This is a genomic window from Labrys sp. HAY1-8F (assembly GCF_056754975.1).
Genome location: NZ_JBPGWZ010000002.1, coordinates 3170719 through 3227501, shown reverse-complemented (window position 1 = coordinate 3227501; position 56783 = coordinate 3170719). Strand labels below are relative to the sequence as shown.

The following is a 56783-nucleotide window of genomic DNA, read 5'->3' as shown; positions in this document are numbered from 1 at the left end:
CGCTTGTCAGCCTGCTACGTCGACATCCGCGGCCCTTTCTGATCGTCATTGGGTACACAGCCGGTGGCTCGCTGATCTTCTACACCTTCACCACCTACATGCAGAAATATCTGGTCAACACGGCACACATGGCCAAGGAGACCGCCAATATCACCATGACGGCGGTGCTCTTTACCTACATGTGCATGCAGCCGCTCTTCGGCGCGCTTTCCGACAGGATTGGGCGGAAATGGTCGATGATGCTGTTCGGCGGGCTCGCGACACTATGTACCGTGCCGCTCCTGACGGCGATCGGCAGCGTCCAGAGCCCGCTCGCGGCCTATTTTCTGGTGGTGGCGGCACTTGCGATCGTGTCGTTCTACACGTCGATCAGCGGGCTCGTGAAAGCCGAGATGTTTCCGGCCGAGGTCCGGGCGCTTGGAGTCGGCCTCTCCTACGCGATCGCCAATGCCGTCTTCGGCGGTTCAGCCGAGGCGGTAGCACTCGCCTTCAAGGATGCCGGCCATGAGACGTGGTTCTTCTGGTACGTCACGGTAATGTGCGCGATTGCTTTCCTCACCGCACTCACCATGCTCGCCAACCGCCCGACCTATCTGACAGGCGACGGCACCGAGTAGACCCCGAAGCATCACACCGAAAAGCGGATCCCGGTTTTCGGTGAAAACCATGCGGCAACGGCGCCAACTCCGGGCGGCGGCGGCATGGGCTTCCTACCTGCACTTACGTCTGCTCGCTGGTGCGATCCCCAAGAGGCATCTTCGATGCCTCTTGGTATTGTCGATACCGCCAGACAAAGATCCGGCGCGCCTCATTCACCCGCCGATATTGGCCGCCGCCAGCACCGCCATGTTGACGAGATCGGTATCCTTGGCGGCGAGCGGTACGATCTGCACCGATTTGTCGAGGCCCACCAGGATCGGGCCGATCACCGTGGCGCCGCCGAGCTCCTGCAGCATCTTGGTGGAGATCGAGGCCGAGTGGAAGGCCGGCATTATCAGCACATTGGCCGGCCCGGACAGGCGGCAGAACGGATAGAGCGCCATGGCGTCGCGGTTGAGTGCGACATCGGCGCCCATCTCCCCGTCATATTCGAAATCGACACGCTGGCGGTCGAGGATGCGCACGGCCTCGCGCACGCGCTCGGCCCGCTCGCCTTCGGGATGGCCGAAGGTGGAATAAGCCAGCATGGCTACGCGCGGCTCATAGCCCAGGCGTTTGGCTACCGAGGCCGCCTCGATGGCGATGGCAGCAAGTTCCTCCGAGGTCGGCATGTCGTGCACGGCGGTATCGGCCACCACGACCGTTCGCCCGCGTGCGATGGCGATCGACAGGCCGAGGACGCAATGACCGGGCTTGTCGTTGATGACGCGCCTTACGTCTTCCAGCGCGATCGAATAGTTACGGGTCAGGCCGGTGACCATGGCGTCGGCATCGCCCATCGCCACCATGCAGGCGGCGAAATGGTTGCGGTCGATGGAGGCGAGGCGCACGCAGTCACGCATCAGGTAGCCCTGCCGCTGCAGCCTGTCATAGAGATATTGCGCATAGGCATTGGTGCGCGGCGAGATGCGGGCATTCTGGACCTCCATGCCCTCGCGCAGCTCCACCCCGGCAAAGGCGGCTGCCGCTTCGACCCGGTCTTCGCGGCCAACCAGGATAGCGGTGCCCAGCCCCTGATTGACGAAGGAGGCGGCAGCGCGGATGACCGCCTCCTCCTCGCCTTCGGCGAAGACGACGCGCTTGGGGGAACGGCGAACCCTGTCGAAGATGCCGGCCAGCGTGCCGGCGACGGGATCGCGCCGGGCGGAGAGTGCCGCGCGATAGGCGGCAAGGTCGGCGATCGGCTTGCGGGCGACACCGGTCTCCATGGCCGCCTTGGCCACGGCAACGGGCACGCGGATCATCAGGCGTGAATCGAAGGGAGCGGGAATGATGTAGTCGCGGCCGAAGCGAGGCCGCGCGCCCTGATAGGCACTCGCCACCTCGTCCGGCACCTCCTCCTGGGCAAGCTCGGCCAAAGCCTGCGCCGCCGCCACCTTCATCTCCATGTTGATGGCGGTGGCATGCACGTCGAGCGCCCCGCGGAAGATATAGGGGAAGCCCAGCACGTTGTTGACCTGGTTGGGATAGTCGGAGCGGCCGGTGGCGAGGATGACGTCGTCGCGCACCGCATGGGCTTCGTCCGGCGTGATCTCCGGATCGGGGTTCGCCATGGCGAAGACCACCGGATTGGGTGCCATCGAACGCAGCATCTCGGCCGTGAGGGCGCCCTTGACCGAAAGGCCGAAAAAGACGTCGGCGCCGTCGAGCGCCTCGGCCAAAGTGCGCCGGTCCGTGTCGGCGGCATGCGCCGACTTCCACTGGTTCATGCCGTCGGTACGACCCTTATAGACCACGCCCTTGGTATCGCAGAGCAGGACGTTGTCGGGCGCAAAACCCATGGCCTTGACCAGCTCGACGCAGGCAATGCCTGCCGCCCCCGCGCCATTGACCACCAGGCGGGTCGAGGTGATGTCGCGACCGGTCAGCTTCAGGCAGTTGAACAGGCCGGCGGCGGCGATGATGGCCGTGCCGTGCTGATCGTCATGGAAGACCGGAATATCCATCAATTCCTTGAGGCGCTGCTCGATGATGAAGCATTCCGGCGCCTTGATGTCCTCCAGATTGATGCCGCCGAAGCTGGGTCCGAGATAGCGTACGGCATTGATGAAGGCATCGGCGTCCTTGGTGTCGACCTCCAGATCGATCGAATCGACATCGGCAAAGCGCTTGAACAGGACGGATTTGCCTTCCATCACCGGCTTGGAGGCGAGCGCGCCGAGATCGCCGAGGCCGAGAATGGCGGTACCGTTGGAGATCACCGCCACCATGTTGCCCTTGGTCGTATAGTCATAGGCCAATGCCGGATTTTCCGCGATGGCACGGACCGGCACCGCGACGCCCGGCGAATAGGCAAGCGAAAGGTCGCGCTGTGTCGCCATCGGCTTGGTCGGTACCACTTCCAGCTTGCCGGGCTTGCCCTGGGAGTGGAAGGCCAGGGCTTCCTGGTCGGTGAAACTGGGGCGGGCTTGATTGGAGCGGACCGGGTTCGAGCCGACGGGGCGCGGCGGTTTCTTATCCGTCATTGCAGGGGCGTTTCCATTTACAGACGCGTTTTGCTCTAAGGCCCCGACCCTAAGCACAAACACAGGCTTCGTCCACGCACGAAGCTTTCAACGTCCGGGAAAGCGACCCTAGGCGCCGGCCTGCACGGCGTCGAGCAGATTGCGCGCCGCCTGTCTCCAGGTGAAGATGCCGGCCTGCTGGCGCCCCATGTCGATCAGGGACTGGCGCACCGCCGCATCATCGAGCGCCGAGCGGATTTTCGCGCACCATTCCTCCGCCTTGAAGGGGTCGGCATAGAGCGCGGCCTGCCCGCAGACCTCCGGAAGCGCGCCGAAGGGCGCCGCGACCACCGGGCAGCCGAGCGACATAGCCTCCAGAGGCGGCAAGCCGAAGCCTTCCGTCAGGGAGGGAAAGGCAAGCGCACCGGCATTGGCCATCAGGCCGGCGAGCTCGGCATCACTGGTACGACCGGCAAACCGCACATTGGCGGGGACGATATGGCCAAGGCTCTCGAAATCGGCCTTGCCCGCCCCGCCGAACAGGACGAGCGGGACGTCCTTCAGCTCGGGCCTGGCGAAGGCCTCGAGCAGGATGGCGATGTTCTTGTGTTTTTGCGTGTTCGCCAGCGCCACGGCATAGCGCCCGCGCTCGAGCTCGAGCTTGGCGAGCAGGCTGTCATCGGGCACGATCTTCAGAATATGGTCGCAGCCATTATGGACAACCACGATCTTGTCGGCACGGGCGATACCGTAGCGCACCAGTTCCTTCTTGGAGAATTCCGATACGGTGAAGATGACCTTGTGCCGCCGGCCGATGAAGGAGAAAGCGAATTTGTACCATAGCCGGAAGGGGCGTGAATAGGAATCGGGCGTGGAATAGACCTGGGCATCGTGAATCATCGTGGCCGAAGCGCGATGAAACAGCGGTCCGATATTGCACAGGTTGAGCAGGAAATCCTTCCTGCGCGCCACGGGCAGATAGAACTGCTCCCATGCAATCCTATGCATCCAGCGCACCAGCCTGCTTTCGCGCACGCAAGCGATCTTGCGATAGGCCGGGACTTTGGCGCCTTCCCGGACCACAAGGGCATAATCGCCGCCATCTTTGGCCTGTTCGGCAAGCCAGTCGTCGACAGCGGCGATGAGCTGTTCGGCAACCCTGTGCACGCCGGTCGGCGGCGCTCCGAAGAACTTGCCGTTGAACGCTATCGTCCTGGTCATTGCCGCAACGCCTCGTTGGCAGATTTGCCTCTATGGCGTTTTGCGATTGGGCGGAATTGCCTGGAATCGCAAAGACGCCCAAGCTCATCCGTTGGATTGGCTTGGAAGCAAAGAGCTAGAGCAAAGCGCGTTCGAGCCTGAATGCGCCTTGCTCTGGTTATAGTCGAGTTGAAGCCGGTTCTCTTTCCCCCGAAGGGAGTAGCTTGCCGACAAGATAGGACGATGGGGCCCATCCCAATGACCGATGCAGCGGGCCGGCGCACCGCCGAAGCGGTCACAGCGGGTGGAGCCAGGCATCGGCTCATCCCTCAAGCCCTCTAAAGGCCAACTAGGAAGGCGGGGTCGTCCTGTGATTTCATGCCCTCGAATCCCGAACCGGTCTTCAGCTTTTCAGATGGTCATATATGTCGCATTTCTCTCGATTTGATTGCCTTGAACCACGCCTTTGCCATCGAGCCGCATTCGCCGCCACTTTGTTCCTGGTCGCTACGCCCGCTCTCGCAGATCCGGTGAAAGCCGTCGGCGCCGACAGCTTCCTCAACTCCCTGGGCATCAACACCCATATCGACCAGGGCGTGAATCCGGCCTCCTATATCGAGCCGCTGAAATATCTCGGCGTCCGTCAGGTGCGCGACGGCGCCCGCCACGTCGAGGGCAGCATCGCGGTCGCACATAATACCGGCGTGCGCTTCACCATTTTCGGCACCGGTGACCTCGATGCGATCATCGCGGCGGCCGAGCGCCTCGCCAAGGCTAACGCCCTCTTGGCCATCGAGGGCCCCAACGAGCCCAATAATTTCCCGATCACCTACAAGGGCGAGAAGGGCGGGCGCGACGGCAGCTGGAAAGCCGTCGGCCAGTTCCAGGCCGATCTCTACGCCGCCGTCAAGATCAACCCGACCCTCAAGGATTATCCGGTGTTCAGCGTCTCCGAGCCGGGCGCCCAGACCGACAATATCGGCCTGCAATTCCTCACCGTTCCGCCGGGCGCCAACACGCTCTTTCCGGCGGGCACTCGCTTTGCCGACTATGCCAACGCCCACAACTACGTGATCGGCAATGGCGGTATCTACGAGGATAACCAGGCCTGGAATGCGGCTGACCCGATGCTGAGGGGCCGCTGGGATGGCCTGTTCGGCAACCACAGCGTGATGTGGGGCATGGGGTTTGCGGGCTATGACAAGGCTCAGCTCGAGGCCCTGCCGCGCGTCACCACCGAGACGGGCTGGGATTCGATCAACGATCCCGGCGGCGAACATGGCCAGGGCGCCATCCTGACCAACACCTATCTCGCGCAGTTCAAGCGGGGCTGGAGCTATACCTTCATCTACCAGCTGCGCGACGGCGAGGGCGGCGACGGCAATCAGGGCGTTTTCGTCGGCGACACGCCCAAGCGCGCCGCCTCCTATATCCACAACCTCACCACGATCCTGGCCGACGACAAGCCCTTGCAGCAGCCCGGATCTCTCGACTACACCCTGCCCAAGAGCGCAGCGACGGTACACGACCTCTTGCTGCAGAAGAGCAGCGGGCCGTTCCAACTGGTGGTGTGGGCGGAGAATGCGGCCGGTAGCAGGCCCGTCAGGATCGAATTCGCCAAGCCTCACGCCCGCATCAACGTCTACGATATCACGGTGGGAAGTACGCCCATCCGCAGCCTCAACGAGGCCAGCGCGATCGATCTATCCCTGAGCGACCATGCCGTGATCCTCGAAGTGATCGATTGAGGCGTTCGCCGGGTTGCTGCACAGAGCAACCCGGGCTTCAGAGCTTTTCCGCCCGTTCGGGCGTCAGCCTGCCGCGCAGGAGATCCCATATTCCGATGAGATTGCCGCGCAGGCGCCCGAGGCGATCGACATAGGGCTCGGGCGCAAAGCTCCGCACGACATTGCTGGCGACGTTGCGCACGACATGGTCGAGCGCGTCGCGCAGCGGCATGGTCTTCTTGTTCACCAGATAGAGCGGATTGATGACCTGCGAATAGCCGAGCCGGCGCCCCGATACCCGGCCCCCCTTGGTGCCCAGATGCACGCCGAGCGCCGTGTTGACCCGGACCACGCGCCCCCCCCGGTTCCAGACCTGGCCGCCGAAATCGCGATCCTCCTGCCAGCCATAGAGGACGAGGCGCTCGTCGAAGCGAAGGCCGGCGATGGCGCTGGCCCGAAAGGCCATGTTGCAGCCATAGGGGCCGCCGGTGGAGGCGGCGATCAGCTTGACCGGCACCTCGGGTGCATCGGCCAGGATGGCCCGCCCTTCCTCAAAGGACAGGCCCGCGCCATGAATGCCATCGGCCAGCAAGGTACCGGTGATGCAGGCGATCGCCGGATCGCTGCCGAAGACCTTGACGATCTCGGCGATCCAGGCCTCCTGCATCAGGAAGTCATCATCCAGGAAGATCACGACATCGATATCGTCGGGAACCTGGCCGAGGGCCGTGTTCCGCTGCGTGGTCAGGCCCGGCCGCCCCTTCACCACCAGCAGGCCGGGTCGGCTGACGAGATCGCCGACATCTTCGTCCGACACGCAGGAGACGATGATCAGATCAGGCTTCACGCTCTGCCGATCGACGAAGCCGACGACGCGTTTGAGAACCTCGGCCCGGCCCCGCGTAGCGAAGATGAGGCAGATCTTCGATGGCTTGTCGGACAATGACGGGTTCACCTTCTCATCCATGATCGCTTGCAGGCTGGCGCTCGTATCCATGTCTCACCTCGACCGCTCTTGCCGGCCATGTATCGTTCTTGCGGGTTCCATCGGACGCCTCCTTCTCAAGCCGGGGCGAGTTGCTGGCGTTGACGCGCCCCGGCCTGGAAGTCGCAGGTCGCGCAGGCAATGCCTGCCAGCATGTAGAAAGGCAGGCCAAGGTCGACCATCGTGCCAGAGATCGAACTCATGATCAGGGCAACCAGGCAACTGGTTCGTGCCGCCGCCTGAATCTGGGTGGTGGTCCAGTCGAGCGGGCGGGAGGCCGGCTTGAACAGCGCCATCAGGATGAAGATCCCGTAGGTCAGGGCACCGACGGCGCCGAGATTGGCGAGAACAGCTACCGGGAAGCTCGAGGCCCGGACCGTGCCAATGCCCGCACCGGCGCCATAGGTGGCGAAGAAGGCATTCAGGGCGGTCTGGTTCCACATGCCACGTTCTTCGGCCGAGGCACTGGCGCCTTTGTTCAGCACCATGTCGCGAACCATGTCCATGATCGGACCCGACAGAGCCGGCGTGAGGAACACGATGGCGAGGATGACCATGAGCAGCAGCGGCGCCAGCCCCAGATAGGCATAGACCCCCCGCGGCAAGGCCGTGCCCCGAGCCACCCGCAGCAGCGATGCCAGATACATGATGCCGAGCATCAGCGGCAGCACGACATAGCCGGTGGAGGAGGTCGCAAACACCACCAGCAGCATGTTGATGGCAGCCAGAGCAAAAGTGAGGCGCGGGCGGATACCGCCGAGCCAGAGCCGGAAGGCAAAGCAGCCTGCCCACAGGGAGGAAGCTGCGAAGGCGGAGGCCTCGGTGAACGAACCGTTGATGCGCTTGAGGCCGTTGATGACGGCCTCGTCCTGAATGCCGTAGGTGGAATTGCGCATGAAATCGAGCAGGAAGGAAGTACCGGTCCAGTAGGTCGCCAGATCGACCAGGGCGAAAAAGATGTTGAGGGCGCAATAGATCAGGATGGCGTTGGTGATCGCTTCCAGGCCTTGCTTGTTCAAGGCGACCAGGTAGCAGATCAGGAAGAAGACGAGGTCGCCGATGAAATAGATGCTTTGGGTCAGATTGCCGGTCGTTGGTGAGAGCGGCACCAGGATCAGCGCGGAGCCACCGCTCGAGGTCGCCCCGATCGCCACCACATAGGTCACGCCGGCAAAGAAGCGCGGCAGGATGAAGGCACCGACAATGCCGAGAACCGTGGTGGCGGCGAACCAGAATCCCTCGCGGGGGAAGGTCAGCCGGCCGAGGATGGAAGGCCAGGTGCCTGGCTGGGCAATCAATGCCATGGCGGTGAAGGCCAGCAGCAGATGCGAGGGCTGGATCGACGCATTCGAGACGATCAGTGCAGCGCATGAGCCCAGCACCATGGTCGGAACCAGGAGATAGATACCGAAGATCGGCCCGCGAACCAGGACCAGGATCCCGAGCAGCAGGAAAAAGAGGCCGATGGGTTCGATGCTCACGCCCGACCTTTCCTTAGGCCTTCAACCGAACGACCGCCCGTGCCGCAATGGTATTGAGCAAGGTGCCGATTCCGGTCACGTCGCCGAAGCGCAGCGATATCACATAGACCGCGACGACATAAGTCAGCACATAAAGAATGCCGGCGGCTGCGAGGCGGAGCAAGTTCATGACGATGTCACCATCGGCATGAATGAGTGTTGCGACATAAGCCAGGGGCGTGCCGCTGATCAGCAGGGCGGCAGCAGGCCCGGCGAGCGCCACGAACTGGGTGCGCAGGGAAATTCCGATCATGGACCGTACGGCCATCATGGTGGAGACTAGCACGGCAAGTGTGGCGACGCTCTTGGCGATCACCGCGCCTAATACGCCTGCCGCCAATACGGCGACAATGGTGAGGGGAACCCGTACCGCGCATTCGATCAGATTCCTCAGCGTGATCTGGCGCGACCGGTTGAGGCTGACTGCAAGGGGCGCCATGGGCAGGGCCGGAATGGAGCCGATGCTTGCCAAAGCCAGTCCGGTAAGGACAGGCGCCGCCTCCGCCCATTGCGCACCAAGGAAGGTACGGACCAGCGGCTCGGCCATGATGCCGCCGAAGCACAGAACGGGGGCCATCAGCAGGAAAATACCGACGCAAGCCTTCAGGTAGGTCTTGTCGAGCCCGCCATTCTGGTGCGCGGTGACGAAGGCGACATTCAGGGGAGTGGCCAAGGGCGCCGATAGGACCTGGAAGGGCAGGGCCGAAAGATCGTTAGCCATGGCGTAGCGACCAAAAGCCGCCGGCGGGATGAAGCGCGGTAATACGAGCCGGTCCACTTGCCAATTGAGGGCGGACAGGATCTGCGACATCAAGTTCCAAGTCAGAATGTCGGCGAAGATCGGCCATTCCTTCAGGGTCAGCCTTGGCCGCATGGGCGCCAGCACATAGGAACCCACCAGCGACACCAGCGGCACCAGCACCGTACCGACCGCGATAGACCAGTAGCTGCGGGTCACGATCGCCATCACGATCGCGGCGGTGATGGCGATGAACTTGCTCGCGACATCCAGGCCTGCCTGGCGGCGAAAATCCATCTGGCGGTTGTATTCCACCATCATGGGGCTGACGCAGCCACGCATGGCAGGCGCCAAGGCAAGGCTCATCACCAGCGGCACCAGCCGCGGTTCACCATAGAAATAGGAGAGCGGCCAGGCGCAGAGAACGAAGAACCCAGCAATGATCAGGCCCCGGAGCAGGCCGAGGGTGAAGGCCGTACTGTAGACATCCGGCCCCGGAGCGGGCACACGGAGCATGGCAGCGGCCAATGGCAGCTCCATGATGGCCTCGACGATGAAGATCAGCGTCATGGCCATGGCGACCAGACCGAAATCGCTCGGCCCGAGAAAACGGGCCAGCACGATCAAGGCAACGAAGTCGACCGCCTTTCCGGCAAGGCGGGCACCGGCCGTCCAAGCGCCAGCCTTGGCGGTCCGTTTGGAAAGGGTTCCGATCTGGGCTTTCATGACGCGTTGGTTTCCTGCCCGGCATGGCCTATTGGCATCGAACCGTCAGCATGCAGCTGACATACCGGATGTGCAGTAGAAATCTTCATCGAGGCCAGATCGTTAGGGGAACGGATTCAACGACGGGTAGATCTTCCCATCGGGGCAGAGTGGTCTTGACCCGCACGCACCGACCCCCCAGGCCGAATATCGAGGCAAAGCTGGCATGGACCCTCGCGCATGGGCGAGTTCATGCCCGTGCTGCCAACTCGGCATATTCTAAGCACAGCCCGCGCCTCCCGACAGCTATCCATTCGGGGGATGATCCAAAGGGAGGGATGCGTCCCCTTTGGGGGAGGCCGCGATGGCGAGCCACCCACTTCAGGCGGGAGATCGGCAAGGCTCGCGACCTCGGGCCAGAACTCAGCCCCAGGTCAGCGGGTCCAGGCCCAGGTAGAAGGCGAGCCGTTCCCTGTCCGGGCGTTCCAGGCCGAGCTCGTCGAACAGCATGTCGAAAGCTGCCTCGGCCTGCCCCGGGCCGGACCAGCTCTCGCCGGCATTGGCCACCATCAGCGCGAGGTCGACATAGCGGTCCGCCGTGCCGAGACGACCCAGATCGATCATGCCCGTGCAGCGCAGCGTGATGGGATCGACCATGAAATTGGGCATGCAAGCATCGCCATGGCAGACGACGCGATCCCCAGCCTCTTCCGCCAGGCGTTGTTCGCGCTGTGCTTCGAGCGCAAAAAGCAGCTCGGCCGGATCCACCTCCTTCTGCTCCGGCGGCAGGAAATCGGGATTGACGGCGCCGCGCGACACCACGTCGGCCGCACAAGCGAGCATGGTCGAAAGGCTGCGTTCGAACGGGCAATCCTTGGCCGTGAGCGCATGCAGCGCACCGACCCGGGCCGCGATCGACGGCCACGACTGCCACAATTGATAACCATCCAGATCGCTCGCCGGCACGCCGGGCACCGCACTGGTGACCAGACAGGCTCCTCCCTCCCCTTGATGCCAATCGAGCACCTCGGGAGAACCGAGATTGAAGCGGCTCAGCCATTCGATCCGCCGGCGCTCTCCCTCCAGGGCGGTGGCATCGCGGCCCCGGGATAGTTTGGCGAAGGCCACGCCATCGCTGCGGCGATAGACGCTGTCCCCCGATTCGCCGTGGCTGACTGCCAGCCATTCTCTTCCCGACGGCAAGGTTGGCAGAAGGCTGCGGGCATTGAAGGCAGAAGGCATGGCGAATCGCTCCGAATCGGGAGCGGTGACCATAATGCAGAATGGTGCGACGGCTGGGCCGGTGCGCCGCACAGCCGGATGACCCCGGCGTTTTGCGATTCATGACTGAACACGTGCTGGCTTTGGGCGACCGCCACTGGACAGCGTGGACAGGAGACTGGCGCATGGAGTTGACCACCCACCCCCTTACCGCCGAGCTCTGGCCGGATTTTGAGGCTCTTTTCGGCAAGAATGGCGCAAAATCCGGTCCGGTCGATTTCCTTTCTCTACCTCGCCAAGGGGGTCCGGCGGCGGGGCATCGCATCCCGCCTCATCGAGGCGGCGATCGATTTCGGCCGGACCGGCGGCGCCACCATCATCGAGGCCTACCCGATCGACCGGCGCATTTCACCCTCCTCATCCTCGACAGGCTTCGTGACCAGCTTCGAGCGGCTCGGCTTCCGGCACGTTCCCTCCCCGGCTCCGGAACGGCCGATCATGCGCCTCGAGGTCGAGCAGACCGCGGGCTGAGCGGCACCCATTGGTTCGCAAGGGCTTTTGCCCTATATCAGGGACCTTCAATCACGCGGAAGTACCATGTCTGGCCTCGCCAACCGCCCCTATCTGAAGATGAACGGCATCGGCAACGAGATCGTCGTTCTCGATCTCATCGACGGTTCGCATGCCGTCACGCCGGCGGAGGCCCGCGCCATCGCGGCGCATGAGCCTTTCGACCAGCTGATGGTGCTCTATCCGCCGCAGCAGGCGGGGACCGACGCCTTCATGCGCATCTTCAATGCCGACGGTTCCCAGTCGGGCGCCTGCGGCAACGGTACGCGCTGCGTGTCCTGGTATCTGATGCCGGTGCTCGGCAAGGACCGCCTCCTGCTGCAGACCCCGACCAGCCTGGTCGAGGCCCGGCGGGCGGACGCAGACTTCGCCGTCGACAATTTCATTGTCGACATGGGCCCTCCGGCCCTGGACTGGCAAGCGATCCCCCTTGCCCGGAATGCCGGCGACACCAAGGCCATCGACTATGCCTACGGCCCGGCGGAGGCTCCCCTTCTGCAATCCCCAAGCGTGGTGAGCATGGGCAATCCGCATGCCGTGTTCTGGATCGATCGGGATCCCGCCGAGATCGACCTCGCCGGCATCGGCCCGGCCATCGAACACGATCCCCTGTTCCCCGAGCGGGTGAATGTCTCGATCGCACAGGTTCGCGATACCAGCCATATCGTGCTGCGCGTGTGGGAACGCGGCGCCGGTCTCACCCGCGCCTGCGGTTCGGCCGCCTGCGCCGCCGGCGTAGCGGCGGCGCGGCTTGGCCTTACCGGGCGCAGGACTCGCATCAGCCTGCCGGGCGGCGACCTTCAGATCGAATGGCGCGAGACCGATGGTCACGTGCTGATGACCGGCGCGGCCGAGCTTGAACATGAGGGCCGCTTTGCGGCCTCCTGGTTCGCCGACGCCGCCTAAAAAAGCCGTATTCACTAGAGGCGCTGATCCCGGGATCGCGCGAACACGAGAAGGACAGCGCCGGCCATGCCGGCATGCCAGACCGCTCATGACCGAGATCGTCACCTTCGGCTGCCGCCTCAACATCCATGAATCCGAGGCGATGAAAACGGCCATCGGCGTCCGTGACGACCTGACCGTGATCAATTCCTGCGCGGTGACGGCCGAGGCGGCGCGCCAGGCCAGGCAGACCATCCGTCGGCTCAAGCGCGAGAATCCGGAGCGGCGGATCGCCGTCACCGGCTGCGCCGCGCAGACCGATGCCGTCAGCTTCACCGCCATGCCGGAAGTCGACTTCGTGGTCGGCAACGCCGAAAAGCTGAAAGCCCAGACCTGGATCTCCCTCGCCGAGGCGCCGGGCAAGCTCGTCACCTCGGACATCATGGCAGCACGGGACATCGCCCTGCCGCAGGTCGAGCGTTTCGAGGGTCGGGCACGCGGCTTCGTGCAGATCCAGAATGGCTGCGATCATCGCTGCACCTTCTGCATCATTCCCTTCGGCCGCGGCAATTCGCGGTCCCTGGCCCCGGAGACGGTGATTGCGCAGATCCACCGCCTGGTCGAGGCTGGCTATAAGGAGATCGTGCTGACCGGGGTCGATCTCACCAGCTATGGCCCCGATCTGCCTGATCCCCTGCCCCTCGGCACGTTGGTGCGTCGCATTCTGCGCGAGATACCGGAGCTTCCGCGCCTGCGGCTCTCATCCATCGATTCGGTCGAGGCCGATGCCGACCTCATGCGGGCGCTGGCCGAAGAGGAGCGGCTGATGCCGCATCTGCATTTGTCCCTGCAGGCCGGCGACGACCTCATCCTCAAGCGCATGAAGCGCCGGCATTCGCGTCAGGATGCAATCCGTTTCTGCGCCGAGGCCCGACGCCTGCGGCCCGACATCGTGTTCGGGGCCGACCTGATCGCCGGTTTTCCCACCGAGGACGAGGCTATGTTCGCCCGCTCACTCGATCTCATCGAGGAATGCGGCATCACCTATCTGCACGCCTTCCCCTTCTCGCCGCGGCCCGGCACGCCGGCGGCCCGCATGCCTCCCGTCGGCGGGGCCGAGGTGAAACAGCGGGCAGCCCGTTTGCGGGACGCCGGCGGCCGGGCAATGACGCGCTTCCTCGCTGGCGAAACCGGCAAAACCCGCGAGATCCTGATGGAGCGAGGCGGCATGGGCCGCACCACGCAATTCGCGGCCGTGCGGCCCGACAGGCCGCTTGGCCCCGGCAACTTCATGCGCGTGCGGATCGAGGAGCGTCAGGGCAGCGAACTGATCGCGACGGCATTGTAGGAAACAGCGCCGGCGATTTTATCGGAGTGCGGATCTGTCAGCGACAGGCTTGCACACTGCGATACCCCTATCCTGGAACCGGTAGCGCTGCAAAAGGAGGCGAACATCGCGACATGCAAGCATGTCTCTGAGATGCGTGCGCTCCATACGACACAATTGCGCCACGTCTGATTCATCGACCATTCAGCCTGAGCACGCCAAGATGGCTCCGGGTGCGCCTGCCTCGGCAAGATTTACGTAACGTTTACCTTGTTAAAATGCGCCTGAGAGATTCCATGCGCATGAGGGGCAGGGCGACTGGAACATCGTGCCGAAATGTGGACGCCGGTTTTCGGCGAAAACGACGCGACAACAATGACCTGCCGTGCCGGATCCGAATTCGGGCCCGACGCTGCAGGCGGCCCCGGAGACCGGCGTGACGATTTCGCATTTCTTTCGCTCGGCGCTCGGCGCCGGCTTTCTCATCACCGCGGGCCTCGCGCCTTCGCTGGCCGCCGCTGCCAGCGCCAAAACGGCGATAGACTATGGCGTGACCCTTGCCGGCTTTCCCATCGGCACGGCAAGTCTCGCCATCAATCTGAGCGAGGGCGGCCCCTACAAGATCGAGGCCTCCGCCAAGGTCGGCGGACTGATCAAATTGATCAGCGATGGCCGGGGTTCGGCCTCCTCATCGGGAAGGCTCGGCCCCAGCCAGGTCCGGCCGTCCGCCTATACGCTCACCTCGGTGGCGGGCAAGAAGCCACAATCGGTGCAGATGGCACTTGCGGGTGGCAATGTCACCGCCCTGCAATTGCAGCCCGACTTGCCGCCGCGCAAGGATCGAGTGCCGCTCACGGACGCCAACAAGCACGGCGTGATCGACCCTCTTTCAGCCATCCTGGTGCCGGTTGCCGGCGGCGCGACCCTCGACGCCTCGGCATGCCGACGCTCCCTTCCGGTGTTCGACGGAGCCCAGCGCTTCGACATCAAGCTGTCCTATGCCCGAACCGAACAGGTCAGCGGCAAGGGCTATGCCGGCCCCACCATTGTCTGCTCGGCGCGCTATGTGCCGATCGCCGGCCACCGGCCTTCGCGATCCCAGACCAAGTTCATGGTCGATAATCGCGACATCGAATTATGGCTCGCGCCGGTCGGCGAGACCCACGTGCTCGCTCCGTTCAGGATCATCATAGGCACTCAGCTCGGACGCCTGACCCTCACCGCTTCCCGTTTTGGGGGCACCGAGAACTGAATCCGAAGCGCCCGTCCCGGAACGGGACACCTTGATTAAACTGGTACCGCGCGGGTTCGATTTTCGCCCATGGGGGAGCAGTTCTGCATCGTTTTTAGCCGACTATTGATTGCCGCGTTTCAGCAATGCCGAGCCGGGTCTTTTGCCATCGAGCAGCGCCCGTTCGACGGGCTCCGAGCGAAATCGAGAGACCAAGTGGCCACCGATCGCGCGTAAGGCCGATTTCCTCGCTCGATTCGATCGGTGCCCTTCGTCAAGAGAATTGTCCCGCAACGCTCGGGTTCTTCCGATTCGTCGGCGATTCGTTCAGGTTTTGGCAGTAGTTTCTCGACTTGGTTAATTCAAAGGAGCCGGCAATAAATTGCCGGCTTAATTTTCTGGAAACCATAGACCTATGGCAAGGGACGCAGATAGAGGGCACTGAGCCTTCCATCCGGTGCGAGCGCAAACCCCCACTCCAAATCGCCGCCATCGAAACCGGCGTCATAGATGTCCAACCCCGCCTGCGAAACGCCCTTGAACGTCAGGGATTGCAGGGCGCCGAGCTTGGCGAGACTGGCATGGACCGAAGCCGCCTGCTCGCGAGCGTGTCCGGCCAGCGGTTCACACATGCCCGCATAATCAGGCTCGCCGCGAAGATGATCCTGAATGATGCCGCGCAGGAGAGCCTCCCCACCGAGGACGGGAATCTTCTCCCGGATGCGGCGTTCGAGCTTGGCCTCGTTGTGCCGCGCCCGCTCCTCATCGACACGCTGGGCGGCATGTTCATAGCCGTCCTGATGGACCACGAGGCCGACGACTTTTCCGGCATCGCGACTGAAGTCGACCTGGGCCGGCACTACCTTGTAGAAGAATGCATCCTCGCCTTCCGCAAACAGCTCGAAAGCCGGTTGCCCGCTCACCCTGGCGAACAACCGATCGTCCTGCAGGACAACCGTGATCAGTCCACCCTCCCGAAGCTCGTAATGCCCGATATAGTCGGGCAGTTTCTGCCGGTCGGCCGGGATTGCCGTGCGAGGCCGCGCTTGTTCGTAGCGTCGCCAGGCGACGGTCTCGGATCTCGTATCCGCCATGTTGCTTTCCTTCGCCAATTTGATGAGATCATCCGCGGTGACAGCCGCACCCTCGGCCAGTCGGGCGCGCAGCCCGGCTAGAAGTGCGAGGCTGCGTTCGGCGCGGGCACGCATGTCGAGAGCGCTCTGCTGCTGAAGCGCGAGAAGATGCGCGAGATCCGTCTGCTTTCCGGCCAGCAAGGACGCAATACGGGCAAGACTGAGGCCCAGATGTTTCAGCGCCAGGATTTCGTTGAGCCGGGCAATTTCGCGCGCGCCATAGAGGCGCCAATTCTTGCCGGTCCGCGGCGGCGCAATCAGCCGATGCCGTTCATAGACCCGCAGCGCTCGAACCGTCAGGTTCATGCGGCGGGCGCATTCGGCGGCCGTCAGGTGACTATCGTCGGGGGATACGGATCGCATCGGAACCTCCTGCGATCCTCTCTAGGCTATGACCCAAGGTCCGATGCAAGCGGCCTTTTGAGGGCCGGTCTGACCTGCGGCCTCTCGGCTATGTCGCGCTTATGACCCTTTACTCGATCTCGAACACGCCGGTGACCGGCACGTGATCGGAAGGCTTTTCCCAGCCACGGGCTTGGCTGAGGATCTCGATCGACCGGGCCGTACCGGTCAGGCTCGGGCTCGCCCAGATATGATCGAGCCGTCGACCGCGGTTGGAGGCGATCCAGTCGGCCGCACGGTAGCTCCACCAGGTATAAAGCTTGGCCGGTTCGGGCGTGAACTCACGCATCAGGTCGATCCAGCCCCCCACCGCGATCATCGCCTTCATCGCTTCCGTTTCAACCGGCGTATGCGAGACCACATCGAGCAATTGCTTGTGGCTCCAGACGTCATGTTCGAAAGGCGCAATATTGAGATCGCCCACCAGCAGTGCACGGCCATTGGCCTGCGGAAAATCGCCGGCAAACCAGGCATGCATCTCCGCGAGAAAATCGAGCTTGTGGCCGAACTTCGGATTGCGCTCACGATCGGGAATATCCCCGCCCGCCGGCACATAGAAATTATGCACGGTCAGGGGCTGCTTCAGCCCGGCTTCGGCGCCGAGGCGGATCGAGATATGACGGGCATCGCCCTTCTGGCAGAACTCACGCTTGTCGACCATCTCGAAGGGCAGGCGCGAGAAGATCGCGACGCCGTGATAGCCCTTCTGCCCATTGAAGGCGATATGTTCGAAGCCGAGCTTGCGCACGTCATTGAGGGGGAACTTGCCGTCCTCGACCTTGGTTTCCTGCAGGCAGAGAATATCTGGGTTCTTCTCCCTTACGAGACGCTCGACCAGCCCCATGCGCAGACGGACCGAGTTGATGTTCCAGGTGGTGAGGGTGATCTGCATGGGAGGGGCACTCGGATGAGGGTGTCATACCGCGCCGACGTGGCGCGGCTAATCGGAAAGCCGGTTGATTAGGTAGCTCTTCCTACGGGAGCCGAAGCCGGTCGTGCCCTCTTCATCGCTGCGTCAGGGCCTTCGGCTCGCCCTGGCCGTGGACGAAGGAGATCGAAAGCGCTCAGCGTTCAATCCAATTCCAGAGCTGGGGATTGGATACCTTATATAATTGATATAGCGCCGCTTTTTTTAAAACCAGCTTCCACTTTCTAGCCGCGCAGCCGGCGGCAAAGGTCGTCGAGCTGCTCAAGTGATTTGTAGCGAATCTTAAGTTCGCCGCCATCACCACGATGATCGAGCAAAACCCTGAGGCCGAGTACGTCCGAGATGGTGCGCTCCAGCGCAATCGTATCGGGATCTTTCTCGACGCGGCTGCGCGCCCTCAATGTCTTGCCGGCGCTTTGCGACTGATCCTGCACGATGCTCTCGGCGTCCCGCACCGACATGTTCTCATCGATGATCAGCCTGGCCACACTTTCGGGATCGGAAACCGACAACAGAGCGCGAGCATGTCCGGCCGTCAGTTTGCCGCTCACCACATTGGTCTTGATTGCGTCAGGGAGCTTGAGCAGACGCAGCGTGTTCGCCACATGACTGCGGCTCTTGCCGATCACCTTCGCAAGGTCGTTTTGCGAATAGGAGAACTCCTCGATCAGCCGATCATAGCCGACCGCCTCTTCGATGGCGTTAAGGTCCGCGCGCTGGACGTTCTCGATAATGGCGAGTTCGAGCGCCTCCTTGTCCGAGGCCTCGACGATCGTTACGGGTACATCATGAAGCTCGGCGCGCTGAGCAGCGCGCCAGCGCCGTTCACCCGCGATGATCTCATAGGCATCCATGCTACCGGCGACGGCGCGCACCAGGATGGGCTGGATGATACCCTTCTCGCGAACGGAATTTGCCAGATCTTCGAGTTCGTCTTCGCTGAAATTCTGACGTGGATTCTTCGGATTGGGCCGCAGGAAGCCCGTCGGTACGCGGCGCTGGCCGCGAGCTCGCTCGATCGCCGCCCCCTCGTCACCGGCATCGCCGATCAGAGCAGCCAAGCCACGTCCCAGGCGCGGGCGCATTTTATCATCAGAAGTCATGGTCGGTCCTTACGCGGCACGCAATAGTTTCTCGCGCTGAATCACTTCGGAAGCGAGACGAACATAGGCCTGGCTTCCCGGGCATTTGAGGTCATAAAGCAGGGAGGGCTTGCCGTAAGAAGGCGCTTCCGACACGCGCACATTACGCGGGATCACCGTCTGATAGACTTTCTCACCCAAGAATTCGCGAACATCGGCTACGACCTGCCCGGAAAGATTGTTGCGGGCATCATACATGGTCAGCACCACGCCATGGATGCTGAGATGTGGATTCAGCGAATTGCGAACCTGCTCCACTGTGCGCAGAAGCTGGGACAACCCCTCCAGTGCAAAGAATTCACATTGCAACGGCACCAGAACGGCATCCGCTGCCGCCATGGCATTCACCGTGAGAAGGTTGAGCGAGGGCGGGCAATCCACCAGCACATAGGAGCAGCGAAAATCGCTCGACGACGCCAAAGCATGAATGGCTTTGCGCAGACGAAATGCCCGGTCGCGCTCACCAGCAATTTCGAGTTCGACGCCGAGCAGATCCATATTGGATGGCGCGATATGCAGCCGCGGCACCACGGTTTCGACAATCGCCGCGCGCAGATCGCAGTCCCCTACCATCACATCATAGGTAGTGCGTATGCGCTGCTTCATACCGATGCCAAGACCCGTCGAGGCGTTGCCCTGCGGATCGAGATCGATGATCAGCACATCTTCACCGATTGCGGCAAGCGCCGTGCCGAGATTGATGGCTGTCGTGGTCTTGCCGACCCCACCTTTTTGGTTGGCAATAGCGAGAATACGCGGCAACGTCATGGCACCCATCTTTCCTGCAGCCTGAAGCTTGGAAACGGCATCTAAATTTTACTCGCCTAGGTGCTTTGTCGCGGTTTTGATCGAAACAATCTGCCCGGTCGAGTCAGTAAGGCTCGGTATCAATTCTGCCTGGATATTCCAATATTTAGTGGCTTGGGTCAATTCCTGCTCTACATCTTGACCCTTGAGAAACAAGGCTCGAGCACCTGTTTTCAACAACTCCGCGCTGTAATCGAGCAGCTCGACGAGTGGCGCCAAGGCACGAGCCGTGATCAGATCGGCGCGATCTTGCCATTCTGAGACGAAATCCTCGATCCGGACGGCGTGTACCGTCACCGGTGCCCGGGTTATGCGGGCGACCTCGCGCAGAAAGGAAGCCTTGCGGCCATTTGACTCAACCAGATGTACCCGAAGCCCAGGAACCGTTTTATTGGCAATCGCCAGGACCATGCCGGGAAAGCCCGCGCCACTACCGAAATCGACAATCGTCCTGGCATCACCAAGTAGCGGGAGCAATTGAGCACTGTCCGCGATATGCCGCGTCCAGATCTGCGGCAAGGTCGACGGTGCCACGAGGTTCTTCACCCTCTGCCAGCGCTGCAACAGCTCGACATAGAGGTCAAAGTCTCCAACTGTTTCACGTGAAACAGGGAGGGATTGCAGGGCGTCATGGCGGTCGCTATCGAGAGTCATGGCCGGACCATGGCTGATGCAGGCTATAGAGGCAAGTGAGACCTGCAGTAATCCAACGTCATGAAACACCCACATCGAGGGTCTGTCCCCTCAGGCAGGCATGTCGGCTGGGATCTCCCCACCGCACACGGCGCTCCTGTGACCAGGCGCGAGATGCCTGCATTGAGAGACATGTCGCTCCCAACGCCGCTAGCGTCCGTCTGCTCTTAAAAAGATTCGATACGAGTCCGAATCAATCAGAGAGCGGCCCGTGCCTGCCTGCGCTTGCGCAGGGCGGCCAGCAGAAGGGTGGTCGCTGCTGGCGTGATGCCGTCGATCCGGCTCGCCTGGCCAATTGTCCGCGGCTGGACGCTGGCAAATTTCTGCCGTGTCTCGTTGGAAAAGCCGACCACGGCCTGAAAGTCGAAATCGCGAGGGATTTCAATATCTTCGTCGCGGCGGAAAGCAGCCACATCCGCCTTCTGCCGCTCCAGATAGACCGCATATTTTGCTTCGATCTCGACCTGTTCCAGCACGGTGGCTTCGAATTCACCCGCCTCGGGCCAAAGACGAGCGAGATCGGAGAAACCGACATTGGGATAAGCGAGGAGATCGAAGGCTGAGCGTCTCACGCCGTCGCGATTGATGTGAATGCCCGCCACCTCGGCCTGATTGGGCGTTACCGAAACGGATTGGCTCCAGGCCAAGGCTGCCTCATACGCCGCCTGCTTGGCCTTCCAGGCCAGCTCACGTTCCGTACCGACCAGGCCGAGCGCCAGACCGCGATCGGTCAGCCGGCGGTCGGCATTGTCGGCTCGCAGCGTCAGACGATACTCCGCCCGCGAGGTGAACATGCGATAGGGCTCGCTGACCCCGCGCGTGACGAGATCATCGATCATCACGCCGATATAGGATTCATCGCGGCGGAAGCTGACGCCGTCGCCGCCGCCCGCCCGGCACGCCGCATTGAGCCCGGCGACGAGACCTTGGGCACCGGCTTCCTCATATCCGGTGGTACCGTTGATCTGCCCGGCCAGGAACAGGCCACGCACCCGCCGCGCCTCCAGGGTGACGTCGAGTTCGCGCGGGTCAATATGGTCATATTCGATGGCATAGCCGGGGCGGATCATCCTTACCTTCTCGAGGCCGGGGATGGTGGCGAGCATGGCCTGCTGCACATCCTCGGGCAGGGAGGTCGAGATGCCATTGGGATAGACGGTATGGTCGTTCAAGCCTTCCGGCTCCAGGAAGATCTGATGACCGTCCCGTTCGCCGAAGCGGACCACCTTGTCCTCGATCGATGGACAATAGCGCGGGCCGCGACTTTCGATCTGACCGGAATAGATCGGAGCACGGTGGATATTGTCCTGGATGACCTTGTGGGTTTCAGGCGTGGTGCGGGTGATGCCACAGGAAACCTGCGGATTGGGCAGATGCGTGGTCAGTGTCGAAAACGGCTCCGGCGGCTCGTCGCCTGGCTGCATTTCCAGCGAGGCCCAATCGATGGTGCGGCCGTCGAGACGGGCCGGTGTGCCGGTCTTCAGACGGCCCAGTTCGAAACCGATACGGGCGAGGGTCCGGGAAAGACCGAGCGCGGGGGCTTCGCCGACACGGCCGGCCGCCATCCTGATGTCGCCAATATGGATGACGCCGCTGAGGAAGGTCCCCGTGGTGAGAACAACCGATCCGCATCCGAATCGATCGCCTTTCGCGGTCAATACAGCCTGGACCTGGCCGTCCGCGATCTCGATATCATGGACCTCGGCCTCGATCACGCTCAGATTGGCCTGCTCGGCAATGGCTGTCTGCATGGCGGCAGCGTAGAGGGCACGGTCCGCCTGAGCGCGCGGACCCCGCACGGCCGGTCCCTTGCGGCGGTTGAGCACGCGGAACTGAATGCCGCCCTGATCGGCGACGCGGCCCATCAAACCATCGAGCGCGTCTATCTCGCGCACGAGATGTCCCTTGCCGAGCCCACCGATCGCCGGATTGCAGGACATCGTGCCGATGGTGTCGGCGCGATGGGTGATGAGGGCCGTCCGGGCGCCGAGCCGCGCAGCGGCTGCCGCCGCCTCGCAGCCGGCATGACCTCCGCCCACCACGATCACATCGAATTGCTGCTTCATTGGATTGGATCCTTCGCGCGCCTTTTACGCCGAAGGTCTCCATGGGTCAAAGGGAAGGCGTCATGCCGGCGAAAGGTCACATCGGGGAGTACGGCCAACCATGATCGGGGAGACCCGAGCATCAATCAGCAGTGGTAGGAGCGTGTTTCCGGCAACCTCGATGCGCCATCGGCGTAAGCCCTTTTGACCTGACGCCTACGCCTTGAACCCGATAACCCGGCAATCTAAGCTGCCTCCTGCTCGATTGACGAAGGAGTTCGGTCGATGTCCTATGAAGCCTATGCAAATTGGAAAGGCTGGGACGCGGCGGAATTCGGCCAATTCAATCGCGGCGAGGACGTCTTCTATAACACGGAAGTCAAGGCGTATCTTCCTTCGGCGCTATCGGGTTCGACGGTCATCGAGATCGGTTTCGGCAATGGCTCTTTCCTCGGCTGGGGCAGGAAGAACGGCCTGACCGTAATCGGCATCGAGATTCAGCCCGTGCTGCGGGAACGAGCCGAGCAGTCTGGCTTCCCTGTGATCGATGACCTTCGGCTGCTGGAGCCACTATCCGTCGATATCGTGGCAGCCTTCGACGTCTTCGAGCACATACCCTACGATTCCTTGCAGGAGATGTGCCGGCAAGCCGCGCGGGTGCTCAAGCCGGGCGGGTATCTGATCGCCCGCTTTCCCAACGGCGACAGCCCATTTGCGTTGCCCGTCCAGAACGGTGACCCCACCCATGTCAATGCCATCGGCGCCGGCTTCATCGGTGAACTGATGCGCTCCACGGGCTTCGAGCTTCGGGAATTGCGGGCACCCACCGAAACGCCCCTGCATCTTCGTGCCAGGCTGGTACTGCCCATCAAGAAGCTGATGCGTTCGGCCGTACGAGCCTATGTCCGCTTTGCCTTTCTGGGAGCAACGACCCCCTCGACCTTCCATCTCAATTACATGATGATCGCCCGCAAGCCCTCGGAGATCGACGCCAGAAACGGCAAATCCCCGCCGGGAGCCCGGGTCACGGCGTTGCGCGCCTGATCCTCACTTGCCGATGCAGAATTCGCGGAAGATCACGTCATAGATTTCATCGATATCGACCCTGCCCGTCAGGCGGCCGATGGCACGCACCGCCAGGCGCAGGTCCTCGGCGACGAATTCCACCGGCGTCGCCTCATCCGCCGCCTGCACCGTCGCCAGATGCGCTGTCACGGTCTCGAGCTCCCGCCGATGGCGCTCCCGCGTCACCAGGGCGGTCTCGCCGCTCTCCAATGCGGCCCTTGCTGCCTGCTCGAGCCGCTCGAGCAAGGCCGGCATGCCGGCGCCACTGCGGGCCGAAAGACCGAGCTCGAAACCACCAGGCAAAAGACCTTGGGGCAGGGGATACTGGCTATCGTCCTGCTTGGTAAGGACGCGCATGAGTGGGGCGGGCACAACGGGCGGGGCAGCGCGAGCATCGTCAGCCTCAAGCCAGATCACCAGATCGGCGCGATCGAGGCTCGCTTTTGCCCGCTCCACGCCGATCGCCTCGACCATATCCGCAGTCTCCCGCAGGCCGGCGGTGTCGATCAGGGTCACCGGATAGCCGCCGAGATCGAGATGCACCTCCAGCGTATCGCGGGTGGTACCGGCGATGGGCGAGACGATGGCGACATCGCGCTGGGCCAAGGCATTCAGCAACGTGGATTTGCCGGCATTGGGTGGGCCAGCAATCACCATCACCGCGCCTTCGCGCAGCCGCTCACCGTTTCGCGCACCGGCAAGCGCCGCCCGGATCTCGGCCAGCAAGGTGCCAGCACCGGCACGTACGGATGCAAACAGGGCAGGGACATCCTCCTCGTCGGGGAAGTCGATCTCCGCCTCCATCAGGGCCAGCAGGGCGGCCAGGCGCTGTCGCCAGGCCATTGCCGCCCGCTCAAGCGCACCGCCCGCCTGGCGCAGCGCCTGCCGCCTCTGGCTTGATGTTTCCGCCTCGACCAGGCTGGCAATGCCCTCCGCCGAGGTCAGGTCCATCCGGCCGTTGGCGACGGCGCGCCGGGTGAATTCGCCACGCTCGGCCAAGCGAAAGCCCGGCAGAGCGGCGAGCGCGGCGATCACACCGGAAATGATGGCCCGGCCGCCATGCACCTGCAACTCGGCGACGTCCTCGCCTGTGAAGCTGGCCGGTCCCGGAAAGAACAGTACCAGGGCCTCGTCGAGCACTTCTCCGCTTTTCGGATCTTTCAGCCGTCGCAACGCGGCACGGCGAGGCTGCGGCACATCGCCGGCAATCGTTTCCAACCCGAATCGAACCGAAGGCCCCGACAACCGAATCACGGCGATGCCGGCACGGCCGACACCCGAGGCAAGCGCGACAATGGTCTCAGCCATGCATGAAAACTCCAGCAAGCCCGGCAACTTCCCGCCTCCGCGACACAGCCACGCTTTTACTTCCCACCCGGCAACCCCATACTCTCTTATCGAAAGAGAGGCTGCCATCATGTCCACCGCGCTGCAAAACAACCTCGCTCATGAAACCAGCCCCTATCTGATCCAGCACGCCGGCAATCCCGTGCATTGGCAGCCCTGGGGCGAACAGGCCCTGGCGCGTGCTCGGGCCGAGAACAAACCGATCCTGCTCTCCGTCGGCTACGCCGCCTGCCATTGGTGCCACGTCATGGCGCATGAGAGCTTCGAAAATCCCGATATCGCCGCCGTCATGAACGAGCTTTTCATCAACATCAAGGTGGATCGCGAGGAGAGGCCCGATATCGACCAGATCTATATGGCCGCTCTCCACGCTCTCGGGGAGCAGGGCGGCTGGCCGCTCACCATGTTCCTAACGCCCGGCGGCGAACCCTTCTGGGGCGGCACCTACTATCCGCCCGAATCGCGCTATGGCCGTCCCGGTTTCGTCGACGTGCTCCAAGCCATCGCCAAGGCCTATCACACCGATTTCGAAAGGGTCGGCCGCAACCGCCAGGCGCTCCTCGACGTGCTCGATCGTATCCCCCAGCGTGGCGATCGCGCTTTCGACGCCAACGGCCTCGCCCAGGCCATCAGCGCATTGGCCGGCATTACCGATCCCATCAATGGCGGCACCAAAGGCGCGCCGAAATTCCCCAACGCTTCCTATCTCGAACTGCTTTGGCGTGGCGGGCCGGGCAGCGAGGCCCGCAAGCTGATGCTGCTGACGCTGGAGCGCATCTGTCAGGGTGGCATCCGCGATCATGTCGGCGGCGGTTTTGCCCGCTACAGCGTTGATGAATATTGGCTGGTGCCGCATTTCGAAAAGATGCTCTACGACAATGCCCAGTTGCTCGAACTGCTGGCGTTGGCCTGGCAGGAGACCAAACGCGATCTCTTCCGCCAGGCAGCCACCGAGATGGTCGAATGGCTGCAACGCGAGATGATGGCAGGCGATGGCCAGATCTCGAACGGATTGGCCTTCGCCGCCTCGCTCGATGCCGATTCGGAGGGGCATGAAGGGCGCTTCTATGTCTGGAAACCCCATGAACTCGTCGAGATCCTCGGCGTGGACGATGCCGAATTCGTCGCCCATACATTCGACATCGCCGACGGCGGCAATTGGGAAGGCCAATCCATTCCCAATCGCCTCGACAAGCCGGACCTCGAACCGGCTCTCGAGATCGGCTGGCAGGACCTGCGACCCAGGTTGATTGCCGAGCGGGCCAGGCGCGTCGCACCAGCCCGCGACGACAAGGTCCTGGCCGACTGGAATGGCCTCGCCATCGCGGCGCTCGCCCGAGCCTCCGTCCTGTTCGGCAAGCCGGACTGGCTCGATCTCGCCCGGACAGCCTTTCGTTTCGTCGCCGAATCCATGGCCGACGGGCCGCGGCTCGGCCATTCCTGGCGTGAGGGCCGGTTGCTGAAGCCGGGCCTGGCCACCGATCTTGCAGCCATGATCCGCGCCGCGCTTGCCCTTCATGAAGCCGGAGCGGGACAAGATTATCTCACTCAAGCCCTGGGCTGGGCGGAGGCAATCGAACACGATTATGCGGATGTCGAGGGCGGCGGCTATTTCCTCACAGCCAGGGATGCCGCTGCCCTTATCACCCGACCACGCTCTACCCTCGATGATGCCGTTCCCAACGCCAATGGCATCATGGCGGACAATCTCTTCCGCCTCGCTGTCCTAACAGGTGAGGAGCGCTGGCTGCAGCGGGGAGACGAAGTGCTGACCGCCCTGTCGCCGGCAATGGCCGGGAATGTCTTCGGGCACGCTTCCTTGCTCAACGCCCTGGACCTGAGGCTCCACGGCCTGGAGATCGTCGTGAGCGGCCACGGAGAAACAGCGGAACGGCTATACCATGCCGCTCTCGATCAACCCTTCCCGACCAGAACCGTCGTCCGGGTCGAAAGCCCCGAGGACCTGCCGGAGGGCCATGCGGTGCGCAATGCCGGTGTCAGCGACGAGCCAGCGGTCTTCGTCTGCTCCGGCCAGCGCTGCTCGCTACCCGTCAGGGACGAGGCCGGTCTGGCCACGGCGATCGGTTCCATGCGGGGATAAGGAAGGGGGGGCGCGCTTCCCGAAGAAGCGGGCCTGTTTCACGTGAATCATTGTGCGCCTGTTTCACGTGAATCAGGCCTGGGGATGATTCACGTGAAACAGAGTTAACTTTGGAGCGCGGACATCCTGTCCGCTTTCCTCTCTTCCCATTTGTAGCGCTTGTGGACAGGAAAAGCGGACAGGATGCCCGCGCTCCAGAGCTGTTCCGCTTCCGAATCGGTGCTCATAGCAGAACGGCCCGGCATTGCTGCCGGGCCGTTCTGGACAATCCTGATTGATGTGTCTCAGGTATTCATCGAATCGAAGAAGTCCGCGTTGAGCTTGGTCTGCCTGAGCTTGTCGAGCAGGAACTCGATGGCATCGACCGTACCCATCGGGTTGAGGATGCGGCGCAGCACATACATCTTCTTCAAGATATCGCTGGGAACCAGCAGCTCTTCCTTGCGGGTACCCGAGCGGGTGATGTCGATCGCCGGGAAGACGCGCTTGTCGGAAACCTTGCGGTCCATAATGATTTCCGAATTGCCGGTGCCCTTGAACTCTTCGAAGATCACCTCGTCCATGCGCGAACCGGTTTCGATCAACGCGGTGGCGATGATGGTCAGCGAGCCACCCTCTTCGATGTTACGGGCGGCACCGAAGAAGCGCTTGGGCCGCTGCAGGGCGTTGGCGTCGACACCGCCGGTAAGCACCTTGCCGGAGGACGGCACGACGGTGTTGTAGGCGCGGCCCAGACGCGTGATCGAATCGAGCAGGATGACCACATCGCGGCCATGCTCGACCAGGCGCTTGGCCTTTTCGATCACCATTTCCGAGACCTGCACGTGGCGGGCGGCCGGCTCGTCGAAGGTGGAAGACACCACCTCGCCCTTCACCGAACGCTGCATGTCGGTGACTTCTTCCGGACGCTCGTCGATCAGCAGCACGATCAGATAGCATTCGGGATGGTTGGCGGTGATCGATTGGGCGATGTTCTGCAAGAGCACGGTCTTGCCGGTACGCGGCGGAGCGACCACCAGAGCGCGCTGGCCCTTGCCGATCGGGGCTACGATATCGATGACGCGCGAGGAATAATCCTTCTTGGTGGCGTCTCCGATTTCTAGCTTCAGCCGCTGGTTGGGATAGAGCGGGGTGAGGTTATCGAAATTAATCTTGTGCTTGGTCTTGTCCGGATCTTCGAAATTGATCGTGTTGACCTTGAGCAGGGCGAAATAGCGTTCGCCATCCTTGGGAGAGCGGATAATGCCCTCGACCGTATCGCCGGTGCGCAAGCCGAATTTGCGGATCTGCGAAGGCGATACATAGATGTCATCCGGGCCGGGCAGATAATTGGCCTCCGGCGAGCGCAGGAAGGCGAAGCCGTCCTGTAGCACCTCGACGACACCCTCGCCGACGATCTCGACCTCGCGATTGGCGAGCTGCTTGAGCACGGCGAACATGAGTTCCTGCTTGCGCATCGAGGAGGCGTTCTCGACCTCGAGTTCCTCGGCAAAGGCAAGCATTTCGATTGGGGTTTTGGATTTGAGATCCTGAAGTTTGATTTCCCGCATGGGGGTCCTTGTTGGGAGGATCGATTCGTTTCATGACGCGCATTGAAAAGCGCGAATAGAAGGATTCTTTGGGGGGAACAGGTCTTGTTATCGCCAGACTTGGTCTTGCGTCAGCGCCGTGGCCGGGTTCGATACCCATACCCTCAAGACGCCAGCCTGCAATGGGAGGAGAAGCACTTTATACAGCCGCCCGCTGGCCTCGGCAAGCGATCGGCAGAGTCAATTTCTGAAAAAACGGACAATTTTAGAAAACGTGAAATCCTCAGAAAGGCTTCACCACCACCAGGATGACGATCAGGATCATCAGCACGGTGGGAATTTCGTTGATCATCCGGAAGAATTTCGCCGGGCGAATATTGCGGTCCTCGGCAAATTCCCGCGTCAGCTTGCTGAACCAGCCATGCACGCCCGAAAGCAACAGCACGAGCAGAAATTTGGCTTCGAACCAGTGCGCGCGGTAAAAACCGGACGACCACACCAGGAGAAGGCCGAAAATCCAGGTCGCGCCCATCGCCGGGTTGATGATGGCCTTCAACAGGCGACGCTCCATCACCTTGAAGGTCTCGCTCTGGATCGAACCCTTGGCAGCCTCGGCGTGATAGACGAACAGGCGCGGCAGATAGAGCATGCCTGCCATCCAGGCGATCACGGCGATGATGTGCCCCGCCTTTACGAGATCATAGGCCGTACCGCCGTATTCCATCACGTCATTCCTGCCATTTGGTGCTGCCGCCCCTTCTCCTCATCGGGGGAAGGCTGCTTTGCGGCATGGGCTGTCGCCAGTCCATCGTCTATTCAAACAGGACTGGATACTAGCAACCCTAGCCCCTGATTCGCTTCAGCATCTGTTCGACATGGGCAATCGGGGTCTGCGGCACGATGCCGTGTCCCAGGTTGAAGATGAAGGGTCTGCCTGGAAGGGTTTCGAGGATACGGTCGAGTGCCCGGTTAAGCGGATCGCCGCCTGCCACGAGCGCAAGCGGATCGAGATTGCCCTGCACCGGTTTCAACGGCTGCACTTCGCGCGCGGCCCAGGCCGGATCAACAGCCCAGTCGAGTCCGACGGCATCCACCGCTACGGCCTCGGCATAATTGCGATAGAAGGATCCGGCGCCGCGCGGAAAACCGATGATACGGGCTTGCGGATGACGCGCCCTGACACCGTCGACGATGCGCCTGTTAGGTTCGATCGTCCAGCGTACGAACTCATCCGGCGGGAGAATACCGGCCCAACTGTCGAATATTTGGACAGCGTCGACGCCATTTTCAAGCTGGGCAGCGAGATAATCGATCGAAGCCGATACCAGCCGGTCGATCAGAGCCGTGAAGAAGGCCGGATCCTGATAAGCGGCAAGGCGGGCCGGCACCTGGTCCTTCACCCCGCGGCCGGCGATCATATAGGTGGCCACCGTCCAGGGTGCCCCGCAAAAGCCGAGGAAGGTCACATCGGCCGGGAGCGCCGTCTTGACCTGGCGGATCGTCTCGAAGACCGGCGCCAGATGTTCGAGATCCACGCGGGACTTGAGCTTGGCCAATCCGGCAAGGTCCGTGACCGGCTCCAGCCGCGGGCCTTCACCTTCCTCGAACCAAACCTTCTGCCCCAAGGCATCAGGCACCACCAGAATGTCCGAGAACAGAATGGCGGCATCGAAACCGAAACGCCTGATCGGCTGCAAGGTCGCCTCCACGGCGAGATCAGGCGTGTAGCAGAAATTCAGAAAGCCCGAAGCCTTGGTCCTGATAGCCCGGTATTCCGGCAGATATCGTCCCGCTTGGCGCATCAGCCAGACTGGCGGTACCGGTTGGGCCTTGCCGGCAAGGACGTCGAGGAGAGGTTTGGTCATATCGGTCAGACTTTCCAAAGCGTCTTGTGGTTTGAATGAATCACCTCAAATCGCAAAGACGCGTCCAACCAGTGATCTAGAGCAAAAGGGCGTTTCCACCAAAACGCGCTTTGCTCCGGGCAACACCAAACAGGTCACTGGATCGAACCGGAACCTCGATTGGCTCGCCCTGCTAAAAGATTGAAACGTCGCTGGCGTATCGGATCCATTCGGGAGGGGCGTTCGGAAATCCAGCCCGGCGAAAGAATTCACCCGATCCAGCCTACCGCCAAAGAAAATAAAAAAGAGAGATATGAATCTTCATTCTCCTTCTTCTTAACGCCTCGTTTACCGTGCTTCCTCGCCGTCCACAATCTATTCACAGGCGACATCGGAAGGCCGCCAAAAATTCGATATGAAAAATGCGGAAAAAACAGCGCGGATTCCGGCTGTTGAATCAAAGCGATGGCAGCAAGCCAAGGGGGAGGGCGCAGACTCGCACTTAGCAGCTTATGAGTCTTTTGCAGCCGAGCGTACGGAATCCCATCCCAAGCAATCAGCCTGTTGATGAAAAATCGGACTCTTCCACAGGCCTTCTTAAGATCGGGTTAAGGCGCTTCATCTGTCCCCACTTGTCCACAATGCCGTCCCACGCCAATCCGAAAGTTACCAACCCATTTCGGCGTTTCCCGGCGAAGCCCATCTGTGGACCTTGCCGGGAAACTCTGCTTAGGTCCTGTCATGGTCACAAGAAGCTTCTTCCACCTTCACCTGGTTTCGGACTCCACCGGTGAGACCTTGATCATGGCCGGGCGAGCCGTCGCTGCCCAATATCCGGCGGTCTCGGCGCTTGAACACATCTACCCGCTGGTGCGCAGCGAACGCGATCTCGATCGCACCATTGCGGAGATCGAAGCCAATCCGGGTGTGGTGCTCTACACCCTGGTTGAGCCTCAACTGGCGGAGCGGCTGGAGCGTAGCTGCCGCGAAATGGGCGCTCCGGTGCTGTCGGTACTGCAGCCGATCTTCGACCTGTTCAAATCCTATCTCGGCACCGAAGTGATGGTGAAGCCCGGTGCCCAGCATGTGCTGAATGCCGACTATTTCCGCCGCATCGACGCTCTCAACTACACGATGATGCATGATGACGGGCTGATGCCGACCGATTACGACGAAGCCGACGTGCTGCTGCTCGGCGTCAGCAGAACCTCCAAGACGCCGACTTCGATCTATCTGGCTCATCGTGGAGTGAAAACCGCCAATATTCCCCTGGTGCCGGGCGTGCCCCTGCCACCGGAGGTCGAGCATCTGAAAAATCCGCTGATTGTCGGCCTTTTCGCCTCGCCCGAACGTATCGTGCAGATCCGCGAGAACCGCGTGCTGACGCTCAGCCCCCACCACGAAGTCGACACCTACACCGATCGCATGTCGGTGGCCGAGGAGATCGCCCAGTCCAGGCGCCTATTCTCCCAGCGCGGCTGGCCGATGATCGACGTCACCCGCCGTTCGATCGAGGAGACGGCCGCAGCCATCCAGGGCCTGTTGCGCGCCCATCGCCGCGCCCGCATCGTGGAGACGTGAGGAAGAGCGCATGCGGGTTCTGGCGTGGTTGGCGGGAATTCTGGGATGCATTCTCCTGGCCTATTACGGCGGAGGCTCTCTTCTGCCTGACCATGCCAGCATCTATCGCAAGATGGAGATCGGCCGGCCGCCTTCCGCCGTGTTCGCCCTGATCAACGACCTCAAAACCTTCGACCAGTGGTGGCTGTTCACCAGTACGAATCCGGCGCAACGACCAGATCAGGCCGGCCCGGCGACGATCAGCGGGCCTTCATCCGGCGTCGGCCAGAAACAGATCTGGTTGGTTCGCAACGCATCCGATCGGCAGCTGGAGATCCTCGGCCAGCTCGAAATCGTCGAGAGCGAGGCCGATCGGCATGTTGCCATTGCCGTCGATGTCCCCGACTGGCTGTCGGGGCGCTTTCGTTTCGATCTCGGCGGCAGTGGCAATACCGAGCTTGAATGGGCGACCGATGTTGCGCTGGATACAACCTTCAAGCGCTGGGCCGGCTATCTCTTGGCCGACAAGGCCATAGGTGTACTCGAGGAGATCTCGCTGGTGCAGCTCAAGGAGCTGGCGGAAACCGGCACGATCCGCCGACCCGATCCGGTCAAGCCGGCGAAAACGGTCTCTCCACCCACGGCAAGCTGAACAGGTTTGGGAACGATTGACGATGATCGCCGGTACAACGCCCTTGGCGCCGAGACCCCGGCCCGTTCTGGGCTTTCTCGTCCACCTCGCCTTCAGCCTTATCGGTATCGCCCTCGCTTCGCTCACCGCGGCCCTGACCTATATCGGCGCTATGATGGTCCGGTCCGACGCCGGTCTCAGTGACGCCGGTGATGTCCCGACCCTGATCGGTGCCTTGGCCTATATGACCGCGTTGCTCGCCGGCCTGCCGGCACTCCTGACCCGCGCCCTCATGCATCTGCTCGGCTGGCAGGCGCCCTGGCCCTATATGGCGGCGGCCGCGATCGTCGCGGCCGTCGGCTCCGTCTATCTGATGTTCGGTACCGAATGGATTTCCAACGGGAGCGCCGAACTTGCCGGCGTGGCCCTCGGCTTCGGTTTGATGGGCGCGCTGTGCGGCCTAGTGTTCTGGCTGGTGGCCGTACGACTGCCCGACCGCCTTTTGAGGGGCTAGCCACCCCACCCCGATAGATTGGTCGCACGTTTAGCCTGAGTCTCGGGCAGGCGCCGGAGGTGGCTTGCGTTCTGCCGTAAAAAGCCTATTCTTGTTGTACAATCGTTCAACAAGAGATTGATCCGAGATGCCCCGCAATCCGCGATACGACATCCTGTTCGAGCCGGTTCGGATCGGTCCAGTCACCGCACCCAACCGCTTCTACCAGACGCCGCACGCCACCGGCATGGGCTATCTCAAGCCTGAAAGCAGCGCCAAGCTGCGCGGCATCAAGGCCGAAGGCGGCTGGGGCGTGGTCTGCACGGAATATTGCTCGATTCACCCCAGTTCGGACGATTCCCCGTTCGGCTTTCTGACGCTGTGGGACGAGGACGATATCAGGGCGCTCATGCCCACCGTCGAGGCCATCCATGCCTATGGTAGCCTGGCCGGCGTGGAGCTGTGGCATGGCGGTTCACATGCCAATAATCGCCTCACGCGCGAGCCGATCCTGGCGCCGTCGGCCCGTCCGGCTCTGATTCCGCAGCCGGGCAGCGCGCGCGCCATGGACAAGGCCGATATCAAGGCCTTCCGAACCTGGCATCGCGACGCGGCCCTGCGGGCCAAACGGGCCGGCTTCGACATCGTCTATTGCTATGCCGGCCACGATTATCTGCCGTTCCAGTTCCTGTCGCCCCGTCTCAATCTGCGCGGGGACGAATATGGCGGCAGCCTCGCCAATCGCGTCAGGCTGCTGCGGGAGTTGATCGAGGACACGCATGAGGCCGTCGGGGATCGCTGCGCGGTTGCCGTGCGCCTGTCGGTCGACGAATTGCACGGGTCCCGCGGCATCACCTCGCAAGGGGAAGGTCGGGAAATCCTGGCCATGCTGGCAGAGCTGCCGGATCTATGGGACGTCAACGTCTCCGGCTCGCTCGGCAATGATTCCCGCTCCGCCCGCTTCAGCGACGAGGGTTTCCAGGAGGAGCATGTCGGCTTCGTCAAGGGCCTCACCAGCAAGCCGGTGGTGAGCGTCGGGCGGTTCACCTCGCCCGACAGCATGGTGAGCCAGATCCGGCGCGGCATCCAGGATTTCATCGGCGCCGCCCGTCCCTCCATCGCCGATCCCTTCCTGCCGAGGAAAATCGACGAAGGCCGCGAAGACGAGATCCGTGAATGCATCGGCTGCAACATCTGCCGCTCGGCCAACAACGAGGCCGTGCCGCTGCGCTGCACGCAAAACCCCACCATTGGCGAAGAATGGCGCCGCGGCTGGCATCCCGAGCGCGTCGAGGCGGCCGCATCGTCCTCGCGCGTGCTGGTTGTGGGAAGCGGCCCGGCGGGCCTGGAATGCGCCCTCACCCTCGGGCGGCGCGGCCATCGGGTGATGCTGGCCGAGGCCGGGCGCAAGCTCGGCGGGCGCATCAATCGCGAATCCAGCCTGCCCGGGCTCGCCAGTTGGGTCCGCGTGCGCGACTATCGCCTGCATATGATCGGCAAGCTCCCGGCCATCGACCTCTTTCCCGAAAGCCGGTTGAGCGCCGAGGATATTCTGGCGCTCGAGGCCGACCATGTCGTGCTGGCTACCGGCAGCCGCTGGCGGCGCGACGGTATCGGGAGTCTTGGCGAGGAAGCGGCGGAACTCGGTGCCGGCGCGATACTCACGCCCGACAACGTCTTCGCCGGTGCCGAGATCAGTGGGCCGGTGCTGATCTATGATGACGAGCATTACGCCGTCGGCGGTGCGCTGGCCGAGAAATTGAGCAAGGAAGGTCACCAGGTGCATCTGGCGACACCGGCGGCCATGCTGTCGAGTTGGACAGTGATGACCGACGAACAATTCTTCATCCAGAAGCGTTTGTTGGAACTCAGCGTGAGGCCGCTGCTCAGTCAGCGTCTCACTGGTGCTGCCAATGGCGTGGCGGAACTGGCTTGTGTCTATACCGGGCGGATCCGCAGGCACGAATTCGGCACGCTCATCCTGGTCACCGGGCGGGTGGCCGAGGATAGCCTTTATCGCGATCTCACGGCCATGACAGGGCAATGGCAAGCGGCCGGCATCCGTTCCGTTACCCGCGTCGGCGATTGCCTGGCACCCTCGTCGATCGCCGATGCGGTGCATGCCGGCCATCGCTGGGCTCGCGAGTTCGACAGGCCGCCGGCCGAGATCGCGCCGCGCCGGGAACGGCCGATACCGGCCTGATCTGTCCTGCACCTATCGCAAGGGACCCAGCGCGCTTTCCAGCAGGCCAAGACTGGCTTCCTCGGCCTCGGCCGGGGTTACCACCTTGTCGTCGAGACACCATTCCAGCCACAGGCCATCGACCAAGGCGATGAAATTGCGGGCGAGCCCGGCGGCATCGACCTGCCGGCCGCGATGGGCTGCGATGGCGGTGATTTCGAGGGCCAACTCGCTGCGGTAAGCCTCGTAGAGGCGGCGATGGGCCTGGCGCAGCTTGTCATTGACCGCGATCTCGCCCCAGAGCGCCAGCCAGACCAGGAGATTGTCGCGTGTGAAGGAGCGAGGCTGGAAATTGGAGCGCACCAGCCCGAGCAGGACGCTCTCGGGCTGGCGCTGCGCCGGGTTTTCCCGCTGCCGGCGGGCCTGCGCGATATGCTCGCTGACGCTTTCGTAGAGCGAAGACTGGTAGACCTCGACCAGGAGATCGTCGAGGCTGCCGAAGTGGTGGTTGATCAGGCCGCGCGAGACCTGGGCTTCCTTGCAGATGCTGTCGATGGTGAAGGCGGCGATACCGCCCTTGGCCAGGGCGCGTATGGCCGCCTCGATCAGCTGACGCCGGCGGACTTCCGCGGTTTCGCGGTTGAATCGGGGGGTGCGCTTGGCTGGGCGGGGCGGTGCAGGCGAGGTTGAGGTCAAACCGGATCGCTTTCTCCCGGCACCGGCCTGACGCCCTCAATCCTTGGGCGGTGTGCCGATATCGAAGCTGAAATATGTCTTGGCGAGCTTGTCGAACTCACCGCTCTTGTAAACGGCAGTGATGCCCGCATCGAGCTTGGCCTTCAAGTCGATATCGCTCTTGCGCAGGCCGCCGGCGATACCCCCCTCGAAAATCGGGTCCTTGGGTATGTTCTTGACCTCGCAGCATTCGCCATCCCCACCCTTGAGAAAGTCGGCCAGCGCAATGCTGTCGGCCAGGCCGAGATCGAGCCGGCCGGCGACGAGATCGGCATTGGCGGCATCCTGGGTCGAGTAGGTCTTCACGATAGCCTCGGGATAGGCGCGAGCGATATAATCGGCATAGATCGTGCTCGTCTGCACGCCGACGGTCTTGCCCTTCAGGCCGCCGGGCGAGAAGTCGAAGCTGTCGCCCTTGGCGCCGACGAAATGGGCTGGGGTGGTATAATAGGGAATGGTGAAGGCGACCTGCCGGGAGCGTTCCGGCGTGATGCCCATCGAGGCCCAGATCACGTCGATCTTGTTTGAATTGAGCGCCGGGATGATGCCGTCCCAGGCAGTCTGCACGATCTCGCAATCGAGCTTGGCGGCCTTGCACACGGCCTTGGCGAGATCGACTTCGAAACCGGCCCATCGCCCTTCGGCATCCTTGGCCGCGAAAGGCGGATAGGGCTCGGCGGCAAGGCTGACGCGGATGGAAGCCGCCTCGGCCCCGGTCATGGCAATGAAGAACAGGGTGGCGGCGGCGATACAACGCGTCCCGATATGAAGAGGCATGGTGTCTTTCCGTTCTCTGGCTGCACAGGCACGGCCGCGAAAGATCGGATGATCGGCAAGGGCAGGTATAAACGTTTCCCGGTGCCGAGCATCCTCCGCCGCGGCTATTGCTCTTTCTTATTGAACAAACGTACAACAAGAGAAAGGAGGATGCAATGCTCGTGGCGGCCGGCATGAACGCGGCTGGCCAGGGGCCATCGCGCACTAGGAACGGGCGAGGTGTCGGCTGAGGCGATTTTGCTGTGAATTCACGGGAGGCCGCGCGGGACGGGACGGCTCATCCCTTTGTGGTCTGGCATAGAATGAGGAGGTTTGATCGGCCAGTGCGAGCGGGGTGTGAATGACTGAGGATCGGACCCTATGGCCGCCACGCGATCATCCAGCGCTGGTTCTACTTTTTCATTTGGCTTTCAGCCTGCTGGGCATTGCCCTGGCCTCGCTCATGGCGGCGCTGGTTTACGTCGGCGTGGCAGCGCTGCAAGGGGGAAAGCTCTTGCCCTTGAATCTGCAAGAAGCCTTCCCGGTCGAGACCCCAGTCGCGACTCTGGCCGCGCTGACGGCGATGTTTGGCGTCATTCCCGCCTTGCTTGTCAGGGGAGCCGTCCAGCTGATTGGATGGAGGTCGCCCTGGCTTTACATCGCCGCAGCCGCGGCTTTTGCTATCGCCGCGTATTTCGAGATTATCCGCACCGCGCAGATTTTGTTAGAGGATCCCGATCTTGCCATGAATGCCACGGGTTTCGGCACGCTGGGTGCATCGTGCGGCCTGGTGTTCTGGCTGGTGGCGGCGCGGCTGCCGGCCGGTCTTGCGAGGCGATGAGCCCGTCCAGACCGGCCGACCATACCTTTAGACCCTCGTAGCCAGGGCCTCGAATAGCTGGAGATTGAGCTTGTCGGTCGCATCGTCCACCGGCTCGGGCTGCGAGGACAGCTTGACAACAACCACTTCGGCGGCCGGGTTCACATAAAGCCACTGGCCATGAATGCCGATGGCCAGGAAGGCGCCATTGGCATAGCCGGTCTGATACCATTTGTTGCGGTAGCGGCCCTGGCCAAGCAGATGCACGAAGTCGCCCCGCAGCCAGGCCTCGGTGCTGCCGCCCCGGCAGGTGTCATCGACCCAGGCCTGCGAGACGATACGAGTGCCCTCCAAACTGCCGCCTTGGCGCATCATTTCGCCGACACGGGCAAGATCCCGCGCGCTCATGCTTATGCCGCCCGCGGCGCGGGCCGTGCCCCCGGCATCGACCGTGACGGTGCCATCCTGGCGGGCGCCGAGTTTTTGCCACAAGCGGGAGGAGGCGTAATCGGCGTAGCGTTCGCCGCTGGCCCGTTCGACCACGATGCCGAGCAGATCGGAATTGGGCGAGCGGTAGCGGAAGGGGCCGCCATGCTCACCAACGCCCTTGGGCATGGAGGCGATGAAGCCGAGCAACGTTCCGGGATCCTGACCCGGCGCCGAGGGATTCCACAAGGTGGCGCGCCGATAGCGGGCGAATTCGCCGGCGGGATCGAGATAGGCTTCCTCGAAAGAGAGGCTGACGCGCATGTCGAGCAGGTGGCGCACACTGGCATCGGCAAAGGCCGAGCCGGCGACTTCGGGCACATAGTCGACGATAGGAGCTTCGGGATCGAGCCGGCCTTCGTTCTCTGCGACACCGGCGAGGATCGCGGTCAGCGACTTGGAGATGGAAAAGACGATGTGCCGGCTCGCGCTGGTGAAGTGCGGGGCGTGGAAGTCAGCAACGAAGCGGCCTGCCTTCATCACCACCAGGGCGTCGGTGGACGTCTGCGCCAGGATGTCGGCGAGGGAACGACTGTCGCCGTCGATCGTCAGGATTTCACGCAGCAGACCGGAGGGATCGGCGTCCGGCGTCTCGTGCCCGGCGGCTTCGGCGGCAATCCGCGCAGTCGGCACCAGTTCGGAGACGTTGCGGAAGGCCCAGACATTCCAGGGCGCCTGGCGCCAATTGCTGAGCTGTACGGCATCACGGCGAAAGCCGTAGGCGGTTTCGAAGGCTGAAAGAGGCATGATGATCGATAAAATGAGGCGGCTGGAGCGAAAGGAGGACAAAGCCCTGTCGGCGAGGGAATGTCGAGGGCCCTCCCCCTTTGTAGGAGGGAGAGGGCTTGATGTGTCGAAATGCGGCCCTTACTTCTGCAGCTCGGTCCAGATCTTGCTGTAGAGCTCGGTCACCTCGGGCGGGCAGGCATGCGAGAACTCGGCGGTCTTCATGACCTCTTCCGGCACATTGACCTCCGGTGCGTCCTTCATGTCAGCAGGCATGAACTTCTCCGAACCGGCGATGCCGTTGGCATAGCGATGGAAGGCCGAGTTCAAGGCGGCGTTTTCAGGATCCATCATGAAGTTCATGAACAGCTTGGCGTTCTCGACATTCTTGGCTTCCTTCAGCACGACGATGTTGTCGCTCCAGAGCTGCACGCCCTCTTTGGGATAGCCGTAATGGATCTGCGGGTGGCCCAGGCGCTGGCGCAAGGCCGAGCCGTTCCAGTCGCTGGAAGCCTTGAAGTCGCCGGCACCCATCTTCTCGATGGTGTTGTATTCCATGGCGATCCAGTTCGGCTTGGCCTTGACCAGGGTGTCGCGCACCTTCTTGAGCAGCGCCTTGTCGCCGTCGCACATCTTGCCGCCATTGTAGCGCAGGGCGGCGTGGATGACGTCGTTCATCTCGGGCACGACATTGGTCTTGCCCTTCAGCTCGGCCGGCGTGTCGAAGATGATGCCCCAGGTGTTGATGTCACCCTTGTAGACGTCGGTATTGACCACGACACCGACCGTGCCCCAGGCCCATGGCACTGAATATTTGCGGCCGGGATCGAAGGGCGGATCGGCCCATTGCTTGGCGACGTTCTTGAAGTTCTCCATCTTGGACGGATCGACCTCCTGCACGAGGCCTTCGGAGATCCAGATGGGAATGAAGTTCTGCGAGGGCATGGCGATGTCGTAGCCCGTGCCGCCCTGGCGCACCTTGGCGAGTGCCGTGTCGTTGGAGTCGTAGTCGGTGATGGTGACCTTGACGTTGTATTTCTGCTCGAACTTCTTGATCATCTCAGGGCTGGTGTAGTTGCCCCAGTTGAAGATGTTGAGCGCGCCCTCCGCGCTGGCGAGGCTCGTGGATGCGAGCAGCGCCAACGCGGCGGCCGTGGCCGTGGATTTCCAGTTCATCTCTGTCTCCCGTTACAAAGCCGGGGCACCGGCTTGAGCTCTATTGCCCCCAACTTGAGTGGCGATGCGGCGGCCGGGCGAAGATGCGAGCTTCGCTCCGCCCGGCGCATCAGTCTTTCTTCCTGCTGATGAAGAAGAAAATCGTGACGATGACGACGGATAGCAGCAGGAAGACCGTCGACAGCGCATTGACTTCGGGCGTGACACCGCGGCGCAGCTGGCCGAGCATGTAGGTCGGCAGCGTATCCTGGCCACCGGATTTGACGAATTCGGTGATCACCACGTCGTCGAGCGAGGTGACGAAGGCCAGCATCAGGCCGGCGAGGATGCCAGGCCAGAGCAGGGGCAGCGTCACGCGCCGGAAGGTTCGCCATGGCGTGGCATAGAGATCGGCGGCCGCGCGCTCCAAAGTCAGGTCCATGCCCTCCAGACGTGCCCGGATCGGCAGATAGGCGAAGGGCACGCAGAAGGCCGTATGGGCGGCGATCAGATAAGCCAGGCCATCATAGCCGGTGACGATCTTGATGCGGGAGAAGAAGATCAGCAGCGCCACGCCGGTGACGATTTCCGGCACCATCAGTGGCTGGTTGATAGCCGAATAGGTGAAGGTGAGTCCCCGATAGGCTTCGGTGCGCGTGGTCGCCAGGGCCGCCATGGTGGCGCAGATGGTGGAGAGCACCGCGGCGACGGTGGCGATCTGGAAGGAGCGCAGCGTGGCGTCGACCACCTGGTCGTTGTTCCAGGCCGCCGTGAACCATTTCAGCGAAAAGCCACCCCAGGTGGAGACCGATGTCGCTTCGTTGAAGGCATAAACAACCATCACCACGATCGGCAGATAGAGCAGCACGAAGCAGAGGAGCGCAATGGTGGTGAAGCCGGGCTGGCGGCGGATGGAGAAGGGCTCAGCCATGTTTCACTCCCGAACCGCCGGTGTTGCGCACATAGACCAGCAGCGCCACCATCACGATCGCCATCACCGTGATGGAGAGCGAGGCACCCAGCGGCCAGTTGCGGCCCTGGCCGAATTGCAGCTCGATAAGGTTGGACAGCATCATGTTCTTGCCGCCGCCGAGCAGGTTCGGCGTGACATAGGCGCCGAGCGCCGGGATGAACACCAGGATGGAGCCGGCGACGATGCCGGGCTTGGTCAACGGCACGATGATGCGGCGGAGTACCTGGAAGCGGCTGGCATAGAGGTCATAGCCCGCTTCGACCAGACGGAAGTCGAACTTTTCCATGCTGGCATAGATCGGCAGCACCATCAGCGGCAGATAGACATAGGCCATGCCCGCCAGGATGGCGGTATCGGTATAGAGGATCTGCAGCGGCGCCGAGATCACGCCAAGCTTGATCAGCATCGTGTTGAACAGGCCCTCGTTCCGGATGATCTGCAGCACGGCGAAGGTGCGGATCAGAAGATTGGTCCAGAACGGAATGGTGATCAGGAACAGCCAGAGGTCACGCCGGTTGGCCGGTCGCGTCGAGATGAAATAGGCGGTGGGAAAGCCGAACGCCAAGGTGACCACCGTGGTCATCAGCGCCAGCTTCACCGAGCGCCAGAAGATGGTGAGGTGGGCGCTGGCCAGCGACAGCGTGTCGTCGAACATGTCGCGTTCGAAGAACACCGAGGTCCAGGCCTCCGTGGAGAAGTTCCATTTCACGTCGCCATAGGGACCGGGCTCCAGGAAGGAATAGATCAGCACGATCAGGAGCGGGCCGGTGGCCGCGAGCAGGATCACCAGCAAGGCGGGGGTGGAGAGCAGCCAGCGATTGCGGATTTCGCTCCGCCGGGCTTTGGATGCGATTTCGGCGGCCTCTGCCATCAGTCCCTCAACACCCGGGCTGTGCCTTCGGCGAAGACCACGCCGGCGCGTTGGCCCGGCTGGAAGCTCTCGCTGGAGCCGGTGAAAGTGTCGCCGCCTGCGGCCTGAGCACTTGTATTCTGCCGGCGCACGGTGAAGCGCGGGCCGTGATCGAGACGCAGGTGAAAATGCGTATCGGTGCCGAGATAGACGACATTCTCGACCGTACCGGCCAGGAGAGCGTCTTCGCCCGTGGTGAGCTGCGCATGTTCGGGACGCACCACCAGCCAGGTCTTGTCGGCGGGCTGATGCCCGTCGCTGAGGCCGGCCTTGATCTCGCGCCCCGAAGGCAGCTTGACGCGCGCCTGGGCGCCGTCACGGCCCAGAAAATCGGTTTCGATGAAATTGGTCTCACCGATGAACTCGGCGACGAAGCGCTCGGCCGGCGTGTCGTAGATGTCGCGCGGGGCGCCCACCTGCAGGATCCGCCCGGCGGACATCACTGCGATACGGTCCGACATGGCCAGGGCTTCCTCCTGATCATGCGTGACGAAGATGAAGGTGATGCCGGTCTCGTGCTGCAGGCGCTTGAGCTCGAGCTGCATCTCCTTGCGCAGCTTGTAGTCGAGGGCCGACAGGGGCTCGTCGAGCAGCAGCACCTTGGGTTGGGGCGCCAAAGCGCGCGCGAGGGCGACACGCTGCTGCTGGCCACCGGAGATCTGGCTGGTCTTGCGATCGGCCAGGTGCTCCATGCGCACCAGGCGCAGCATCTGTGCAACGCGTGCCCCGATTTCGGCCTTGGGCTTGCCCAGCATCTCCAGGCCGAAGCCGATATTCTCGGCCACCGACATGTGCGGGAAGAGGGCATAGCTCTGGAACACGGTATTGACCGGCCGCTTGAAGGGCGGCAGGCTGGCAATGTCTTCGCCATAGAGCAGGATCTGCCCGGAGGTGGGGAAATCGAACCCTGCGATCAGGCGCAGCAGCGTGGTCTTGCCGCAGCCGGATGGTCCGAGCAGGGTAAAGAACTCATTCTGGCGAATGGATACGCTCACCGTATCCAGAGCGACGAAGGCACTGTCGCCAGCGCCGAAAACCTTCCGCACATCGCGAACTTCGATTGAATTGACAACCGTTCCGTCCGGCACGCACAACCCCTCATCTGCCTTGGCTCGCGGCCAGGCTCGTCTCGGTTCATTTTTCTTGGCTTTCGATAATGTGATCACAATATCGGCTGGTTTGCAACGGGCCGGTGTGCAGGATTTTCAGGCAACCCCTGCGGCTGAAAGCAGCGATCATGCGGCATTTTTGGCCGCTACCCTACGCAAAAGCCGGATGGGCTGCTAAGGCAAGGCAGAAAAACGGGATTTTCAGACCAATGAAAAAAGTTGACGGTCGGGCTCAGGATCAAGCTGCCGGAGTATCAGCGCGCTTCGTACTGGCCTCCAAATCCGCCATTCGCGGCGAGATGCTGAGGGCGGCCGGGCTTGCGATCGAGACGATCCCGGCAGCGATCGACGAGCGTGGCTTCGAACGCCGATGGCAGGCGGACAACCTGGCTCCCGACCGGGTTGCCGAGGCACTCGCCCGTGAAAAGGCTCTGGCCGTTTCGCGCACCGAGCCGGGTGCCGTGGTGATTGGCGCCGATCAGACCATGGCTTTGGGCGAGCAGCGCTTTTCCAAGGCGGCCACGCTGGCGGAGGCCCGCGACAAGCTTCTTGTTTTGCGCGGGCGGCGCCACGAACTCCATTCCGCCTATGCCCTGGCGAGGGATGGCGAGGTTCTGGCGAGCGGCGTTGCCAGCGCTCGCCTCACCATGCGCAATTTCTCGGATGCCTTCCTCGACGATTATCTTGCCCGAGCGGGAGAGTCGATCCTGGGCAGCGTCGGCTGCTATCAGCTCGAAGGGCTGGGCGTGACCCTGTTCGAGGCCATCGAGGGTGATTATTTCACCATTCTCGGTCTCCCCCTGCTGCCCCTGCTCGCCACGTTGCGCGAGCATGGTCTTGCGACTGCCTGAGCCTTTACAGGACACGCCATGAAACGCGCCTTCGTCGTCGGCTATCCCATCTCCCATTCACGTTCGCCGCTGATCCACGGTTTCTGGCTGAAGGAGCTGGGCATTCAGGGCAGTTATGAACGCATCGCGGTAGAGCCGGCCGCCTTCCAAGCCTTTGCCACCACGCTGGCTGATCGGGGCTTTGCCGGCGGAAACGTCACCGTACCGCACAAGGAAGCGGCCTTCCGCCTTGCCAGCGTGGACGATCCTGTCGCGCGCGACCTCGAGGCCGTCAACACGCTCTGGTTTGAAGACGGCGTGCTCAAGGGCATGAATACCGATGTCGCCGGCTTCCTTGCCAATCTCGACCAGGAGGCCCCAGGCTGGAGCGATAACCTGAGGCGGGCAGTCGTGCTCGGTGCCGGCGGCGCGTCCCGGGCCATTCTCTACGGCCTCATCCAGCGTGGCGCCGCCGAGATCCTGCTGATCAACCGCACGCTGGAACGCGCCGAAGCTCTTGCTCGCCATTTCGGCTCGAAGGTGAAGGCGCTGGCCTGGGACCAGGCCGAAACCGCCCTCGAAGGGGCCGATCTCCTGGTCAATACCACCTCGCTCGGCATGAAGGGCCAGCCGCCGCTCGATCTCGACCTCTCGCACCTGCCGAAATCGGCGTTGGTGACCGACATCGTCTATGTGCCGCTGGAGACGCCGCTGCTCGCTACGGCCCGGCGGTTCGGCCTTGCCACGGTGGATGGGCTCGGCATGCTCCTGCATCAGGCTGTTCCCGGCTTCGAGCGCTGGTTCGGCGCCAGGCCCGAGGTGACGCCGCAATTGCGGGCGCTGGTGCTGGCGGACATCGAGGCGCAAGCAGGTTGACTCGATCGCATCCATGCATTCGATCGAGTTCAATCCGCAAGATATGAAGCGTTCGCAGAATACGCGCGCTTGCCCACGAATGGGGATGGGCGTGTATTCTGCCGGGGGATGGGTTTTTTCGGGTGATCCCTGCTTGGCGACAGGCATCAATGTGATCACGATGCGCGGACATTCGTGTCCGTGTCCAAAGCGTTTTACGATGAGAACGTCTATTTCTAATCGCAGAAGAGCTCTAGCCAATCCGTTGGATTGGCCTGGAAACAAAGAGTTGGAGCAAGCAGGCGTTCAGTCATGAATGCGTTTTGCTCTGGGAGGCGATGATGACCTTCGTTCTTGGCCTGACCGGCTCGATCGGCATGGGCAAGTCGGCAACGGCGGCGATGTTCCGGGCGCGCGGCATTCCCGTGCACGATGCCGATGCCACCGTCCATCGTCTTTATGCTGGACCGGCGGTGGCCGCCGTGGAGGCCGCCTTTCCCGGCGTGACCGTGAAGGGCGTGATCGATCGCGCTAGGCTCGGGCGGCAGGTATTCGGCAATGCCGAGGCGATGCGGACCCTTGAGGCGATCGTGCATCCTCTCGTGCATGCCGCCGAACAGGATTTCCTGGCGTCGGCTCGTGACAAGGGGGCGAACCTTGCCGTGCTCGATATCCCCCTGCTCTATGAAACCGGCGGCGAGCGGCGCTGCCGGGCGGTCGCGGTGGTGTCGGCTCCTGCCCGCATCCAGCGCGAGCGCGTAATGGCTCGTCCCGGCATGGACGAGGAACGCTTCGCCATCATTCTGGCTCGGCAGGTGCCGGATGTGGAAAAGCGCCGCCGCGCCCATTTCATCATCGATTCAAGCAGGGGTCTCGACTTTGCCCAGAATCAGGTGGATGCCATAATCACAGCCCTGTCCTCCACCGCTTGAGTCGGAAGCCTTTCATGCGCGAGATCATCCTCGATACCGAAACCACCGGCCTTGATCCCAATGAAGGGCATCGGCTGGTCGAGATCGGCTGTGTGGAGATGCTCGACCGCAATCCCACCGGCGCCACCTGGCACAAATATTTCAACCCCGAGCGCGACATGCCGGTGGAGGCCTTCAACGTGCATGGGCTTTCCGCCGAGTTCCTGTCCGACAAGCCGCTCTTCGCCGAGCTCGCCCAGGAATTCGTCGATTTCATTGGTGACGCCCATCTCGTCATCCACAATGCCGGCTTCGACATGCGATTCCTCAATGCGGAGCTGAAGCGCGTCAACAAGGCTGTCTTGCAGTTAGACCGGGTGGTCGACACCCTGGCCATGGCCCGGCGCAAGCATCCCGGCGCGCGCGCTTCGCTCGATGAACTCTGTCAGCGCTACGGCATCGACAATTCCAAGCGCGTCAAGCATGGCGCCTTGCTCGACGCGGAGATCCTGGCCGAGGTCTATATCGAGCTGACCGGTGGACGTCAGACGGCGCTCAGCCTTGCTTCGGCCTCCGCCGCCATCGTCGCCCGCGCCGGCGGCGGCGCGGTCAGGCCCCGCCCCAAAGCATTGCCATCGCGCATCCGACCCGAGGAACTGGCCGCCCACGAGGCCTTCATTGCTGGCCTGGGCGAGAATGCCTTGTGGAAGAAATATGCACCGTGACGGGGCTGGTGGGTTAACGGTCTGAAGATCGGCCCTCTGCTCGCCTCATGCTGGGCGCAGGCGCCTGAAAAGACGTCCGTCGATCGCCACCAAAGCCAGGCCGATCAAGGCCATCCCGGCAAAATGCTTCAGTTCGAGCCTTTCTCCGAGAACGAGTCCGCCGAGCAGGATGGCGCTGATCGGGATGAGAAAGGTCACCAGGGCCAGATTGGTGGCGCCTGCCGTGGTCAGGATGCGGAAATAGAGGACATAGGCGAGCGCCGTGGACAAGGCGGCCAGGGCGAGGATTGCCGCCCAGACCGTCAGACCCGGCATGGCCAGCGTCCAGGGCTGGTCGACGAGGATCGCAACCGGCACCAGCATCAGGGTAGAAGCCGTGACCTGCCCGGTGGCGGTGACCATCGGCGCGACGCCGAGGGCTTTGAAGCGGCGGCCGAAAATGGCGGCGAGCGCGTAGGAGATGGCAGCGCCGAGCACGGCACATTGCGCGGCAAACTGCGCGCCCAGGTCCGCAAGGGCCTGGGGGCCAACCATCAGGGCCACGCCCGACAGTCCGATCATCACGCCGGCGAGGCGATTGCCGGTCATGCGTTCTTCCGCCGTCAGGAAATGGGCGGCGATTACCGTCCATAGGGGCGTCGTGGCATTGAGGATGGCGGCAAGACCGGAGGCGATCTCGGTCTGGCCCCAGACGATCAGGCAGAAGGGCGTGACGTTGTTGAGCAGGCCCATGCCGAAAAAGGCGGCCCAAAGGCGAGGTTCACGCGGCAGGGATTGGCCGTGGAACGACAGGACGGCCAGCAGGATGAGTGCGGCGAGGCCGACGCGCAGCAGGACAATGGTGAACGGCGGCAGGGCCTTGATCGCGATGCCGGTGAAGAAGAAGGACCCGCCCCATAGCAGCGAGAGAGTGAGCAACAGGCCCCATTCGACGGGCCCCATCGGGCTATTGGGAGTGGCAGGTCTCGTCATGGTGCAGATCCGAGAAGCGGGCTTTCTCAAGATCTGCAGCACCGGCCGGGCCGATGCCACCCGCTTCCTGCGATTTCATGCCGGGTTGCAAAAAGACCAAGCCATCGAAGACACGTTTCCCCGGGAAGAGCCGGTCCTGGTGAGAAGCTTCAGCGGGGTTCGACCTGCAGGGAACGGCCACGCCAAGTGTAGCTCGCCCTGTCCACCAGACAATAGAGACCGTGGAGCGTTACCGGGCGTCTTGGTTCCGTCTTTGGCAAGACGGTCAATTCCGCCCTGGCGCAGTCCGCTTCGGCGGGCACCGCTGTGGCGGTGACGTCTGGCAATTGCGGATAGGGTTCGCTGTAGCGATATTGCCGGGCCGCTGGCTCGGTGCCCAGCACCGACAGTAGCGTGTTCAACACGGCGGAACTGCCGGTTTCGGAAATACCGGCCTCGCCGAGTGCCTTCACCAGGGCGTTCCGGCTCTCCCGTTCCAATTGAGGGGAGGCCGGCAGCACCGCCCTTCCGTCCGTCGGGGCGAGCAACAGGACGAGTATGACTGCGAAACCTGCGCGAAAGTGCCACCGCTGTCGTTCGGAGGCGCGTCTTGCAAGGGTTCCACGCATGCCAAGCCAACTCCGTGATGGGGTATGTGAGGGAAGAATCGCTTCTATGTCCACCCTTGCGGTGAACCGGTGTCGGCTTTCATTCATCGCAGCGTGCCGGCGCCGATGGGCGTCATGGCGACGTGTCAGTATGTTCGAAGGTATCAGTCGCCAATGGCGAACAGGGCGTAGCCCGAACCCTCGTGACCATCGCGCCGGACTGCAAGGCGGCGGCCATCGGCGGACCAGGCCGCTTCCGTGGCAAGCCTGGGGACGGCAGCGTTGATGAGGCGCTGGCCGGTCCTCATGTCCCAGACCTGTAGAATACCGTCTGCCTCGACCGGACGCAGGATCAGTGACAATCTGCGTCCATCCGGCGACAGCAGCAGCCAGTTGGTCGAAATCTGCTGCTTGGCAATGCCGAGATCGTGGCTCGATCTGCGGCCATCGGCCTGCACGATCTCGATCACGCCCTGGTTGGCGCGGACCACCGCCGTGGTGCCGTCGGGCATATTCACCGGCATGTCGCTGGAGCCGAGCGCCTTGTTCCAGCTCACTTGGCCCCGATCGATCTTTTCTCCCCCGATCGTCCAGGCTCTGGTGAAAAGCCGAAACCGCTGATTGTCCGGGTCGAACTGGCCGAAACCGGAACGGCTCGTCGGGATGTCGTCCATCGGCTTCTCCCACCCGGGATCGCCACTGGTCAGGGGCATGAGCCTGAGGGTCGCCACCACCTGTTCCGTGGCGGCCGCTTTGCCTGGCTGCGGCACGGCCATCACGGCATGGCGACCATTCCAGGAGAGCAGGATGGCGCCGTTGAGGCGGCCCTCCTCGAAGTCGCCCAGCGGGGTACGGCGCAGAATCATGCCTGATTCGGCCGACACTTCCAGCAATGTATAGCGTTGGGGAATGACGCCGGCAGCGGTAGCCGGCTGGGTTTCGGTCATCGCCAAGGCCAGGCGATCGCTTTCGCCTTCGAACGCCATGGCCGGATTGTTGAGGCTTCTGCCGTCGAACAGATTCGAAAATTCATAGGCGGCGATGCAGCCGCTGCGGCGGAGCCAGACGTCGAGGAGGCCGCAACTGCGCAGTTGCTGGCCGACGAGATAAATGCCGCCACCGGCAAGCATGGCCGCGGCAAGGCATCCGACGATCAGCCGCCGCATTCCCAAGCCAATTCCTCCTGCCTCCGGTCCTTGCGTCTGCGGAGTGTGGCCGGATGATCGACATCCGATCCTGAAGCAAAGCGCGCTCATGACTGAACGCTTGCCTGCTCCAGCTCATTGTTTCCAAGCCAATCCGTCGGATTGGCTAGAGCGTCTTTGCGATTTGAAGGGATTCATTCAAATCACAACGCACTTTAGCGCGGCTTCGGGAATGGCACTTGTTTCACAACATACCGGCGGCGCGTCGAAATCGCGCCGCCGGTCCTGTCCAGGAGAGTTTCGCAGTCCGGCGATCGTCAGGCCTGACCGACGGTCGGCTGGCTCTGGGCGAGGCGGTTGCGGTAGAGCGCTACGAAATCGATCGGGTCGATCATCAAGGGCGGGAAGCCGCCATTGCGCGTGCAATCCGCGATGATCTGGCGGGCGAAGGGGAAGAGCAGGCGCGGGCCTTCGATCATCACCATGGCGTGGACATTGTCTTCGGGAATGCCGGCGAGACGGATCACCGCGCCGTAGAGCAGCTCGAACTTGAACAGAGTGTTGGCGCCCTCGCCGGCGCCGCCCTCGATCGAAAGCTCCACTTCATAGTCCGGGCCGCCGAGCGGCTTGCCGTTGACGTTGACGGTGAGCTGGATCTGCGGCGAGTTCTGCAAATTGCCGAGCGAGCGCGGTGCGTTCGGGTTCTCGAAGGAGAGGTCCTTGATGTATTGCGCCAGCACGTTGAGGGCGGGCTGGACTTCCTGCGCCTCTTCGGGGCCGTTCTGCTGTTCGTTCGCCATTTCGAGTTCCTTGTGGGTGTGCAGCCCTTGGGCCGAAGAAAAAACCGCTCCAGAGCGCCCCATGGTTCGGCAAGGCCGCCCAACCTGGCAGTGACGCATCAGAACAAAGGGCTAAAGCAAGGCTCGCTCCGGCTTGGACGCGCCATACTCTAGGAAAGGTAAACCAGTAACCGGCCGATCATGGCAGGCCACCGAGCCAGCGCGCGGGTACCACGCCGGAGCCGTGGCGACAAGGGGAGGTTGAACTTCCGTACCGGCAAGATCTCGCTGCCCCACTCCCATCTTAAGCCTATGAATTGCGCATGGCGTCGTCGATCTCGGCCTTGGTCGGAATGCTGGATTGGGCACCGGGTCGCGTGCAGGCCAGTGAACCGCTGGCGGCACCGCGAGCCAGGGCAACCTCCAGGCCAAGCCCCTGATCGAGGGCCGCGGCATAGGCGCCGGTGAAGCTGTCTCCGGCGGCGGTGGTGTCGACCGGCGTCACCTTGAGGGCCGGTGCCGCGTAGCGGGCGCCATTGCTCCAGCCGACCACGCCTTCGGCGCCCAGCGTGACGATGCCGGCGCAGCCGAAGCGTTCATTGATCAACCGGGCGGCTTCGATCGGGTCGGCGGTTTCAATGCCGGCCGCCCTGGCGACCACCAGAGCCTCATGCTCATTGACGACGAGATCGTCGACCAGCCGCAGTATTTCTTCGGGGAGCGGGCCGGCTGGCGCCACGTTGAAGACGACGCGGGCGCCGCGCGACTTGGCGTGCTTGATCGCGGCAAAATTCTCGGAGTCGCGGATCTCGCGCTGCAGCAGCACGATGTCACCCTTGGCAAGGTCGAAGGTCTCCAGCTGCTGGGCGCGCGTGGCCTGGTTCGCGCCGGAGGCGACGACGATGGCGTTCTCGGCCTTCTCGTCCACCGTGATCAGGGCGACGCAGGTCGGCTTGTCGACCGGCAGCACCGGCGCGACATCGACGCCCGCTTCCCGCATTACCGAAAGGGCGAGATCGGCAAAGCCGTCATTGCCACGCGAACCGATGATCGCGGTTTTGGAGCCGGCGCGCGCCGCCGACACCGCCTGATTGGCACCCTTGCCGCCAGGCACCATGAAATAGCCTTCGCACAGCACGGTTTCGCCAGGGTGGGGGATATGGCTGACATTGGTGACCAGGTCCACGCCAAGCGAACCGAACACGACGATCATAGGGCGGTTTCCTCGATTGTTGGAGCGCGGACTTCCAGTCCGCATCTGTTGGCAACAATATCGTCTCTAAGAGCGGACTGGAAGTCCGCGCTCCGAAAGGCTCAGGCCGTGCGCTCGCCCTGGAGGGCCCGGATGGCGGCGGTGAGGGCAGCCGCACGCTCGCCGACCTCGGCGGCGCTGCGCCCGACCGCATAGAGGTCCGAACCCACGCCGAAGCCGTCGACGCCGACGGCAAGATAGGGCGGAATGGTCTGTGGCGAGACGCCGCCGACCACCAGCATCTTGGTGTTGCGGGGCAGCACGGCGCGCATGGCCTTGACGGCGGCCGGCGATGCCATCTCGGCTGGGAACAGCTTCAGCGCATCGGCTCCGGCCTCCAGCGCGGCGAAGGCTTCGGTCGGGGTGAAAAAACCCGGCAGGGACAGGAGACCGCGCGCCTTGCTGGCCCGGATCACCTCGACATTGGTGTTGGGCGAGACGATCACCGTGCCGCCCGCCTCGGCGACGCCGGCAACATCCTTAACGGTGAGCACGGTACCGGCGCCCACCAAGGCGCGTCCGGCGAGGCTACGGGCGAGAAGGCCGATGGAGGTGAGGGGGGCGGGCGAGTTGAGCGGTACTTCCAGGATGCGGATGCCGGCCGCGACGATCGCCTCGGCGATGGCTTCCACCTCATCCGGCTTGACCCCACGCAGGATGGCGACCAGCGGCATCTCGGCCAGGGCGGAGGCGAGGGTGAGGCTCATGGTTTTATCCTTGTTGTTGATTGGGGCCTGATGTCACCGGGCCGTGGCAAGGGCGGAAAGACCATCGAGGAAAGCGCGTTCGGGCGCGATGATCTCGATGGCGTTGCCGCGAGCCCTCAGCGCCGCAACATAGCGCTTGGCCAGCACGCCGTCGGCGACCAGCGTGACGAGATGGTCCGCGCCATAGCGCTTGAAGGCGCCCTCGATCTCGGCATTGATCAAAAGGCCCGAGAGATAGGGTCCCACCTTCTCGCCGCTCATCTCCCCGGCAAGCACGCGGGTGCGGGCCTGGAACAGGCGGTTCAGCAGACCGCGTTCGTCGGTGGCGGCCTCCAGGCCGTCGTCGAAGCCGGTGAGGTCCTCGGGTTCTGCGGCGAGGCGGGCGAGCAGGCTGTGCTGGCGATAGAGGGCGTAGGTCTCGCCCGTCATGAAGGTGGCAAAGCCGGTGATGATGCCATCCTCCACCCGTGCCCATTTGGAATGGGTGCCTGGCAGGCAGACGAGGCCGTCGCGGACATCGGTGCCGAAGATCAGGGTTTCTTCGCCGCGCATCACGTCGGGACCCGTTTCATCGTGTGCGATGACACCGGGAATGATCGAAACCCGCTCGTCGATCCGCAGCATTGCTTCTGCCAGGCTCCTGGGGGAGGCGGGACAGGGCGCGTAGGCGGCCTCGGCCCAGCCATTGCGGGCGCCGACCATGCCGGCCATCAGCACCGGAGCGTCGGGGCTCGCCTTCATCCAGGCGCCGCAATGGCGTTCCAGCACGGCAGCGAAGCCGCCGGCCGGAACTGTCGACATGCCATCCTCAGCCGAGACGCGGTCGAGCACCTTGCCGGCGCTATCGAGTCGATAGGCGCGAAAACGGCTGGTGCCCCAATCCACGGCAATGAGTTCGGAAGTCATGCTGGTCCAATCAGGTTGATGTTAGGGTTGTCGCGTTTACATGCCCGCCCGCTCGCCGCCGCGCAAGCGCCATGGCGCGCACCAATCCTTCATCTGAAGCCTTCATCGATGTCGAAGATCGAGACACCTGATCCTCGACGATCCTCGATGGCTCAATACCAGCCACCATCCACGATGATCTGCTGGTTGGTCATGCCCGAGGATTGCTCGGACGCGAGGAAGAGCACCGCCTTGGCGATATCGTCGGGCACCAGCTTGCGCTTGAGCACCTGGTTGCGCGCGATCGCTTCCTCGCCCGCCTTGTCGACCCAGAGCGAGAGCTGGCGTTCCGTCATGATCCAGCCGGGAATGACGCAATTGACGCGGACATTGTCCTTGCCGAATTCACGGGCCAGCACGCGGGTCAGTCCGTAGGCGGCCGATTTGGCGGTGGCATAGGCGCTCAGATCCTCCGAGCCCATCAGCCAGGAGCCGGAACCGAGATTGACGATGGTGCCGCCGCCGGCGGCGATCATGTCGGGGATGGCTGCCTGGGCGGCAAAGAAGGCATGCTTGAGGTTGACGGCGATTCGGTCGTCGAAATAGTCGGGCGTCACCTCGAAGAATTTGTGGCGCTGGTCATGGGCGGCATTGTTGACCAGCACGGTGACCGGGCCGAGCGTGGCGCTGATATCGGCGATCGCGTCCTTCAGGGCTTCGATGTCGGTGATATCGGCCTTCTTGAACAGGACGGTGGCGCCGGCCCCACTGAGCTCGTCGGCCAGGGCTTGGGACGGCTTTTCCGCAATGTCAATGAAGCCGACCTTGGCCCCCTGCTCGGCGAACAGCCTGACGGTGGCGGCGCCGATGCCCTGCCCGCCGCCGGTGATGACGACGGTGCGGCCTTTCAGATCTGGATAAATGGCGTTCGCCATCCCTGGAACTCCCTGATGCTTTTCTGTCTGAGCGTGGATTCGTCTTACATATTGCGCGGTTCGGGCGCGCCGTCCAGCGTGTGTCGTCGGTCATGCGCCGGGGACGCTGACAAAGACGTTCGGAACGGCTAAGTAAGGCAATAATGATTGATAGCAGCCTCAGCCCGCCTAGGGCGGGCGCCCCGTGCTTTAAAGGTATCCCATGAACTGGATCGCCAATGTCGTTCCGCCGCGCATCAAGGATTTCTTCTCGCGCCGCGACACGCCTGAGAATCTCTGGATCAAGGATCCCGAGACGGGGCAGATGGTCTTTCACAAGGACCTGGAACAGAACAACTACGTCATTCCCGCCTCGAATTATCACATGCGCATGACGGCGACACAGCGCCTCAAGCTGATGTTCGATGACGGCAAATGGGAAGACATCGCGCTTCCCGAGGTCGTGGCGGATCCGCTCAAGTTCAAGGACGAGAAGCGCTATGTCGACCGGCTGAAGGATGCCCGCACCAAGACGGGCATGACGGATGCGGTGAAGCTCGGCGCCGGTACGATCGACGGCCTGCCGACGGTGATTGCCGTGCAGGATTTCGACTTCATGGGCGGTTCGCTCGGCATGGCGGCCGGCGAGGCGGTGGTCAAGGGCCTGCTCACGGCGGCCGACCGCGGCGTTCCCTTCGTGGTGTTCGCGTGCGGTGGCGGGATGCGCATGCAGGAAGGCATTCTGTCCCTGATGCAGATGGCGCGTACCACGGTCGCGATCCAGCGTTTCCGGGAAACCAGGAAGCCCTATATCGTGGTGCTGACCAACCCGACCACGGGCGGTATCACCGCTTCCTATGCCATGCTCGGCGACGTGCAATTGGCCGAGCCCGGCGCCCTGATCGGTTTTGCCGGCCCGCGCGTCATCGAGCAGACCATTCGCGAAAAGCTGCCTGAAGGCTTCCAGCGCTCCGAATATCTGCAGGAGCACGGCATGGTCGACATGGTCGTGCATCGCAACGAGATGAAGGCCACCGTCGCGCGCATCTGCCGCCTGCTGACCAAGACACCGCCCAAGGAGATCCCGGCGGAAGCCGCCTGACCTTCACGGGAGGCTAGGTGTTTAGTCCCAGCATGTCATGGGTTGGTGAACGAACGAACAGTTCGGGTTTTTTGGCGCTGATGTGTTTGAGTGCCTCGATCGGTGTCCTGAAGTGTAGCGCCCTGAGTTGCTTGGCGTAGTTATAGGCGAGAAGCCAATCGCGGACGTCGCGTCTCAGGTCCTGGATCGAAGCATAATGGAAGGCACGGACTGTGGCGTCTTTGATGGTTCGCACCATTCGCTCAGCCTGCCCGTTGGTCCAGGGATGATATGGCTTTGTAAGCCTGTGCTCGACGTTGTTCTCGGCACAGACCCTTCCAAAGACATGGGCAACCAAGCCGCCCGCGGTCCGCCTGTCATGCTGGATGAACTGGACCCCATTGTCGGTGAGCACCGTGTGGATCTTGTAGGGAACGGCCCTGAGCAAGGCCGTCAGGAAGCCATGGTGTCGCCTTGACGAGGCCGTGATGCGTCCGCGTTCCGTAAATATGGCCAGTGTCGGCCTGGCGTCGATTGCCGCTGGGCCGGCCTTCTTGCTCGGTCTGGCTCTGACAGCCTCGGCGCAATACGCGGCCAAGCCCATCCCCTTCGACGCGCGGACCCTGCCCGATTTCCTGGCGGTGGCCGTGGGTCTTGCACCGACCGTGGGGCTGGCCTTCTGCATCGTCGGCACCATTATCGCCTTTCCTCTGGCAATGACCGGCGCCGTGCTGCTGGCTTGGTTGGGCGAGCGTAATGTCGGTGCCCGACTGCCGGCGTTCTGGGCGCTGATCGGCGCATTGTCTGCCGGCATTCCGATGCTGGCCTTCTCCGGCGGATGGATGGGCTGGTTCCTTCCCTTTGCCTTTACCGGGGCGGTGGTTGCTTCGATCTGTCGCCGGCGTATCGACTGGGAGGCATGACGCCGGGCAAGAAAGGGTCTGGCCCCGCGCCGGGGGAAAAGGTAAGGCTGACGGTGTGCCGTTTCCCTTCCGGTTCTGTCCGAGCCGGCTCAATTCGAGGCCCTATCGCCGCCATGACGCAGTCCGACGCCTATCTCTCCCGCTTCATGGCGCTGCATCCCAAGAAGATCGATCTTTCGCTCGACCGGATCGAGGTGCTGCTGGCCAAGCTCGGCCATCCCGAACGGCAGGTGCCGCCGGTGATCCACGTCGCCGGCACCAATGGCAAGGGCTCGACCATCGCCTTCATGCGCGCGGCGCTGGAAGCCGCCGGCTACGGCGTCCACGTCTATACCTCGCCCCATCTGGTGCATTTCCACGAGCGCATCCGGCTGGCTCAGCCCAAGGGGAGCGCTGGCGGCGGTGCTCTGGTGAGCGAGGACAAGCTCATCGAGGCTTTCGAAGCCTGCGAGCAGGCCAATGACGGCGCGCCAATCACCTTCTTCGAGATCACCACGGCGGCCGCCTTCAAACTGTTCGCCGAGAATCCGGCCGATGTCCTGCTGCTGGAAGTGGGGCTTGGCGGGCGCATGGACACCACCAATGTCATCGACAAGCCGCTGCTCAGCGTGATCACCTCGATCTCGCATGACCATGCCGATTTTCTCGGCACCGACATTGAGGGCATCGCCCGCGAGAAGGCCGGCATCCTCAAGCGCGGCGCCCCGGGGTGATCTATCCGCAGATCGATGCGGTCCGCGCCGTGATCGAGGCCGTGGCCGCCCGGGTCGGTGCGCCGCTCGTCATCGGTGGGCAGGATTTCGACATGCATGAGGAGAATGGCCGCCTGGTCTATCAGGACGAGCGCGGCCTGCTCGACCTGTCCCTGCCCCGCCTTGCCGGGCGGCACCAGCATCGCAACGCCGGCCTTGCCATCGCCGCGCTGCGCAACCAGAGCCTGTTCACCGTCGAGGATGCTCATTTCGAGAAGGCGATGCAGGTGGTGGAATGGCCTGCCCGTCTGCAGCGCATCGCCCAGGGTGTCATTCCGGCGCTGCTGCCGGCCGGCTCTGAAATCTGGCTTGACGGCAGCCACAATGTCGATGGCGGCCGCGTGCTGGCCGAGGCTCTCGCCGAGCTGGAGGAACGTCATCCCCGGCCGTTGGTGCTGGTGACCGGCATGCTCACCACCAAGGATTCCGACGGCTTTCTGCACAATTTCGCCGGCCTCGCCCGCGAAGTGCATACCGTGCCGATCGAACACAGCGCGGCTTCCCGATCGCCCGAGGCGGTGGCCGAAGCCGCGCGCCAGGCCGGGCTCGCTGCCCAGGCCCATGGCAGCCTCCAGTCCGCGCTCGAGGCGATCGCCAGCGAAGTCTTTTTGGTGGCGCCGCGCGTGGTGCTTACCGGCTCACTCTATCTCGCCGGCGAGATCCTTGCCTTCAACGGCAC

Annotated in this window: 50 protein-coding genes and 2 pseudogenes (2 of these 52 only partly in view); 20 read left to right on the top strand and 32 right to left on the bottom strand. The window is 62.9% G+C overall.

The genetic code is table 11. The annotated features are described in order from the left end of the window. Positions 1–617, top strand: partial view of an MFS family transporter gene (locus tag ACR9ZN_RS23970; protein ID WP_434958933.1) — the 3' end only. 703 nt of this gene lie to the left of the window's left edge; only the last 617 of its 1320 coding nucleotides appear in the window; the start codon falls outside the window, past its left edge; the stop codon is at positions 615–617. A 195-nt stretch (positions 618–812) separates the two neighbouring features. Here ACR9ZN_RS23970 and ACR9ZN_RS23965 read toward each other — a convergent pair whose 3' ends face one another. Both ACR9ZN_RS23965 and ACR9ZN_RS23960 read right to left on the bottom strand, forming a co-directional pair. Continuing rightward, positions 813–3125 (bottom strand): NADP-dependent malic enzyme, encoded by a 2313-nt coding sequence (locus ACR9ZN_RS23965; RefSeq protein ID WP_454811607.1) that lies wholly within the window; start codon positions 3123–3125, stop codon positions 813–815. Between the two features lie 108 nt (positions 3126–3233). Beyond that, a complete protein-coding gene (locus ACR9ZN_RS23960) occupies positions 3234–4325 on the bottom strand; it encodes a glycosyltransferase family 4 protein (protein WP_454811605.1) in 1092 nt (363 codons plus the stop codon). Between the two features lie 509 nt (positions 4326–4834). On the opposite strand from ACR9ZN_RS23960, the gene ACR9ZN_RS23955 reads away from it, so the two are divergent. Continuing rightward, a complete protein-coding gene (locus ACR9ZN_RS23955) occupies positions 4835–6052 on the top strand; it encodes a glycosyl hydrolase (RefSeq protein ID WP_454811603.1) in 1218 nt (405 codons plus the stop codon). Positions 6053–6089: 37 nt separating this feature from the next. Here the strand turns inward: ACR9ZN_RS23955 and ACR9ZN_RS23950 are convergent, their stop codons facing one another. From ACR9ZN_RS23950 to ACR9ZN_RS23935, 4 genes are all read right to left on the bottom strand, one after another. After that, entirely contained in the window at positions 6090–7028 is a 939-nt protein-coding gene (locus tag ACR9ZN_RS23950) for a glycosyltransferase family 2 protein (protein ID WP_454811601.1), read from the bottom strand. Positions 7029–7093: 65 nt separating this feature from the next. Continuing rightward, positions 7094–8497, bottom strand: a complete 1404-nt coding sequence (locus tag ACR9ZN_RS23945; protein WP_454811599.1) for a hypothetical protein — start codon at positions 8495–8497, stop codon at positions 7094–7096. A 13-nt stretch (positions 8498–8510) separates the two neighbouring features. Further along, positions 8511–10001, bottom strand: a complete 1491-nt coding sequence (locus ACR9ZN_RS23940; RefSeq protein ID WP_454811598.1) for an oligosaccharide flippase family protein — start codon at positions 9999–10001, stop codon at positions 8511–8513. A gap of 402 nt (positions 10002–10403) precedes the next feature. After that, a complete protein-coding gene (locus ACR9ZN_RS23935) occupies positions 10404–11222 on the bottom strand; it encodes an APH(3'') family aminoglycoside O-phosphotransferase (protein WP_481273339.1) in 819 nt (272 codons plus the stop codon). A gap of 231 nt (positions 11223–11453) precedes the next feature. Here ACR9ZN_RS23935 and ACR9ZN_RS23930 point away from each other — a divergent pair, with 231 nt between their 5' ends. From ACR9ZN_RS23930 to ACR9ZN_RS23915, 4 genes are all read left to right on the top strand, one after another. Then, positions 11454–11732 (top strand): GNAT family N-acetyltransferase, encoded by a 279-nt coding sequence (locus ACR9ZN_RS23930; protein ID WP_454811594.1) that lies wholly within the window; start codon positions 11454–11456, stop codon positions 11730–11732. 66 nt (positions 11733–11798) lie between these two features. Then, positions 11799–12677, top strand: a complete 879-nt coding sequence (dapF, locus tag ACR9ZN_RS23925) for a diaminopimelate epimerase (protein WP_481273338.1) — start codon at positions 11799–11801, stop codon at positions 12675–12677. An 88-nt stretch (positions 12678–12765) separates the two neighbouring features. After that, positions 12766–14004, top strand: a complete 1239-nt coding sequence (mtaB, locus tag ACR9ZN_RS23920) for a tRNA (N(6)-L-threonylcarbamoyladenosine(37)-C(2))-methylthiotransferase MtaB (protein WP_481273337.1) — start codon at positions 12766–12768, stop codon at positions 14002–14004. 415 nt (positions 14005–14419) lie between these two features. Beyond that, positions 14420–15235, top strand: coding sequence for a DUF3108 domain-containing protein (locus ACR9ZN_RS23915; RefSeq protein ID WP_481273336.1), 816 nt, complete (start codon positions 14420–14422; stop codon positions 15233–15235). A 392-nt stretch (positions 15236–15627) separates the two neighbouring features. On the opposite strand, the gene ACR9ZN_RS23910 is transcribed toward ACR9ZN_RS23915, so the two are convergent. The 6 genes from ACR9ZN_RS23910 to mnmG form a co-directional block, all read right to left on the bottom strand. Beyond that, the gene (locus ACR9ZN_RS23910; protein ID WP_481273335.1) at positions 15628–16710 is read right to left on the bottom strand and encodes a MerR family transcriptional regulator; all 1083 of its coding nucleotides are present in this window, start codon (positions 16708–16710) and stop codon (positions 15628–15630) included. Positions 16711–16819: 109 nt separating this feature from the next. Next, on the bottom strand, positions 16820–17641 hold the full coding sequence (xth, locus tag ACR9ZN_RS23905; RefSeq protein ID WP_434958920.1) for an exodeoxyribonuclease III: 822 nt from the start codon (positions 17639–17641) through the stop codon (positions 16820–16822). A 260-nt stretch (positions 17642–17901) separates the two neighbouring features. Next, positions 17902–18780, bottom strand: coding sequence for a ParB/RepB/Spo0J family partition protein (locus ACR9ZN_RS23900; RefSeq protein ID WP_434958919.1), 879 nt, complete (start codon positions 18778–18780; stop codon positions 17902–17904). Between the two features lie 9 nt (positions 18781–18789). Next, positions 18790–19596: a ParA family protein gene (locus tag ACR9ZN_RS23895; protein WP_481273334.1), complete on the bottom strand. Its 807-nt coding sequence runs from the start codon at positions 19594–19596 to the stop codon at positions 18790–18792. 39 nt (positions 19597–19635) lie between these two features. Next, on the bottom strand, positions 19636–20280 hold the full coding sequence (gene rsmG / locus ACR9ZN_RS23890) for a 16S rRNA (guanine(527)-N(7))-methyltransferase RsmG (RefSeq protein WP_481273333.1): 645 nt from the start codon (positions 20278–20280) through the stop codon (positions 19636–19638). Positions 20281–20516: 236 nt separating this feature from the next. Next, positions 20517–22385, bottom strand: a complete 1869-nt coding sequence (gene mnmG, locus ACR9ZN_RS23885) for a tRNA uridine-5-carboxymethylaminomethyl(34) synthesis enzyme MnmG (protein ID WP_481273332.1) — start codon at positions 22383–22385, stop codon at positions 20517–20519. Positions 22386–22649: 264 nt separating this feature from the next. Between mnmG and ACR9ZN_RS23880 the strand changes: the two genes are divergently transcribed. Then, the gene (locus tag ACR9ZN_RS23880; RefSeq protein WP_481273331.1) at positions 22650–23408 is read left to right on the top strand and encodes a class I SAM-dependent methyltransferase; all 759 of its coding nucleotides are present in this window, start codon (positions 22650–22652) and stop codon (positions 23406–23408) included. A 3-nt stretch (positions 23409–23411) separates the two neighbouring features. Here the strand turns inward: ACR9ZN_RS23880 and mnmE are convergent, their stop codons facing one another. Next, on the bottom strand, positions 23412–24737 hold the full coding sequence (gene mnmE / locus ACR9ZN_RS23875) for a tRNA uridine-5-carboxymethylaminomethyl(34) synthesis GTPase MnmE (RefSeq protein WP_481273330.1): 1326 nt from the start codon (positions 24735–24737) through the stop codon (positions 23412–23414). Between the two features lie 109 nt (positions 24738–24846). Between mnmE and ACR9ZN_RS23870 the strand changes: the two genes are divergently transcribed. Next, positions 24847–26877: a thioredoxin domain-containing protein gene (locus tag ACR9ZN_RS23870; protein WP_481273329.1), complete on the top strand. Its 2031-nt coding sequence runs from the start codon at positions 24847–24849 to the stop codon at positions 26875–26877. Positions 26878–27161: 284 nt separating this feature from the next. Here the strand turns inward: ACR9ZN_RS23870 and rho are convergent, their stop codons facing one another. From rho to hemE, 3 genes are all read right to left on the bottom strand, one after another. Further along, complete coding sequence (rho, locus tag ACR9ZN_RS23865; protein ID WP_434958912.1) at positions 27162–28427, bottom strand: transcription termination factor Rho; 1266 nt, start codon at positions 28425–28427, stop codon at positions 27162–27164. Positions 28428–28689: 262 nt separating this feature from the next. Continuing rightward, the gene (gene hemJ, locus ACR9ZN_RS23860; protein WP_454811575.1) at positions 28690–29130 is read right to left on the bottom strand and encodes a protoporphyrinogen oxidase HemJ; all 441 of its coding nucleotides are present in this window, start codon (positions 29128–29130) and stop codon (positions 28690–28692) included. 118 nt (positions 29131–29248) lie between these two features. Next, on the bottom strand, positions 29249–30271 hold the full coding sequence (gene hemE / locus ACR9ZN_RS23855; protein ID WP_454811574.1) for a uroporphyrinogen decarboxylase: 1023 nt from the start codon (positions 30269–30271) through the stop codon (positions 29249–29251). A gap of 720 nt (positions 30272–30991) precedes the next feature. Between hemE and ACR9ZN_RS23850 the strand changes: the two genes are divergently transcribed. The 4 genes from ACR9ZN_RS23850 (at position 30992) to ACR9ZN_RS23835 (ending at position 35137) form a co-directional block, all read left to right on the top strand. Continuing rightward, positions 30992–31831, top strand: coding sequence for a pyruvate, water dikinase regulatory protein (locus tag ACR9ZN_RS23850; protein WP_434958908.1), 840 nt, complete (start codon positions 30992–30994; stop codon positions 31829–31831). A 10-nt stretch (positions 31832–31841) separates the two neighbouring features. After that, complete coding sequence (locus ACR9ZN_RS23845) at positions 31842–32462, top strand: SRPBCC family protein (RefSeq protein WP_481273328.1); 621 nt, start codon at positions 31842–31844, stop codon at positions 32460–32462. Between the two features lie 22 nt (positions 32463–32484). After that, positions 32485–32955 (top strand): hypothetical protein, encoded by a 471-nt coding sequence (locus ACR9ZN_RS23840; RefSeq protein ID WP_481273327.1) that lies wholly within the window; start codon positions 32485–32487, stop codon positions 32953–32955. 127 nt (positions 32956–33082) lie between these two features. Further along, a complete protein-coding gene (locus ACR9ZN_RS23835) occupies positions 33083–35137 on the top strand; it encodes an oxidoreductase (RefSeq protein ID WP_481273326.1) in 2055 nt (684 codons plus the stop codon). Positions 35138–35149: 12 nt separating this feature from the next. Here the strand turns inward: ACR9ZN_RS23835 and ACR9ZN_RS23830 are convergent, their stop codons facing one another. Both ACR9ZN_RS23830 and ACR9ZN_RS23825 read right to left on the bottom strand, forming a co-directional pair. Then, entirely contained in the window at positions 35150–35812 is a 663-nt protein-coding gene (locus tag ACR9ZN_RS23830; RefSeq protein WP_454811566.1) for a TetR/AcrR family transcriptional regulator, read from the bottom strand. Positions 35813–35848: 36 nt separating this feature from the next. Next, positions 35849–36628 carry a transporter substrate-binding domain-containing protein gene (locus ACR9ZN_RS23825; protein ID WP_454811564.1) on the bottom strand — a complete coding sequence of 260 codons (780 nt, stop codon included), beginning with the start codon at positions 36626–36628 and terminating at the stop codon, positions 35849–35851. 340 nt (positions 36629–36968) lie between these two features. Between ACR9ZN_RS23825 and ACR9ZN_RS23820 the strand changes: the two genes are divergently transcribed. Then, complete coding sequence (locus tag ACR9ZN_RS23820; RefSeq protein ID WP_481273325.1) at positions 36969–37448, top strand: hypothetical protein; 480 nt, start codon at positions 36969–36971, stop codon at positions 37446–37448. A gap of 27 nt (positions 37449–37475) precedes the next feature. Here the strand turns inward: ACR9ZN_RS23820 and ACR9ZN_RS23815 are convergent, their stop codons facing one another. The 5 genes from ACR9ZN_RS23815 to ACR9ZN_RS23795 all read right to left on the bottom strand — a co-directional run bounded on the left by ACR9ZN_RS23815 (position 37476) and on the right by ACR9ZN_RS23795 (position 42765). Further along, positions 37476–38660 carry a serine hydrolase domain-containing protein gene (locus ACR9ZN_RS23815; RefSeq protein ID WP_481273324.1) on the bottom strand — a complete coding sequence of 395 codons (1185 nt, stop codon included), beginning with the start codon at positions 38658–38660 and terminating at the stop codon, positions 37476–37478. A gap of 120 nt (positions 38661–38780) precedes the next feature. Next, entirely contained in the window at positions 38781–39815 is a 1035-nt protein-coding gene (locus tag ACR9ZN_RS23810; protein WP_441772204.1) for an ABC transporter substrate-binding protein, read from the bottom strand. Between the two features lie 109 nt (positions 39816–39924). After that, positions 39925–40725 (bottom strand): ABC transporter permease, encoded by an 801-nt coding sequence (locus ACR9ZN_RS23805; protein WP_454811559.1) that lies wholly within the window; start codon positions 40723–40725, stop codon positions 39925–39927. Then, entirely contained in the window at positions 40718–41638 is a 921-nt protein-coding gene (locus tag ACR9ZN_RS23800) for an ABC transporter permease (protein WP_434958897.1), read from the bottom strand. Before ACR9ZN_RS23800 ends, ACR9ZN_RS23805 begins: the two co-directional genes overlap by 8 nt. After that, on the bottom strand, positions 41638–42765 hold the full coding sequence (locus ACR9ZN_RS23795; RefSeq protein WP_434958896.1) for an ABC transporter ATP-binding protein: 1128 nt from the start codon (positions 42763–42765) through the stop codon (positions 41638–41640). The genes ACR9ZN_RS23800 and ACR9ZN_RS23795 overlap by 1 nt, the downstream gene beginning before the upstream one ends. A 230-nt stretch (positions 42766–42995) precedes the next feature. On the opposite strand from ACR9ZN_RS23795, the gene ACR9ZN_RS23790 reads away from it, so the two are divergent. The 4 genes from ACR9ZN_RS23790 to dnaQ all read left to right on the top strand — a co-directional run bounded on the left by ACR9ZN_RS23790 (position 42996) and on the right by dnaQ (position 46107). Continuing rightward, a complete protein-coding gene (locus tag ACR9ZN_RS23790; protein ID WP_454811557.1) occupies positions 42996–43637 on the top strand; it encodes a Maf family protein in 642 nt (213 codons plus the stop codon). Between the two features lie 18 nt (positions 43638–43655). Then, positions 43656–44492, top strand: a complete 837-nt coding sequence (locus ACR9ZN_RS23785) for a shikimate dehydrogenase (protein ID WP_481273323.1) — start codon at positions 43656–43658, stop codon at positions 44490–44492. Between the two features lie 320 nt (positions 44493–44812). Then, positions 44813–45403 (top strand): dephospho-CoA kinase, encoded by a 591-nt coding sequence (gene coaE / locus ACR9ZN_RS23780; RefSeq protein ID WP_454811554.1) that lies wholly within the window; start codon positions 44813–44815, stop codon positions 45401–45403. 14 nt (positions 45404–45417) lie between these two features. Continuing rightward, a complete protein-coding gene (gene dnaQ, locus ACR9ZN_RS23775) occupies positions 45418–46107 on the top strand; it encodes a DNA polymerase III subunit epsilon (RefSeq protein WP_434958893.1) in 690 nt (229 codons plus the stop codon). Between the two features lie 45 nt (positions 46108–46152). Here dnaQ and ACR9ZN_RS23770 read toward each other — a convergent pair whose 3' ends face one another. The 8 genes from ACR9ZN_RS23770 to ACR9ZN_RS23735 form a co-directional block, all read right to left on the bottom strand. After that, positions 46153–47079, bottom strand: a complete 927-nt coding sequence (locus ACR9ZN_RS23770; protein WP_481273322.1) for a DMT family transporter — start codon at positions 47077–47079, stop codon at positions 46153–46155. Between the two features lie 149 nt (positions 47080–47228). Next, a complete protein-coding gene (locus tag ACR9ZN_RS23765; protein ID WP_481273321.1) occupies positions 47229–47687 on the bottom strand; it encodes a hypothetical protein in 459 nt (152 codons plus the stop codon). A 143-nt stretch (positions 47688–47830) separates the two neighbouring features. Then, positions 47831–48838 carry a hypothetical protein gene (locus ACR9ZN_RS23760; protein WP_481273320.1) on the bottom strand — a complete coding sequence of 336 codons (1008 nt, stop codon included), beginning with the start codon at positions 48836–48838 and terminating at the stop codon, positions 47831–47833. Positions 48839–49128: 290 nt separating this feature from the next. Continuing rightward, positions 49129–49611 (bottom strand): protein-export chaperone SecB, encoded by a 483-nt coding sequence (gene secB, locus ACR9ZN_RS23755; RefSeq protein WP_434958889.1) that lies wholly within the window; start codon positions 49609–49611, stop codon positions 49129–49131. Between the two features lie 289 nt (positions 49612–49900). After that, positions 49901–50803, bottom strand: coding sequence for a ribokinase (locus ACR9ZN_RS23750; protein ID WP_434958888.1), 903 nt, complete (start codon positions 50801–50803; stop codon positions 49901–49903). A gap of 101 nt (positions 50804–50904) precedes the next feature. Then, entirely contained in the window at positions 50905–51549 is a 645-nt protein-coding gene (locus ACR9ZN_RS23745; protein WP_434958887.1) for a 2-dehydro-3-deoxy-6-phosphogalactonate aldolase, read from the bottom strand. Between the two features lie 33 nt (positions 51550–51582). After that, a complete protein-coding gene (locus tag ACR9ZN_RS23740) occupies positions 51583–52455 on the bottom strand; it encodes a 2-dehydro-3-deoxygalactonokinase (RefSeq protein WP_434958886.1) in 873 nt (290 codons plus the stop codon). Between the two features lie 152 nt (positions 52456–52607). After that, complete coding sequence (locus ACR9ZN_RS23735) at positions 52608–53369, bottom strand: SDR family NAD(P)-dependent oxidoreductase (RefSeq protein ID WP_454811544.1); 762 nt, start codon at positions 53367–53369, stop codon at positions 52608–52610. Between the two features lie 202 nt (positions 53370–53571). On the opposite strand from ACR9ZN_RS23735, the gene accD reads away from it, so the two are divergent. After that, positions 53572–54450, top strand: coding sequence for an acetyl-CoA carboxylase, carboxyltransferase subunit beta (gene accD, locus ACR9ZN_RS23730; protein ID WP_434958884.1), 879 nt, complete (start codon positions 53572–53574; stop codon positions 54448–54450). Between the two features lie 13 nt (positions 54451–54463). On the opposite strand, the pseudogene ACR9ZN_RS23725 reads toward accD, so the two are convergent. Continuing rightward, positions 54464–54889: pseudogene (locus tag ACR9ZN_RS23725) on the bottom strand (integrase core domain-containing protein); the annotation flags it as partial. Positions 54890–54917: 28 nt separating this feature from the next. Between ACR9ZN_RS23725 and ACR9ZN_RS23720 the strand changes: the two are divergent. Together ACR9ZN_RS23720 and ACR9ZN_RS23715 are read left to right on the top strand one after the other, a co-directional pair. Continuing rightward, positions 54918–55352 carry a hypothetical protein gene (locus ACR9ZN_RS23720; RefSeq protein WP_481274428.1) on the top strand — a complete coding sequence of 145 codons (435 nt, stop codon included), beginning with the start codon at positions 54918–54920 and terminating at the stop codon, positions 55350–55352. A 113-nt stretch (positions 55353–55465) separates the two neighbouring features. Beyond that, positions 55466–56783, top strand: a pseudogene (locus ACR9ZN_RS23715) (bifunctional folylpolyglutamate synthase/dihydrofolate synthase); it runs 13 nt beyond the window's last position.

What these genes read in the sequence shown, in the direction of transcription:
- ACR9ZN_RS23785 (WP_481273323.1), top strand. Translation starts at nt 43,656, where the DNA reads ATGAAACGCGCCTTCGTCGTCGGCTATCCCATCTCCCATTCACGTTCG.
- ACR9ZN_RS23750 (WP_434958888.1), bottom strand. Translation starts at nt 50,803, where the DNA reads ATGATCGTCGTGTTCGGTTCGCTTGGCGTGGACCTGGTCACCAATGTC.
- xth (WP_434958920.1), bottom strand. Translation starts at nt 17,641, where the DNA reads ATGCAGATCACCCTCACCACCTGGAACATCAACTCGGTCCGTCTGCGC.
- ACR9ZN_RS23950 (WP_454811601.1), bottom strand. Translation starts at nt 7,028, where the DNA reads ATGGATACGAGCGCCAGCCTGCAAGCGATCATGGATGAGAAGGTGAAC.
- ACR9ZN_RS23840 (WP_481273327.1), top strand. Translation starts at nt 32,485, where the DNA reads ATGATCGCCGGTACAACGCCCTTGGCGCCGAGACCCCGGCCCGTTCTG.
- ACR9ZN_RS23900 (WP_434958919.1), bottom strand. Translation starts at nt 18,780, where the DNA reads ATGACTTCTGATGATAAAATGCGCCCGCGCCTGGGACGTGGCTTGGCT.
- ACR9ZN_RS23930 (WP_454811594.1), top strand. Translation starts at nt 11,454, where the DNA reads ATGGCGCAAAATCCGGTCCGGTCGATTTCCTTTCTCTACCTCGCCAAG.
- ACR9ZN_RS23810 (WP_441772204.1), bottom strand. Translation starts at nt 39,815, where the DNA reads ATGAACTGGAAATCCACGGCCACGGCCGCCGCGTTGGCGCTGCTCGCA.
- ACR9ZN_RS23880 (WP_481273331.1), top strand. Translation starts at nt 22,650, where the DNA reads ATGTCCTATGAAGCCTATGCAAATTGGAAAGGCTGGGACGCGGCGGAA.
- ACR9ZN_RS23835 (WP_481273326.1), top strand. Translation starts at nt 33,083, where the DNA reads ATGCCCCGCAATCCGCGATACGACATCCTGTTCGAGCCGGTTCGGATC.
- ACR9ZN_RS23960 (WP_454811605.1), bottom strand. Translation starts at nt 4,325, where the DNA reads ATGACCAGGACGATAGCGTTCAACGGCAAGTTCTTCGGAGCGCCGCCG.
- mnmG (WP_481273332.1), bottom strand. Translation starts at nt 22,385, where the DNA reads ATGAAGCAGCAATTCGATGTGATCGTGGTGGGCGGAGGTCATGCCGGC.
- mtaB (WP_481273337.1), top strand. Translation starts at nt 12,766, where the DNA reads ATGACCGAGATCGTCACCTTCGGCTGCCGCCTCAACATCCATGAATCC.
- ACR9ZN_RS23820 (WP_481273325.1), top strand. Translation starts at nt 36,969, where the DNA reads ATGACTGAGGATCGGACCCTATGGCCGCCACGCGATCATCCAGCGCTG.
- ACR9ZN_RS23895 (WP_481273334.1), bottom strand. Translation starts at nt 19,596, where the DNA reads ATGGGTGCCATGACGTTGCCGCGTATTCTCGCTATTGCCAACCAAAAA.
- ACR9ZN_RS23815 (WP_481273324.1), bottom strand. Translation starts at nt 38,660, where the DNA reads ATGCCTCTTTCAGCCTTCGAAACCGCCTACGGCTTTCGCCGTGATGCC.
- ACR9ZN_RS23940 (WP_454811598.1), bottom strand. Translation starts at nt 10,001, where the DNA reads ATGAAAGCCCAGATCGGAACCCTTTCCAAACGGACCGCCAAGGCTGGC.
- hemJ (WP_454811575.1), bottom strand. Translation starts at nt 29,130, where the DNA reads ATGGAATACGGCGGTACGGCCTATGATCTCGTAAAGGCGGGGCACATC.
- ACR9ZN_RS23745 (WP_434958887.1), bottom strand. Translation starts at nt 51,549, where the DNA reads ATGAGCCTCACCCTCGCCTCCGCCCTGGCCGAGATGCCGCTGGTCGCC.
- hemE (WP_454811574.1), bottom strand. Translation starts at nt 30,271, where the DNA reads ATGACCAAACCTCTCCTCGACGTCCTTGCCGGCAAGGCCCAACCGGTA.
- dapF (WP_481273338.1), top strand. Translation starts at nt 11,799, where the DNA reads ATGTCTGGCCTCGCCAACCGCCCCTATCTGAAGATGAACGGCATCGGC.
- ACR9ZN_RS23790 (WP_454811557.1), top strand. Translation starts at nt 42,996, where the DNA reads ATGAAAAAAGTTGACGGTCGGGCTCAGGATCAAGCTGCCGGAGTATCA.
- ACR9ZN_RS23850 (WP_434958908.1), top strand. Translation starts at nt 30,992, where the DNA reads ATGGTCACAAGAAGCTTCTTCCACCTTCACCTGGTTTCGGACTCCACC.
- ACR9ZN_RS23910 (WP_481273335.1), bottom strand. Translation starts at nt 16,710, where the DNA reads ATGCGATCCGTATCCCCCGACGATAGTCACCTGACGGCCGCCGAATGC.
- ACR9ZN_RS23765 (WP_481273321.1), bottom strand. Translation starts at nt 47,687, where the DNA reads ATGCGTGGAACCCTTGCAAGACGCGCCTCCGAACGACAGCGGTGGCAC.
- ACR9ZN_RS23845 (WP_481273328.1), top strand. Translation starts at nt 31,842, where the DNA reads ATGCGGGTTCTGGCGTGGTTGGCGGGAATTCTGGGATGCATTCTCCTG.
- dnaQ (WP_434958893.1), top strand. Translation starts at nt 45,418, where the DNA reads ATGCGCGAGATCATCCTCGATACCGAAACCACCGGCCTTGATCCCAAT.
- accD (WP_434958884.1), top strand. Translation starts at nt 53,572, where the DNA reads ATGAACTGGATCGCCAATGTCGTTCCGCCGCGCATCAAGGATTTCTTC.
- ACR9ZN_RS23740 (WP_434958886.1), bottom strand. Translation starts at nt 52,455, where the DNA reads ATGACTTCCGAACTCATTGCCGTGGATTGGGGCACCAGCCGTTTTCGC.
- coaE (WP_454811554.1), top strand. Translation starts at nt 44,813, where the DNA reads ATGACCTTCGTTCTTGGCCTGACCGGCTCGATCGGCATGGGCAAGTCG.
- ACR9ZN_RS23735 (WP_454811544.1), bottom strand. Translation starts at nt 53,369, where the DNA reads ATGGCGAACGCCATTTATCCAGATCTGAAAGGCCGCACCGTCGTCATC.
- ACR9ZN_RS23800 (WP_434958897.1), bottom strand. Translation starts at nt 41,638, where the DNA reads ATGGCAGAGGCCGCCGAAATCGCATCCAAAGCCCGGCGGAGCGAAATC.
- rsmG (WP_481273333.1), bottom strand. Translation starts at nt 20,280, where the DNA reads ATGACTCTCGATAGCGACCGCCATGACGCCCTGCAATCCCTCCCTGTT.
- ACR9ZN_RS23770 (WP_481273322.1), bottom strand. Translation starts at nt 47,079, where the DNA reads ATGACGAGACCTGCCACTCCCAATAGCCCGATGGGGCCCGTCGAATGG.
- ACR9ZN_RS23870 (WP_481273329.1), top strand. Translation starts at nt 24,847, where the DNA reads ATGTCCACCGCGCTGCAAAACAACCTCGCTCATGAAACCAGCCCCTAT.
- secB (WP_434958889.1), bottom strand. Translation starts at nt 49,611, where the DNA reads ATGGCGAACGAACAGCAGAACGGCCCCGAAGAGGCGCAGGAAGTCCAG.
- rho (WP_434958912.1), bottom strand. Translation starts at nt 28,427, where the DNA reads ATGCGGGAAATCAAACTTCAGGATCTCAAATCCAAAACCCCAATCGAA.
- ACR9ZN_RS23965 (WP_454811607.1), bottom strand. Translation starts at nt 3,125, where the DNA reads ATGACGGATAAGAAACCGCCGCGCCCCGTCGGCTCGAACCCGGTCCGC.
- ACR9ZN_RS23825 (WP_454811564.1), bottom strand. Translation starts at nt 36,628, where the DNA reads ATGCCTCTTCATATCGGGACGCGTTGTATCGCCGCCGCCACCCTGTTC.
- ACR9ZN_RS23720 (WP_481274428.1), top strand. Translation starts at nt 54,918, where the DNA reads ATGCGTCCGCGTTCCGTAAATATGGCCAGTGTCGGCCTGGCGTCGATT.
- ACR9ZN_RS23805 (WP_454811559.1), bottom strand. Translation starts at nt 40,725, where the DNA reads ATGGCTGAGCCCTTCTCCATCCGCCGCCAGCCCGGCTTCACCACCATT.
- ACR9ZN_RS23935 (WP_481273339.1), bottom strand. Translation starts at nt 11,222, where the DNA reads ATGCCTTCTGCCTTCAATGCCCGCAGCCTTCTGCCAACCTTGCCGTCG.
- mnmE (WP_481273330.1), bottom strand. Translation starts at nt 24,737, where the DNA reads ATGGCTGAGACCATTGTCGCGCTTGCCTCGGGTGTCGGCCGTGCCGGC.